Consider the following 46,862-nt stretch of genomic DNA (forward strand, 5'->3'; position numbering starts at 1 on the left):
CGGTTCGTCCGGGCGGTCGTCGAGGAGGTCGGCATGGACGGCTTCAACCGCGTGTGGACCTCGCCGAACACCCTTCCGACCAAACAGGAGATCGCCGAACCGGCGGACTGGATCGCGCGGGTGCACCGCAAGGCGGACGGGGCACCGTAGGCGGAAGTTGTGAGCCGGGCTCGTCGCGTGGCAGAAGAGCGCCCCTTCAATCACCCGTCTGAGGGACCGTTACCGATGGATAGGCGTGCAATGCTCGGGGAACCGCTCGCCTCTGTCACCATCTAGGCACTCTCCGTGACGAAGGTGCCTCGCCGGCCTGAGGCTCCCAGCTGAACGATTGGAAACGGACATGGGTCCCCATCCAGCGGTCGCCGCGATACGCCTGGCGGTCCGCCGCGTACTCCACGACGTGCTCAACCACCACTGCGCACACGACCGGCACGAGCCCCCGCTGGTGCTCGTCGCGTGCTCCGGCGGCGCCGACTCGATGGCGCTCGCCTCCGCTCTCGCTTTCGAGGCCCCCAAGCTGGGCGTCCGCGCCGGCGGCGTCACCGTCGACCACGGCCTCCAGGACGGCTCCGACCTCCGCGCCGCCGAGGTCGCCCTGCGGCTGCGGGCCCTGCGGCTCGACCCCGTCGAGGTCGTCGCCGTCACCGTGGGCCGCGAAGGAGGCCCCGAGGCCGCCGCCCGGGACGCCCGCTACGCCGCCCTGGACGCCACCGCCGAACGCCACGGCGCCGGCGCCGTCCTCCTCGGCCACACCCGCGACGACCAGGCCGAGACCGTGCTCCTCGGCCTCGCCCGCGGCTCCGGCACCCGCTCGCTCTCCGGGATGGCCGCCACCAGCGGGCACGACGGCCGCTACCGCCGGCCCTTCCTCGACGTGGACCGCCAGACCGCCCGCAAGGCCTGCCTGATCCAGTCGCTGCCCGTCTGGGACGACCCGCACAACACCGACCCCGCCTACACCCGCTCCCGTCTGCGCCACGAGGGCCTGCCCGCCCTGGAGAAGGCGCTCGGCAAGGGCGTGGTGGAGGCGCTGGCCCGTACCGCCCAGCTCTCCCGCGACGACGCCGACGCCCTGGACGCCTGGGCCGCCGCGGCCGAGGGCACCGTGCTCGACGAGACCGGCGGCCTCGACGTCGCCGGACTGTTCGCGCTGCCGCCCGCCGTGCGCCGCCGGGTGCTGCGCCGGGCGGTGATCGGGGCCGGCTCCCCGGCCGGTTCGCTCTTCGCCCGCCACATCGAGGAAGTGGACCGGCTGATCACCGCCTGGCGCGGGCAGGGAGCCATCAACCTCCCCGGGCGGGTGGGTGTCCGGCGGCAGGGTGGCAGACTTGTCATCCGGCAGGGCTGAGCCACGGACGCCGCCTTGCAGCTGAAGTTTCACGGATGACGTGAACCGAACCGAGCGAGAGTGGCACGGGTGGACGACAAGGACATGGGCTCCGACCTGCAGTCGGTACTCATCACCAAGGAAGAGATCGACGCCAAGCTGGCGGAGCTGGCGGCGAAGATCGACGCGGAGTACGCGGGCAAGGACCTGCTCATCGTCGGTGTCCTCAAGGGCGCCGTGATGGTGATGGCGGACCTGGCGCGCGCGCTGTCCACCCCCGTCACGATGGACTGGATGGCCGTGTCCTCCTACGGCGCGGGCACCCAGTCCTCCGGCGTGGTTCGCATCCTCAAGGACCTCGACACCGACATCAAGGGCAAGCACGTCCTGATCGTCGAGGACATCATCGACTCCGGCCTGACGCTGTCCTGGCTGCTGTCGAACCTCGGTTCGCGTGAGCCGGCCTCGCTGGAGGTGTGCACCCTGCTGCGCAAGCCGGACGCGGCCAAGGTCGCCATCGACGTGAAGTGGATCGGCTTCGACATCCCCAACGAGTTCGTCGTCGGCTACGGCCTGGACTTCGCCGAGAAGTACCGCAACCTGCCCTTCGTCGGCACCCTCGCACCGCACGTCTACGGCGGCTGAGAGGCTCCTCCGGCACGGCGGGAACCCTTCGGGGCTTCCCGCCGTTGGAGCAGGGAGAGCGGAATCCTCGGCTGCATGTTCACTGTCGGCGCAGGCGCCGGGTGACAATGCTGGGGTACCGTCCGAAGGCAGTTTGTTTTTCGGGCCAGTAATACACCGTACGCACGACCAACCCTCCCGAGGGCGTTGTGCCTCACTGTGGCAGGAGGGACGGGGCCGTCAACGGCTCCGTATGGATGGACGTGAAGCGATACTTCCGTGGGCCGGTCATGTGGATCGTGCTGGCCGTCCTCGCCGTGGTCGTGTTGATGCAGGTCGTCGGCTCGTCCGGCGGCTACAAGACGGTGGACACCGGTCAGGTCGTCAAGGCGATCGCTGACAACAAGGTGAAATCCGCCGAGCTGACGACCGGTGACGAGAACAAGATCAAGGTCGAGCTGTCCGGCTCCAACAAGGTCGACGGCTCCAACAAGATCCAGGCCAGCTACATCGGCGACCAGGGCGTCGACCTGGCAAAGAACCTGCAGGCCAAGTACCAGACCGGCGAGATCAAGGACGGGTACACCGTCTCCCCGTCGAAGCAGAACCCGTTCGTCGGTGTGCTGCTCTCGCTGCTGCCCATCGTCCTCATCGTGGTCGTCTTCCTGTTCGTGATGAACCAGATGCAGGGCGGCGGCTCCCGGGTGATGAACTTCGGGAAGTCCAAGGCGAAGCTGATCACCAAGGACACCCCCAAGACGACCTTCGCGGACGTCGCCGGGTCGGACGAGGCCGTCGAGGAGCTCCATGAGATCAAGGAGTTCCTGCAGGAACCGGCCAAGTTCCAGGCCGTGGGTGCCAAGATTCCCAAGGGCGTGCTGCTGTACGGCCCGCCCGGAACGGGCAAGACGCTGCTCGCGCGCGCCGTCGCCGGCGAGGCGGGCGTCCCGTTCTACTCGATCTCCGGCTCCGACTTCGTCGAGATGTTCGTCGGTGTCGGTGCCTCCCGGGTCCGCGACCTGTTCGAGCAGGCCAAGGCGAACGCCCCGGCGATCGTCTTCGTCGACGAGATCGACGCCGTCGGCCGGCACCGTGGTGCGGGCCTGGGCGGCGGTCACGACGAGCGTGAGCAGACCCTCAACCAGCTGCTGGTCGAGATGGACGGCTTCGACGTCAAGGGCGGTGTGATCCTGATCGCCGCCACGAACCGTCCGGACATCCTCGACCCGGCGCTGCTGCGCCCCGGCCGCTTCGACCGGCAGATCGCCGTGGACCGCCCGGACCTCCAGGGCCGCCTGGAGATCCTCAAGGTCCACCAGAAGGGCAAGCCGGTCGCCCCGGACGTCGACCTCTCGGCCGTCGCCAAGCGCACCCCCGGCTTCACCGGTGCCGATCTGTCGAACGTGCTGAACGAGGCCGCCCTGCTGACGGCCCGCAGCGACGAGAAGCTGATCGACAACAAGTTCCTGGACGAGGCGATCGACCGCGTCGTGGCCGGACCGCAGAAGCGGACCCGGATCATGTCCGAGAAGGAGAAGAAGATCACCGCGTACCACGAGGGCGGACACGCCCTGGTCGCGGCGGCCTCCCCGAACTCCGACCCGGTCCACAAGATCACGATCCTGTCCCGCGGCCGGGCCCTGGGCTACACCATGGTCCTGCCCGACGAGGACAAGTACTCCACCACCCGCAACGAGATGCTCGACCAGCTGGCCTACATGCTGGGCGGCCGCGCTGCGGAGGAGCTGGTCTTCCACGACCCGACCACCGGTGCCGCGAACGACATCGAGAAGGCGACCGCCACCGCCCGCGCCATGGTCACGCAGTACGGCATGACCGAGCGGCTGGGTGCGATCAAGTTCGGCACCGACAACTCCGAGCCCTTCCTGGGCCGTGAGATGGGTCACCAGCGCGACTACTCCGAGGAGGTCGCCGCGCTGGTCGACGAGGAGGTCAAGAAGCTCATCGAGGCCGCGCACAACGACGCGTGGGAGATCCTGGTCGAGAACCGCGATGTGCTCGACAACCTCGTGCTGACGCTCCTGGAGAAGGAGACGCTCGGCAAGGAGGAGATCGCCGAGCTGTTCAAGCACGTGGTCAAGCGCCCGGCCCGCCCGGCGTGGACCGGCTCCTCGCGCCGTACGCCCTCCACCCGCCCGCCGGTGCTCTCGCCCAGGGAGCTGGCTCCGGCCAACGGCTCGGCGACGCCCACCACCGTCTCCACGGAGAAGGCGGAGGCTCCCGAGGAGCCGCGTACCGAGGGCTGATCCCGCGGGCCGGCCACCGGCCCCGGAAATACCTGCCGCGCCCCCCAAGGTTTAGCCTTGGGGGGCGCGGCATTCCGCGATTCCACCGCGATTCTCCGCGGGCGCAGAAGGAACGAGGCACCACATGACCGACCCTGTGACGCTGGGCATCGACGGCACGATCGGCGAGTTCGACGAGAAGCGTGCCGAGAATGCCGTCCGCGAGCTGCTCATCGCGGTGGGCGAGGACCCGGATCGTGAGGGCCTGCTGGAGACTCCGGCACGGGTGGCTCGGGCGTACAAGGAGATCTTTGCCGGCCTGCGGCAGAAGCCGGAGGACGTGCTGACGACCACGTTCGACCTCGGTCACGACGAGATGGTGCTGGTCAAGGACATCGAACTGGTCTCCAGCTGCGAGCACCACCTGGTCCCCTTCGTCGGGGTGGCGCACGTCGGCTACATCCCGTCCGCGGACGGGAAGATCACCGGCCTGTCGAAGCTGGCCCGGCTGGTCGATGTGTTCGCCCGCCGGCCGCAGGTGCAGGAGCGGCTGACCACGCAGATCGCGGACTCCCTGATGGAGATCCTGGAGCCGCGCGGCGTGATCGTCGTCATCGAGTGCGAGCACATGTGCATGACCATGCGCGGGGTCCGTAAGCCCGGTGCCAAGACGACCACTTCGGCCGTCCGCGGGCAGCTGCGGGACGCGGCGACCCGTGCCGAGGCGATGAGCCTGATACTCGCCCGCTGAGGCCCTTCGGCCGCGGCGGGGCCCGCCGCGCCGTCATCGGCGGGCCCACCGGCCCCCGCCCCTCGCGCCGCCGGGGCGTGCGTGCGTCTCGCCCGCCCCGTTCGACGCCCCCTCGGTCAGGCCTTGAGGCGGTCGCCCAGCCACTGCAGGGCTGCCGGGATCTCGCGGCGCCAGGTGTTGAAGTTGTGGCCGCCGCTGTCGAGGATGATCGACGAGACGTGCGTGGGCGACTTGGTCTGCTCGATGAACCGCAGCGTCTGGTGGTAGTTCCCCTCGCCCTGCTTGCTGGTGGTGACCAGCAGGTTCACCGAGGGCGCGGGCAGGTGGCGCTGACGCCACAACAGGTTGTTCTCCCGCTCCAGCTGCCGGCTCCCGCCGAAGAGGTCACCGGTGGTGGTGTCCCGGGGAGCCTTGTACGCGCCCGACAGGGCAACAGCGGTGGAGTACGCGTCGGGGTGGCGCATCGTCATCTTCAGCGCGCAGTAGCCGCCGGTGGAGTCGCCGATGACGCCCCAGCTCTTCGCCGCACTCCCTATTCGGTAGTGCTCGGCGATGTCCCGGCGCAGGTCCTTGGTGAAGAAGGTCTCGGTCTGCGGGCCGTTCGGTATGTCGACGCACTCGGTGTCACGGGGCGGCGCCACCGTCGGGCGCATCATCACCAGGACGGTCGGCCGCATTTTGCGCTGTTTGAGCAGTTCGTGCTGCGTCTGAGGGAAATGCAGCTTCTTGTAGAGCGCCTCGGCGGTGCCCGGGTAGCCGGTGAGCACCAGCGCCGCCGGGAATTTCGCCTTCGCGTATTTCTTCTGGAAGTACTGCGGGGGCAGATAGACGAAGGCCGGGCTGGCGATCCGGGAGTGCTCGCCGCGGATCAGCACCTTGTCGATCCGGCCGGCGGACGTGGGGCGGGACCCGTTCTGGACGCTGATCCGCTCGGTCCCCAGCATCTGGAGCTTGGTGCCGTTCGGCCCCGAGTGGTAGTTGGTGATCACGCCCGGCTCCTGCTCCTGGCCGAAGAGGTCGGCCCAGGAGGCGTAGAAGCCGAAGGAGTTGTTGGCGTAGAGGCCGATCGCGGCGAAGATCGACAACTGGGTGGCCAGGAGGAGCCCGACGCGTCCGAGGACGGCGCGCCAGTTCCCCTTGGACAGGCGCGGCCAGAGCCAGACCGTGAGGACAAACAGTGCCACCGCGACGAGGACGGCAAGAAGCAGCACTTTCTTGCTGGTGAGACCCATGTGGTGCTTTCTTCCGGGCGGCCGGGCCATCCGTACCGCTAGTGGAACCCCTAGCCCTGAAACGCCGTCATACAGGGCGCAAAAAGTCCAGATGCTGCGACAAGGCTCGCACGTTCTCTCGACCGGGGCGACGGGAAAGTGATGTCTGACAGGCTAGATGGCGAAAAGTCGGAGAAGGTTGCGTGGCGAAGGCCACGCTGGCTCCGCGGCCCGCGGCCCGAATCGGTGCCGCGGTTCGTCGGAACGGCCGGAGTGGTCGTCGGCCTGTTGAACCTGGCGGCCGGGGTCTTCCCGCGGTTCCGGCACAGCCGAGTGCATGCGGTCGCCGAGGTGCTGCCCGGCGCGGTGAGTCCGCTGGCGGCGGCCGCCTCCATCGTCGTCGGCATTCTGCTGCTCCTGCTGGCCCATGGTCTCAAACGGCGTAAGCGGCGGGCCTGGGTGGCGGCGGTGGCGCTGCTCCCGGTGGGCATCGCCGCCCAGCTGGTGTACCGGCACTCCGTGTGCGGGGCGGCGCTCTCGCTGCTGCTGCTGGGCTTCCTGGTGTGGCACCGGCGGGAGTTCGCGGCGCTGCCCGACCCGCGCAGCCGCTGGAAGGCCGTGGCCAACTTCGTCGTCCTGGGCGGCGCCAGCTTCGGCATCGGCATGATCATCGTCAGCTCGCACCCCCACAAGACGATCGGTGCCCCGTCCTTCTGGGACCGCACCCAGCACGTCCTGTGGGGCCTGTTCGGCTTCGAAGGCCCGATCGGCTACACCGAGGGCGTCGGTGACACGGTCGGCTACTCGCTCGGCGCGCTCGGTCTGCTGACCGTCGCCACCACCGCGTACCTCGCCTTCCGCCCCGAGCACCCAGCGGCCCGGCTGACCGAGGACGACGAGCAGCAGCTGCGCGAGCTGCTCGCCCGGCACGGCGACCGGGACTCGCTGGGCTACTTCGCGCTCCGCCGCGACAAGGGCGTGGTGTTCTCCCCGACCGGCAAGGCCGCGGTCTGCTACCGGGTGATCTCCGGTGTGATGCTCGCCAGTGGCGACCCGATAGGCGATGTGGAGGCCTGGCCGGGCGCCATCGAGCGCTTCATGGAGGAGGCCCGGGCGCACTCCTGGACGCCCGCGGTCACCGGCTGCAGCGAGACCGGCGGCCAGGTGTGGACCCGGGAGACCGGCATGGACGCGCTGGAGCTCGGCGACGAGGCGATCGTGGACGTCGCCGACTTCACCCTCACCGGACGGGCGATGCGCAACGTCCGGCAGATGGTCAAGCGGATCGAGCGCAACGGCTACTACACCCAGGTGCGGCGGGTACGCGACCTGGAACCGGCGGAGCTGGCGCGGATCCAGCGGGCCGCGGACGCCTGGCGGGACACCGACACCGAGCGCGGCTTCTCCATGGCGCTGGGCCGGATCGACGCGGAGACCGACGGCGACGCGCTGATCGCCACCGCGCACCTGCCCGCCGCTGAGGGCGAGGAGCCCGGCCCGTTCGGGGACTTGAAGGCGATGCAGCACTTCGTGCCGTGGGGCGGCGACGGGATCTCGCTGGAGCGGATGCGGCGCGATCGCAGCGCCGACCCGGGGATGAACGAGCTGCTGATCGTGGTCACGCTGCAGGCGGCGCCGGACCTCGCGATCAAGAAGATGTCGCTGAACTTCGCGGTCTTCCGCTCCTCCCTGGAGCGCGGGGAGAAGCTCGGCGCGGGGCCGGTGATCCGGGTCTGGCGGGGGTTGCTGATCTTCCTGTCCCGCTGGTACCAGATCGAGTCGCTCTACAAGTTCAACGACAAGTTCCGGCCGCGCTGGGAGCCCCGTTTCGTGGTCTTCCGCAACAGCCGCGACATTCCGCGCATCAGTCTGGCGGCGATGCAGGCCGAGGGCTATCTGGAGCTGCACCTGCCGCGGGTGCTGCGCCGCCGGAAGGCCGCCGAGCCGCGCCCGTGCGCGCATGCGACGGAGCCGGTGCGGGCTGCGGGCGCGGTCGGCAAGGCCGCCTGACCGGCGCGGGGAGGGCCGGGCGGACCCGGGCTTCCCCGCCGGCCGCTGCGGGGCGGCGTCCGACCGGTCCCCGCACGCAGCGGCCGCAATCCGGCCGGTCGGGACACGGCCTACGCTGGTGCCATGAGTACCTTGCGGGGCCGGGTGGCCGGACTGCCGGACTGGGACCGCTGTGCGGTGATGGGTGTCGTGAATGTGACGCCCGATTCGTTCTCCGACGGCGGTCAGTGGTTCGACACCGAACTCGCCGTCAAACACGGTCTGGACCTGGTGGCGCAGGGCGCCGACCTGGTCGATGTGGGCGGTGAGTCGACCCGCCCGGGCGCAGCGCGGGTGGACGAGGCGGAGGAGCTGCGCCGGGTCGTCCCAGTGGTGCGGGAGCTGGCCGCGGCCGGCGCCGTGGTCTCCGTGGACACCATGCGCGCCACGGTGGCCGAGCAGGCGGTGGCCGCCGGGGCGCGGCTGGTCAACGACGTCAGCGCGGGCGCCGCCGACCCGGCCATGGTGCCGGTGGTGGCCGCCCACCACGTCCCCTTCGTGGTCATGCACTGGCGGGGCCGGTCCATCGACATGAACAACCGCGCCATTTACGGCGATGTGGTCACCGAGGTCGTCGACGAGCTCGCGCGGTCCTTGGAGCGGGCGGTGGCCGGCGGCGTCGACCCCGACCGGATCGTCATCGACCCGGGCCTGGGCTTCGCCAAGGAGGCCGAGCACGATCTGGCGCTGGTCTCCGGCCTGGGGCGACTGCGCTCACTGGGCCGGCCGCTGCTGGTGGCCGCTTCGAGGAAACGGTTCCTGGGCAGGGTGCTGGCAGGCGGCGAGGGAGCCGCCCCGCCGCCGGCGCGGGAGCGGGACGCCGCGACGGCCGCGGTATCGGCGATCGTGGCGCGAGAGGGGGCCTGGGCGGTGCGGGTGCACGAGGTCAGGGCGAGCGCGGACGCGGTGCGGGTGGCCCGTGCCGTGGAGCAGGCGGCGGAGACGGTGCAGGCGGCAGGTCCGTCCGGTGCCGGCCCGGCGGACGGGACGACGGCGACCACGACGGGAACGGTGTGAGCGGCTTGGGCCCACGGACGGACATCGAGCTGGTCGAGCAGGCGAACACGACCCTGTACGAGACCATCGAGCGCGGCGATCACGAGGCGCTGTCCGACCTGTGGCTGGACGGCCAGGTGAGCGTGGTGCACCCCGGGTGGCCGGTGCTGCGGGGCCGCGGCGAGGTGCTCCGCTCGTACGCGCTGATCATGGCGAACACGGAGTACATCCAGTTCTTCCTCACCGACGTGGAGATCGACGTCATGGGCGACACCGCCCTGGTGACGTGCACCGAGAACATCCTCAGCGGCGGCCCCGCGGAGGACGACGGCTCGGTGGGCCCGCTGATCGGTCAGCTGGTCGTGGCGACCAATGTCTTCCGGCGTACGGAGGACGGCTGGCGGGTGTGGTCGCACCACGGCTCGCCGGTGCTGGCGGACCGCGGCGAGGAGGACGACGAGGGGGACGACGAGGGCGAGGAAGCGGGCGGCGAAGACGGCCTGTGAGGGGTGTCCGGGCGGAAGCCCGGCCCGGCGAAGGCCCGTGCGCTGGGTCTGTCGGAGCGGGCTGCCGGTCTTCTCGAGAGGGGCGGCTGTGAACCTTGCCATGCCGCCCGGTCTTGCGCTCGGAGCGGCGGCCTGCGCAAGGCGTCAGCCGGGTACGTCAGCCATCCGGGCGAGGGCGCACCCGTTCGAGCCAAGTGCGGTACGGGTAGGGGTGGGGCGCGGGCAGAGGGGTAAGAGGCCGCGCGGACGATCTCCCGCCCGCGGGATGCGCTGTGCCTGTTAGCAGCCGGGCGGGGGTCTTGTCCATAGCCCCCGTGGGCGAGGACTGTCGGTGCTCGAAGGTAGATTCGATGGCGGGACAGTGTTGCCGGATCGCTCCGGAGGCTGCCCGGAACCGACGAACAGTGGCGCCAGAGGTGCCGTGGACCAGTGGGAGTGATTCGCGTGGATCGTGTCGCGCTGCGTGGGCTGAAGGCCCGGGGCCACCACGGGGTGTTCCCCCGTGAGCGCGAGGAAGGGCAGACCTTCATCGTCGATCTGGTCCTCGGTCTGGACACCCGCCAGGCGGCCGCCTCCGATGATCTCGCCAAGACCGTGCACTACGGCGTCGTGGCCGAGGAGGTGGTGGCCGTCGTACAGGGCGAGCCCGTCGACCTCATCGAGACCCTGGCGGAGCGCATCGCCGACCAGTGCCTCAAGCACGAGGGCGTGCAGGAAGTGGAGGTGGTGGTGCACAAGCCGGACGCGCCGATCACCGTTCCCTTCGACGACGTGACCATCACCATCACTCGGAGTCGTGTACATGAACACCAGCAGTGACCCGACCGTACAGCCGGTGCCCGCCTCCGTCGTGGAGCAGGTGGACGCCGCCGATGTGACGCTCTCCAACCCCAAACGCGCCGTGATCTCCCTCGGCAGCAACCTCGGCAACCGCCTGGAGACCCTCCAGGGGGCCGTCGACGCCCTGGAGGACACCCCGGGCCTGCGGGTCAAGGCGGTCTCCCCGGTGTACGAGACCGAGCCGTGGGGGGTGCAGCCGGGCAGTCAGCCCGCGTACTTCAACGCCGTGGTGCTGATCAAGACGACGCTGCCGCCGGCCTCCCTCCTGGAGCGCGGGCACGCCATCGAGGAGGCCTTCGAGCGGGTCCGCGACGAGCGCTGGGGTCCGCGCACGATCGACGTCGACATCGTCGCCTACCAGGACGTGATCTCCGACGACCCGCGGCTGACGCTGCCGCATCCGCGCGCCCACGAGCGGGCGTTCGTGCTGGTCCCGTGGCACGACGTCGACCCGGAGGCGGAGGTCCCCGGGTACGGCGCGGTGGCCGGGCTGCTCTCCGAGGTCGGCCGTGCCGGGGTGCTGGCGCGGGCGGACCTGGAACTGCGGCTGCCGGAGTAGTCGTTAGGGTTGCGGGCCGGTCGGCGTCCTGACGGGCGCCCGGCTCCCCGCGGGGCACTGACCGGTCCGTACGGCAGGATGCGTACGGGCCGTTGCCATGCGGGATGTTTGGCAACGGAACGGACAGACCGTGACGGATCGGCCGGGACGGCAGGATGGTCGTGACGGCAGGGACGGTCACAACGGTGCGAGAGGCGATCGCTCGGTGAAGCAGCTACACATCAAGGTGCTGGTCGGGCTGTTCCTGGCAGCCGGGGTGCTCGCCTGGGGCGGCGCCCGGCTGTGGGACTCCTTCGGCACCCTCCCCAGCGTTCCGGGAGCCGCCCCGATCGTGCTGGCGCTGCTCGCCGCCGTGCTCGCCGCCACCGCCTTCGCCCTCCGTACACGGCTGCGCGCCCAACGGGAGCGCCGGCCCGGCGCCAGGGGCGTGGACCCCCTGGTCGCCGCCCGCGCGGTGGTCTTCGGCCAGGCCAGCGCCCTGGTGGCGTCGCTGGTCGCCGGGCTGTACGGCGGTGTCGGGGTCTTCCTGCTGACCGCCGGGCTCGATGTCGAACCCCGTCGGGACCAGGCGATCCACGCCGGGCTGTCGGTGCTCGCCGGTGCCGCCGTGGTCGCCGCGGCGCTCTTCCTGGAGCGGGTGTGCAAACTGCCCGACGACGACGGCAACGGCAACGGCGGGGTGAACGCGGCGGCCTGACCCGGCCGAGCCGCCGCCCGGTCAGGCGCCGGGGACCGGCACGGTGTCGAGGGAGACCTCGTCGCGCGGACGGTTCGCGGCGTCCGCCGTGGCCGAGCGGCGCAGCGCGCCGTGCAGCCCGCCGGGGGTGAGCACCCCCAGGTGGCGGTCGCCGTCCCGGACGGCGATCCAGCCGGCGTCGTGCTGCAGCAGGGTGCTGAGTGCCTCCCTGAGCGGGGCGCCCAGCGGCAGCCAGGCCGCCATCGGACGGGCGTACTCCCGGACGGTGCCCTGCGGGGCAGCCCCGGCGGCCTCCCGCCCGGCCCCGGCCTCCGAGGCCGCTCCCACGCCGTCCCCGGGTCCTTCGGGGCCCGCTGCGGCGCCCGTCAGTGCCCCGGCCGCCACCCAGCCGTACGGCGCGCCGTCCGCGTCCAGGACGACCGCCCACGGCGCCTCGTCGGCCGCGAGCCGGTCGGCGGCGGACGCGGCGGCGTCATCGAGCCGGACGACCGGCGGGCTCTCCAGGTCGCCCGTTTCGACCGGGGTGACCGACAGCCGCTTCAGCCCCCGGTCCGCGCCGACGAACTGCGCGGCATACGGGGTCGCGGGGGCGCCCAGCACCGTCGCCGGAGTGTCCAGTTGCTCGATCCGGCCGGCGCCGTAGACCGCGATCCGGTCGCCGAGCCGGACCGCCTCCTCGATGTCGTGGGTGACGAAGAGCACCGTCTTGTGCAGCGTGGACTGCAGCCGCAGGAACTCGTTCTGGAGGTGCTCGCGGACGACCGGGTCGACCGCGCCGAACGGCTCGTCCATCAGCAGCACCGGCGGATCGGCGGCCAGGGCGCGGGCCACTCCGACGCGCTGGCGCTGGCCGCCGGAGAGCTGCTCGGGGTAGCGGTCGCCGTACACCGACGGGTCCAGGCCGACCAGGTCGAGGAGTTCGGCGGCGCGGGCCCTGGCCTCCTTGCGCGGGCGGCCGAGGAGGTGCGGCACGGTGGCGGTGTTGTCCAGGACGGTCTTGTGGGGGAACAGCCCGACCTGTTGGATGACGTAGCCGATGCGGCGCCGCAGCTGGACGGGGTCGACGGTGGATATGTCCTCGCCGTCGAGGAAGATCCGCCCGCTGGTGGGCTCGATGAGCCGGTTGACCATCTTCATGGTCGTGGTCTTGCCGCAGCCCGAGGGGCCGACCAGCGTGACGAGTTCCCCCTCGGCGACCTCGAAGGTGAGGTCGTCCACCGCGGTGGTGCCGTCGGCGTAGCGCTTGGTGACGTGCTCGAAGCGGATCATTCATCCCCCAGGTGCGGAAGGGCCCATTGTGGCCGGGCGGTCGTGAACGTGGTGTTGCACGCGGATGGCGATCCGGCCGGTGAGCTGCGGGACCGGGCCGATTGTCAGTCCTGGGGTTTAGGGTCGCAGACAGTGACGGCAGAAGTGAGCCAGGGCGGGGGAGGTGACGGACCATGAGCGGCAGCGGCGCCGGGCCGGGCTGTCTGGAGGCCAACGACTGGATCTGCGGCGAGTACCTGCGCACCCGCAGCCAGGAGTTGACCGACGCTACGGTCCAGCACATCGGGATCACGGCCGCATCGGTGGCGATCGGGCTGCTGATCGCCTTTCCGCTGGCGCTGCTGGCCCGTAGCCGGCGGGGCGCGGCCGGGCCGGTCCTGGGGCTGACGACGGTGCTCTACACCGTCCCCTCGCTGGCGATGTTCGCCCTGCTGACACCGGTCTTCGGGGTCTCGGCCTCGGTGGTCGTCACGGGCCTGGTGCTGTACTCGCTGACGATCCTGGTGCGCAACATCCTCGCCGGTCTGCAGGCGGTCCCCGCCGAGGTGCGGGAGGCCGCCCGCGGGATGGGGTACGGCCCGGCCCGGCTGCTGTTCGAGGTGGAACTCCCGCTCGCGGTGCCCGCGGTGGTCGCCGGGGTGCGGATCGCCACGGTCTCGACGGTGGCGATGACGACCGTCGGCTCGGTCGTCGGCTACGGCGGCCTGGGCAACCTCATAGCCAGCGGTATGGAGGGCTTCTTCAAGGCGGAGGTGCTCACGGCGTCGGTGCTGTGTGTGCTGCTGGCGCTGCTCGCCGATCTGCTGCTGATGGGGCTCCAGCGGCTGCTGACGCCCTGGACGCGGGTGCGGCCCGCGGCGGCGCCCCGGGGACGGCGCGGATCCCGTACGGCGAAGGCGGCGGTGTGATGGGGGCGGTCGGGGGAGCCTGGACGTGGCTGACGACGGGCGCCAACTGGGCGGGGGAGAAGGGGGTGTGGCACCGCCTCGGGGAGCATCTCTGGCTCAGCGGGCTGTGCCTGGTGCTCGCCTGCCTGATCGCCCTGCCGGTCGCGCTCTGGCTCGGGCACGTCGGCAAGGGCGGGGCGCTGGCGGTCAACCTCTCCAACGTGGGCCGCGCGGTGCCGACGTTCGCCGTCCTGGTGCTGCTGACGCTCAGCCCGCTGGGCCGGCACGGGGACCTGCCGACGCTGATCGCGCTGGTGCTGTTCGCGGTGCCGCCGCTGCTGACCAACGCCTATCTGGGCATGCGGGAGGCGGACCGTGGTGTCGTCGAGGCCGCCCGCGGGATGGGCATGTCGGGGCCGCAGCTGCTGCTCCGCGTCGAGATACCGCTCGCCTACCCGCTGATCATGACCGGGCTCCGGTCCGCCACCGTCCAGGTGGTGGCGACCGCGACGCTCGCCGCGCTCGCCGGCGGCGGCGGTCTGGGCCGGATCATCACCGCGGGCTTCGGCAACTACGACACCGCCCAGGTCGTCGCGGGCGCGGTGCTGGTGGCCGTGCTCGCGCTGGCCGTGGAGGGCCTCCTCGTCCTCGCCGAGCGGCTCCTCGACCCCATGCGGGGCCGGCGGCGCGCGGTGCGGACGGCACGCCCCGTGCGCGGCGCGCCGCGCGAGGCGCCGGCCCGAACCGACTCGACCGGACCCGAACTGATCCGAACGGACTGAATGGTGGCATCCATGAGCAGCACCTCGCGCGCGGGCCGTACCGCGCTTGTCGCGGGCACCGTCCTGGCACTGGCGGCCGGGCTGGCCGCCTGTGGCGGCCAGAGCCTGGAGGAGAAGGGCGGCGCTGGCAAGGGGGGCAAGGACGAACTCGTCATCGGCGCGGCCGGTTTCACCGAGTCGAAGGTGCTCGCCGAGATCTATTCCCGGATCCTCGCCGACGCCGGGTACCGCACCCGCGTACAGACGCTCGCCAATCGCGAGCTGTATGAACCGGCCTTGGAGAAGGGCCAGATCGATGTGGTTCCGGAATACGCCTCCACCCTCGCCGAATTCCTCAACGCCAAGCAGAACGGCGCCAAGGCGAAGCCGGTCGCCTCCAGCGACATCGACAAGACGGTGACGGCACTGAAGAAGCTCGCCGGACCGCGCGGACTGAAGGTGCTGCCCCCCGGTGCGGCGACGGATCAGAACGCGTTCGCGGTGAGCAAGGAATTCGCCACCCAGCACAAGCTGAAGACCCTCTCCGACCTCGGTAAATCACAGCAGAAGGTCAAACTCGCCTCGGGTGAAGAGTGCGAGACCAGGGTGTTCTGCAAGCCGGGCCTGGAGAAGACGTACGGCATCGACATCAGCGCCCTGGACCCCAAGGGAGTCGGGACCCCGCAGGCCAAGCAGGCGGTCAAGGACGGCACCGACCAGCTGGTGCTCACCACCACCACGGACGCCACTCTCGACAACTTCGGGCTGGTGCTTCTGAAGGACGACAAGAAGCTCCAGAACGCCGACAATGTGCTCCCGGTGGTGAATGCCAAGAGCGCCGGCGACAAGAAGATAGCCACCGCTCTGGGGAAGCTCACCGGTACTCTGACGACCGAAGACCTGATCACCTTGAACCGCAAGGTTGATGCCGAGCGGCTCAAGCCCGCGGATGTCGCACAGGAGTTTCTGGAGTCCAAGGGACTGGTCAAGAAGTAACCAGCGGGAAACGGATTGGCGTGCGGGGCCCCATCGGTCCCGCACGCACGGTAAGTTTCTGGCCATGCCACGAGGACGCCACCGCCAATCCCCCCACCTCCACCGGCTGCTTCCTCCCACCACGGTCGCCGGTGCGTCAATCGCCTGCGCCGCGGGCGCGTGGTTCGTCGGCGACGATCTGGTCCAACGGGTACTCGCCGCGGGCGCGGCGGCCGCCGCCCTTAGCGGCGCCGTCTTGCTGCGGAACTGGGACCGTAAGGCAGGTCGCAAGGTCGCCGAACTCACCCGGGCCCGGGTGCGCGACGAGTGGCGCACCGAGGAGCGGATCGCCGAACTCGAAACGGACGTCGAGGAGTCCCGCGAACGCCGCGCAGCCCTGGAGGCCAAACTCCGCGCCAAGCGCGCCGAACTGGCCCGGCTGCGCAGCGAACACGCCGAACTGCTGCGCCGTTACGCCACCGCCGAGACCGAACGGGCCAGCGCCCTGGAGGGCCGTCGGCTGCTCGCCATCGAGGCAGCGCCACCCAAGGAACTCCCGGCGGGCGCCGACGTCCCGCCGGCTCTGCGTGCCGGCCGGGCGCCCGTCCCGGCCCGCCGCGAGCCCGAGACCCCGGACCGCCCGGCCCCGGCCGGCTACGCCGAGGCCGACCGGGCGCTCCGTCAACTCGCCCGCAACGCCGCCCGTCAGCGCGCCACCCAGCAGGCCGCACCGGACGCCCGAGAGCTCGCCGCGGAGGCGCAGGACGGCGACCGGGCCACCCCACCCACCCCGCCGGCCACCCCACCCACCCCGCCGGCCGGCCCCGACGCCCGAGGCGGCCGGGACGGTGACGACGCCCAGGGCAACGGCCGGGGCAACGCCGAGGGCAACGGCCGGTCGGCCACGGTCGAGCGGAAGAGCGGCGCAGACCGCGCCCGTAAGACATCGGACACCGGCTCGGCGCTCCGTCCCGTCCCGGCCGCCGCCATCGCGCCGCCGCGCCCCGCGGCCTCCCGGGAGCTGGGCGGCTTCGACTTCTTCGGCAACAAGGTCACGGACCAGCCGCAGGAGCTGCCCGCGCCGCTGGAGGAGGACCTGGCGGACGTCGTCGGCGACGAGGCGGTCGCGGAGCAGTCGGCCCGCGCCGGGTCCCGCCGGGCCCGCAGGGGGGCGCGCAAGGCCCCTGCCCAGGGCCGCAACCACCTGACCACGAGCGACACCCCGGCCGATGGCGCATCGGCGGACAGCGTATCGGCGGGCGGCGAGTGGTCCGATGCCACGCGGCCCGACGGCGAGCGGCCCGATGCCAAGTGGTCCGACGCCAAGCGGTCCGAGGCCAAGTGGTCCGAGGCCAAGCGGTCCGCTGTGGAGCGGATCGACGCGGGACCGTCCGATGCGGACCGGGCCGAGGCACCGGCCACCGATGGTGCGGCGTCCGACCGGGAGCCCGACGGCGCGACCACCAGCGGTGTCGGTGAGGTCATCGACCTCACCGCCCACGACGAGACCGAGCAGCTGGACGTCAACACCCTGCGCAGCGCCATCTCCTGACCGGCGGTGGCCGCCGCGCCCGGCAGGCACTGATCCTTCGCGTGGCCCCGGAGCTCCCACGAGCTCCGGGGCCACGCGCCGTTCGGGGCCCCCGCGCTGCCGGGGCGGTGACGGCCGTCCACAGGGTGTGGACGGCGCGGGGCGGGTGGTGGAACGAACGGGGGCTGGGAGAGAGGGGCGCCGGGACGAACGGGCTCCGGGAGCGGCGCAGTCGGGACAAGTCGGGAGCCGGGAGCGGCGGGCGCCGGGGCGAACGGGAGCGGTGAGGTGCGGGTACAGGTAGGAGCGGGAGCCGGGGGGGGGGGGGGAGGCTCGGTGCCCGCCGCCTACTTGTCGATGTCGCCGACCACGAAGAACATCGACCCCAGAATGGCCACCATGTCGGCGACCAGCGTGCCCGGCAGCAGCTCCACCAGCGCCTGGATGTTGTTGAACGACGCCGAGCGGAGCTTGAGCCGGTATGGCGTCTTCTCGCCCTTGGAGACCAGGTAGTAGCCGTTGATCCCCAGCGGGTTCTCGGTCCAGGCGTAGGTCGCGCCCTCCGGCGCCTTGAGGACCTTCGGCAGCCGCTGGTTCACCGGACCCGGCGGCAGCTCCGCGAGCCGGTCCAGGCAGGCGTCGGCGAGATCCAGCGCGTTGTGGCTCTGCTCCAGCAGGCACTCGAAGCGGGCCAGGCAGTCACCCTCCTCGCGGGTGACGACCCGGAGCACGTCTGTGAGCTCCCCGTACGCCAGGTACGGCTCGTCGCGCCGCAGGTCGAAGTCGACGCCGGAGGCGCGGGCGATCGGTCCGGACACGCCGTACGCATGCGCCGTCGACGGGGCCAGCACGCCGACCCCGCGGGTACGGCCGCGGAAGATCTCGTTGCCCAGGACCAGGTTGTCGAAGACGTCCATCCGGGACCGCACGTCGGCCACGGCCTGCCGGGCCCGGCCCGCCCAGCCCGCCGGCAGGTCCTCCTTGAGGCCGCCGACGCGGTTGAACATGTAGTGCATCCGGCCGCCGGAGATCTCCTCCATGACCGTCTGGAGCTCCTCGCGCTCCCGGAACGCGTGGAAGACCGGGGTGATGCCGCCCAGCTCCAGCGGGTACGAGCCGAGGAACATCAGGTGGTTCAGCACGCGGTTCAGCTCGGCCAGCAGCGTCCGCAGCCACACCGCGCGCTCGGGCACCTCCATGCCCAGCATCCGCTCGACCGCCAGCACCACACCCAGCTCGTTGGAGAACGCCGACAGCCAGTCGTGCCGGTTGGCGAGCATGATGATCTGGCGGTAGTCGCGCGCCTCGAAGAGCTTCTCGGCACCACGGTGCATATAGCCGATCACCGGCTCGGCGTGCTGGATGCGCTCGCCGTCCAGGACGAGACGCAGCCGCAGCACGCCGTGCGTCGAGGGGTGCTGCGGCCCGATGTTCAGCACCATGTCGGTGCTCTCCGCCGCGCCGCCGATGCCGACCGTCGTCTCCGTCATGGGAACAGTCTCGCAGCCCACCGCCCCGCCGGACCCCCTGGCCCTCAGGCGTCCCACTCCTTGAGCAGCGCCGCACCCGCCCCGCCCACCGGCTCCAGCAGCCAGCCGAAGCCGCCCAGCCCCGCCGGGTCCGTCAGCTCCGCCGCGGAGCCCGCCGCAGCCAGGGCCCGTACGTAGCCGGCCGGGTCGGTGGCGGCCAGGGTGAGCGGCGGGCGGCGGCCGTCCACCCCCAGGGCGTGCAGCGCCGCGCGCTGGGTCAGCCGCCGGGCCGCCGGACCGGCACAGGCGTCCAGCGCCACATGCGCCGTGAGGTCGCAGCTGCCGTCCGGCACCGGGCGGACCTCCCGGCCGTCGCGGAATCCGGTGAGGGTGCCGAAGGGCGGACGGTCGCCCCGCTCGTGCGCATAGTCGACGGCGACCGCCAGCCCGGCGCGCAGTACCCCGACGGCCCGCGCCCAGGCCTCGTCCCGGGGCCGGCCGATCTCGGCCCGCAGCCCGGGGCTACCCACCGGGGACCCGCCCCCGGTGGCCGCGGCCGACAGCGGCGGCGCCCACCACCGCAACAGCCACTCCGCGTCCGCACCGCCGACCGGTTCCCCCAGCCGCTCGGTGCCGTCCGCGCGCACCAGCACCCGGCGCGCCACCCCCTCCGCGTCCGTCTCCACGACGTCCACCGGCACATTGTCGAGCCACTCGTTCGCGAACAGCAGCCCGGTCAGCGACCCCGGCGCGGGCAGCTCGTCCAGCCAGCCGATCCGCCCGTCCAGGCCCTCGGGGCGGGCCGCCCGCTCGACGGCGTACGGGCGCAGCCGCGCGGCCACCTCCCCGGGCAGCGCACCCAGCACCCCCGTTAGCAGCTCACCGCGTCCCGCGCCCACATCGACCAGCGCCAGCTCCTCAGGGCGTCCCAAGGCCTCGTCCACCCGGCACAGGAGCGCCGCGACGGCCCCGGCGTAGAGCGGCGAGACGTGCACCGAGGTGCGGAAGTGCCCGGACGGGCCGGGCCCGCCCGGACGGGTGTAGAAGCCGTCGTCCGCCCCGTACAGCGCCCGTTCCGTCGCGTCCCGCCAGCCACACCACTCGTTCGTCACCCGCCCCACGGTACGGGCGGGCACCCGGTGGTCCCGCGGCCTCCCGCCCAGGTCGTGCCCGGTTCCGGCGCATGTGGCGGATAGAGCCTCCACCTAGGGGAGTAGACCCGGCGCACAGGATCGCTCCTCCGGTTGACCCGTACACCTTTTTGCGCTGCCTACGCTGGGTTACGTGCAGCGCCTCTATGACTTCCTCCGCAGGCACCCGACGGGGGTGGACACCTTCTGGGCCCTCCTCCTGCTCGGGATGGCCAGCCTGTGGGTCGTGAACCTCCTCCAGGGCACCCGGCTGATCCTCGGTGCGATCTTCACGCTCGGCCTCGGCCTGGTCGTCGCGCTGCGCCGCAAGGCCCCTGTGAAGATGCTCCTGCTGACGGCCGCCATCGGCACCGGCCAGCTGGTCTTCGACATCCCGCCCAACCTGGGCGACTTCGCGCTGTTCGTGATCACCTACACCATCGCCTCGGGACCCACCATCCCCCGCTGGGCCTCCCGCTGTTGCCTCGCGGCCGCCTTCATCACTCCGGTCCTCGCAGCGCTGCGCTTCTCCTCGCTGCCGCCCAGCCGGCCGTTGTGGGTGTCGCTGTTCATGGTCACGCTGCTCACCGTGCCGTTCGTGCTGGCCTGGGTGCTCGGCGACTCGGTGCGCACCCGCCGCGCCTACTGGGCGCAGCTGGAGGAGAAGGCCGCCCGGCTGGAGAAGGAGCGGGAGGCGCAGTCCCGGATCGCGGTCGCCGCCGAGCGCGCCCGGATCGCCCGTGAGCTGCACGACGTCGTCGCGCACAACGTCTCGGTGATGGTCGTCCAGGCCGACGGCGCCGCCTACGTACTCGACTCCGCACCCGAGCAGACCCGGCAGGCTCTGGAGACGATCTCCGGCACCGGCCGCCAGGCGCTGGCCGAGATGCGCCGCCTGCTGGGCGTGCTGCGTACCGGGGAGCAGGCGGAGGGCGGCGAGTACGTCCCCCAGCCGGGTGTCGACCAGCTCGGCGATCTGATCGACCAGGTGCGCGGTGCGGGGCTCGCCGTCGACTTCCGGATCGACGGCGAACCGCGCCCGCTGCCCAGCAGCGTCGAGCTGACCGCCTACCGCATCGTCCAGGAGGCGCTCACCAACACGCGCAAGCACGGCGGCCCCGAGGCCGGCGCGACCGTCCGCCTCTCCTACCTGGACGACGATCTCGAACTGCTCGTCGAGGACGACGGGCGGGGCGCACAGCACGAGCTCTACGACGAGGGCGGCGCGGACGGCCTCGGCCACGGCCTGATCGGCATGCGTGAACGGGTCGGCATGGTCGGCGGCAGCCTGAACGCGGGGCCGCGCCCCGGCGGCGGCTTCCGCATCAACGCGGTCCTCCCGCTCAAGCCCACGAAGTGAGCCGCGTTGTGCCGCCCGGGCGAGCTGTGATCTTGGGGCGGGCTGTGCGGGCTGTGCGGGCTGTGCGAGCTGTGCCGGTGCGATCCGTGCCGGTGGGATCCGTGGCCCTGGCGGCTGTGCGTGTGCCGGCTGTGCGTGTGTCGGCCGTGCGTGTGCCGGCTGTGCGTGTGCCGGCTGTGCCACCCGTGCAATCCGAGGTCTCGGTGTCGTCCGTTTCGTTGGTGCGGTCGGTGCGGTCGGTGCGGTCGGTGCTGGCGGTGCAGTCGGTGCTGGCGGTGTGGTTAATGCTGGCGGTGCCGTCGGCGTTGTTGGTGTTGGCGGCGTCTCTCGTGTCTCCTGGGTTCTCCGTGTCCCCCAAACCGCTCATGTCTGAAGGGATCCCCCTGCCATGACCATCCGCGTGATGCTCGTCGACGATCAGGCGCTGCTGCGCACCGGCTTCCGGATGGTGCTGGCCGCGCAGCCCGACATGGAGGTTGTCGCGGAGGCGGGGAACGGCCTTGAGGCGCTGGAGGTGCTCCGTTCCGCCAAGGTCGATGTGATCCTGATGGACGTCCGTATGCCGCACCTGGATGGTGTGGAGGCCACCCGCCGGATCTGCGAGGGCGGCCAGAAGGAGGGCGCCCCGAAGGTGCTCATCCTGACCACCTTCGATCTGGACGAGTACGCCTTCTCCGCCCTGAAGGCCGGCGCCAGCGGATTCATGCTCAAGGACGTGCCGCCCGGTGAACTGCTTGCCGCGATCCGGGCGGTGCAGAGCGGCGATGCGGTCGTCGCGCCGTCCACCACCCGTCGGCTCCTGGACCGCTTCACGCCGATGCTGCCCGCGAGTTCCGCCGAGCCGGCCCGCCCCGAACTGGAGCGGCTGACCGACCGTGAGCGGGAGGTGCTGTTGCTGGTCGCCCAGGGGCTGTCGAACGGCGAGATCGCGGCTCGGCTGGTGCTGTCCGAGGCCACCGTCAAGACCCATGTCGGCCGCATCCTCACCAAGTTGAACCTGCGGGACCGCGTCCAAGCGGTGGTCCTCGCCTACGAGACGGGGCTGGTGCGGGCGGGGCACTCGGGGACGTAACGACGTACGGGAGCGGTGGTGGGGACGGGGCGGAGAAGGCGGCCGGCGGAGGGGTTGACGTGTACCCGGAGGGTTGACGCGCACCCGCGGCGAGGAGCAGATTGACGCGCGGTAAGGAAACTTTCCTAACAGAAGGATTCCGTTGTGCGCAGATCAACTCTCGCTCTCGCCACCGCCACCGGCGCCGCCCTGCTCACCGCGGCCGCCCTCCCCGCCACCGCCCAGCCCACCGCTCACCTGGCCCCGACCGCAGCCGCTCAGGGCGCCGGACTCCAGGAGGGCACGGTCGGTGCGGCCGCCTTACTGGCCAAGCTCAAGGGCTGTGCGCAGCTCTCGCACGGCAAGTACCGCACCGACGAGGAGACTTCGGCCTCCGTACCGGTCTGCGGCAAGAACGGCGCGGTCTTCTGGAAGGCCGACATGGACATCGACTGCGATGGCCGGACCACCTCGAAGTGCAATGCCGACACCGATCCCTGGTACCAGGACGACACCGCCTTCCACCAGTCCGACGGCGAGCCGCTGAGCGCCGAGCGGCTGCCCTACGTCGTCGTGCCCAGCGCCAGCGGCATCTGGAACTACGCGTCCGCCGGCATCAAGGGCGGCGGTGTGGTCGCCGTCATCTACCGCGACCAGGTGGAGTACGCGGTCGTCGGCGACACCGGCCCTGACAAGATCATCGGCGAGGCGTCGTACGCCACTGCCAGAGGCCTGGGCATCGACCCCGACCCGGCGACCGGTGGCACCGACTCGGGCGTCACCTACCTCCTCTTCAAGAACTCCCGGGCCACGCCGATCGAGAGCCACACCGACGCGGTCAGCCGCGGCGACGCCCTGGCGAAGAAGTTCCTGCAGGACAACTGACCGGGTTCGGGGGTCGAGGTCGGGGCCGGGGCCGCTCCCGGCCGGGAGCCGGGAGCCGGGAGCCGGGGGCGCGGCTGGTGCCGGGCTGGGCCGGGGCCAGGCAGGGGAGGGGCGAGCAACGCGACACGCCGCCGGCGGAGTAGGCACTCAGTGCAGTAGGCCCTCAGCGCAGTAGGCCCTCAGCGCAGTGGGCCATCAGTTCACTAGGCCGTCAATGCAATACGCCGTTCACTAGGCCGTCAACGCAATACGCCCTCAAGGAAGTCGCTGCCCAGCCGGGCCACCACCCGGAGATCCAGCTGGTGCAGCACATAGCGTCCCCGCCGCCGGGTCCGGATCAGCCCGGCCTTCTTCAGCGTGGCGACATGGCGGGACACCTCCGGCGCGGTGATGCCGTACGCGTGCGCCAGCTCGCCGGTCGTATGCGGCCCCCGCGCCAGCGTCCGGCACAACCGCATCCGCATCGGGTGCCCCAGCGCCGCCAGCCGTTGCTGCACCAGCTCCAGCTCGGCCGGTGCCGGCAACTCCGGGACCGCCACCGGGTACTGGATCACCGGTCGCCAGCCCGGCGCGTGACTGACCAGTAGGTGCGGCCAACCGAAGGACGTCGGCAGGAAGGTGATGCCGGGATCGGCATTCGCGAATGCCGTCGTACGGCCCCCGGCCAGTTTGTCGACCACGATGCGGGCACCGCCGCTGCCGTCCTGCGCCTCCTCCAGCGACAGCGCAGCCGAGGTCGCGGTCAGCGTCTCGGCCACGCCCTTGTGGCGCAGCAGTTCGGCCTTGTGCCGGGCGTCGGCGGCCAGTTGGATGCCCACCCGCCGCCAGATGTCCCCGAAGAACGCCTCCTCGCAGTCCTCGAAGAGCCGGCGCAGCCATACCCGCAGACCGTCGGGGTCGGTGAGCATCCGGTCGGTGAACGCCGCCTGCCGTGGACCGCGGGCGGCGGCCATCTCCCGTACCCGCGCCCGCTCGTCCGCATCGACCAGCGGTGACGGCGTGGCCTTGGTGTACGACGCCGAGCAGGAGATCTCGAACGCGGCGGCCACGAACCGCTCGTCGTCGATCTTGTCCAGCTCGTCCAGCTCCTCGGTCAGCGTCGCCGCCGGGCGGGCCGGCAGCAGAATGTCCGAACGGGTGGACCGCCACAGGAAATCCGCCTCGCACAACCGGTCGGCGAGGTCGGTCTGCAACGCCGCGTTGGTGGCGGTGACCCAGCCGTGGAGCCCGGGGTGGTGCCCCGGCTCGGACAGCGCGTGCAGCGCGGCGCCCAGCTCCGCCAGGGGAGAGGGGCAGTAGACGATGCGCTCCGGCGGCAGCCCGGTGATGTCGATGACGTTGGCCATACGCCCATCATGCGCGAGCTTGTGACCTGCACGGTCGCCGATTGACGGCTCTGGTCAATCGATGCGCATCAGTTGGCTGGACGGTCGCACAGTGGCCATATGAACAGCACCCAGCAGCACCTCCTCGACGCCTACCGGGCCGCCCAGCACGACGTACCCACCCCGCCCGCCCCGGGCGTCCACACCGTCCGCACGGTCCGCGAAGTCCTGCTGTGGCGCCGCTGCCTGGCCGTGCTGAGGGGCGGATGGGGGTCGCGGAGGGGGCGGGCGTATCAGGCGTAAGGGGGTGGGGAGGGGTGGGGTGGGGCGAGGGGTGGGCACGGCCGGTGCCCTTCGCGCCGTGGGGAGGGGCCCCTCCCCCTCCCCCTCCCCCTCGCCCCCTCCCTCCCCACCCCTCACGCCACGCCAAGCCCCTACTCCTCAGCTCAGCTCTCCCTCAGCCCTCCCTCAGCCCTCACCTCATCCCCCACCAGCAGCCCTCACCTCACCCCACCCCTCACCCGCGCCACATAGCGCAGGAACTCGGCGACTGCCGTGCGGACATCGCCGGCCGTCCAGTCCATGGCGGAAGCGGCGACCGTCACCTCGGTCAGGGCCACGCCGGGCGGCCCGGCTGAGCTCGGTTCGAACCAGGTACGGAACAGCGTCGTTCGGGTCTCCTCGGCCTGCCGCACCGCGGCCTCGTTCAGGACGTTCGGCAGGTAGGGCAGCCACACCTGGAACTGGTGGGTGTGCGGGACCTCCGGGTGCACCCGGAACCACGGCACGGCCGCTTCCGCCAGGCCCTCGTGCAGGGCCCGCGCGACGACCTCGGCATGCGCCACGTACTCCGGCAGGCGCGGCAGTTCACGGTCCAGGCCGGCCAGGGCGGCCAGCGCCACCGGCCACTGCTGGAACAGTTGGCCGCCGTACCGGTGTCGCCAGGCCCGGGCCTCCGCCACGAAGTCCTCGGTGCCGGCGAGTGCGGCGCCCGATATGCCGTCCAGCGACTTGTAGTAGGACACATACACGCTGTCCGCGAGCCCGGCTATCTCTGGCAGTGGGCGGCCGAAGTGCGGGCCGCACTCCCACAGCCGGGCACCGTCGAAGTGCACCACCGCGTCACGGTCCCGTGCCGCCGTCACCACGGCGGTCAACTCGTCCCAGGTCGGCAGGGTGAATCCGGCGTCCCGCAGGGGAAGTTCGAGCGCGAGGGTGCCGAACGGCTCCTGGAGGTCGTATATCTCCTCGGCGGTCGGCAGCCGTGGAGCGCTCGTCGGGTGCACCATGCGCAGGCCGCTGACCACCGCGTAGGCGTCCCGCTCGTGCACCTCCATATGGGAGAGCGGGTGCCCGGCGACCGTCGCGTTGCCGGTGCGTCCCGCCCAGCATCGCAGCGCCACCTGCTGGGCCATCGTCCCGGTCGGGAAGAAGGCCGCGGCCTGGGTGCCCAGAGCCTCAGCGGTCCGCCGCTCCAGCTCGCCGACCACGCCGTCGTCGTTGCCGTAGAGATCGATCCAGTCGTCCAGGTCGTACGCGCCGGGAGCGTCGGCCACGAGGCGGGTCAGTCGCTCGTGGACCGTCTCGACGGGCACGCCGCCCGGCAGCACCCGCGAGGAGCCGCGGATCGCCGCAAGTCTCCGGCTCCGCCCGACCGGTGGGACACCGGAGTCTCCCGGGCCGTCCGTGGTGTGCCCTGAGCCGCCCGCGACGTCGGCCTTGCGGCCGGAGCCTCCCGGGCCCTCCGCAGGGCGGTCTGAGTGGTCCCGAACGCCCGCCGTGTGGCCTGAGCCGCGCGGGAGGTCCGCCTCACCGCCTGAGCTGCGCGGCACGTCCGCCTCACCGCCCGAGCCGTCCCGACCGCCTTCCGGTGCGCCGGCTGCCGCAGCCTCCGACGTCCCTCCCCGGTCCTTCGGGCCGTCCGGCACCGCTGCCTGCCCGCCGTCCGGCGTCGTCGTCATCGTGGCGTCCCGTACTGCCTGCGAGCCGTCCGCCGCGTGCTGTTCCGGAACACCGCCCCCCGTTGTGCTCATCTGCCCCGCACACCCCCTGCCTGGTCCTGTCGCCACGCTCTCCGCGCGCTGATGCCCCGATCATCACCCAGCGCCGCGCCGGACCGCGACCCCTGTGGATAACTCGTGGGATCGCGCTCGCGGGAGAGCCGTGTCTCACCCTCCGTACAGCTCTGAGGCCCGCCGGAAACACTCGCGTAGCATGGCGACGAATCGTCCGGTACCCCCCGCGGACTGGAACGGAAGGCCATCGCCGCGTGAACCCACACCCACCCATCGAGGCCCAGGACCGCCCCGCCCGGCTGACGGTCGGAGTCGTCGGCGCGGGCCGCGTCGGTCCCGCGCTCGCCGCTTCACTGCAACTGGCGGGCCACCGCCCGGTCGCCGTCTCAGGGGTCTCCGACTCCTCGGTGCGCCGCGCCGCCGAGATGCTGCCCGACGTACCGCTGGTCACCCCCGCCGAGGTGCTCGCCCGCGCCGACCTGGTGCTGCTGACCGTTCCCGACGACGCCCTCGCCGACCTGGTGAGCGGGCTCGCGGAGACCGGCGCCGTACGGCCCGGCCAGCTGCTGGTGCACACCTCGGGGCGCTTCGGTACGGCGGTGCTGGACCCGGCCACCCGGGCCGGCGCCCTGCCGCTCGCCCTGCACCCGGCCATGACGTTCACCGGCACCTCCGTCGACGTCCAGCGGCTGGCCGGCTGTTCCTTCGGCGTGACCGCGCCCGAGGAGCTGCGGATGGCGGCCGAGGCGTTGGTCATCGAGATGGGCGGGGAGCCGGAGTGGATCGCGGAGTCCGCCCGCCCGCTCTACCACGCCGCTCTTGCGATCGGCGCGAACCACCTGGTCACCCTGGTCGCCCAGTCGTTGGAGCTGCTGCGTGAGGCCGGGGTGCAGGCCCCGGACCGGATGCTGGGCCCGCTGCTCGGCGCCGCGCTGGACAACGCGCTGCGCTCCGGTGACGCCGCGCTGACCGGGCCGGTCGCGCGCGGGGACGCGGGCACCGTCGCCGCCCATGTCGCGGAGCTGCGCCGGCACTCTCCGCAGAGCGTCGCCGGGTATCTGGCCATGGCCCGGACGACCGCGGACCGGGCGCTGGCCCACGGGCTGCTCAAGCCGGAGCTGGCCGAGGACCTGCTGGACGTGCTCGCGGACGCGGGCGACGGCCCCACCGCCCGTACCGCACCAGCCCCTGGCTCCCCGGGCGACGGCTCCGCCGCCCATGCGGAACCAGCCCCTGGCTCCCCGGGCGACGCCACTGCCCCCCACCCCGCGCCCGGTCCGGACACAGCGGAGGACGGCCCCGACACCGCGGAGGACGGACCTGACACCGCGGACGACGGCCCCGACACCGCGGGCGATGTCGCCCCCGACGCTTCCCCCGACGACGTCCCCGACGACAACCCCGACCGTGGCCCCGAAGGAGGCACCCGATGACCTCCTCACCCAGGGGACCGCAGCCCTCCCCGCAGAAGCAGCCCTCCCCGCAGCCGCAGCCGAAGCGGCAACCGGCCCCGCACACCGCGCCGGAGCCTGTGCCCGCGCCCGGCACCGAAACCGAGCCCGCGCCGGCCCCTGCCCCCGCGGCTCCCCCCGCCCCCGACCTCGACACCGAGCCGCCCGCCCCGCCTCGCCGCCCCGCGCAGCTCCTCCGCACCGCCGCCGCCCTGCGCGACCTGCCGCGCCACGGTGGTGCGCGCGCCGTCGTCATGACCATGGGGGCGCTGCACGAAGGACATGCCTCCCTGGTCCGCGCCGCCCGTCGCCGGGTCGGGCCGGCCGGCCAGGTCGTCGTCACGGTCTTTGTGAACCCGCTGCAGTTCGGGGCGGGTGAGGACCTGGACCGCTACCCCCGCACGCTGGACGCGGACGTCGAACTGGCCGCCGCGGCCGGCGCCGACGCGGTGTTCGCGCCGTCCGTCGAGGAGGTCTACCCGGGCGGAGAACCGCAGGTCCGGATCGCCGCCGGGCCCATGGGCACCCTTCTGGAGGGCGCCAGCCGCCCCGGGCACTTCGACGGGGTGCTGACCGTCGTCGCCAAGCTGCTGCACCTGACCGCACCGGACATCGCCTTCTACGGCCAGAAGGACGCCCAGCAGCTCGCCGTGATCACGCGGATGGCCGGCGACCTGAACTTCCCCGTGGAGATCGTCGGCGTTCCCACCGCGCGCGAGGAAGACGGCCTGGCCCTCTCCAGCCGCAACCGCTACCTGTCCCTACCGGAGCGGCGTACCGCGCTGGCGCTGTCCGCGGCGCTGTTCGCCGCCCGGGACCGGCTGACCGCCGAGGAGGCGCTGCGCGCCCGAGCCGCCTCCACAGGGCACCCCGCACAGGACCGTTCCGCGGCGCTGGCCGCCCTCGGCGAGGACCGGGCCGCCGCCGACGCGCACGCCGTCGCCTACGCGGCCGCAGGACCGCTCCACGGGCCGTCGGTGGCCCGCGCCGCGGCCCGTGCCGTCCTGGACGAGGCCGCCCGACTCGACCCGCCGCTGGTGCTCGACTACCTGGCGCTGGTCGATCCGTCCGACTTCACCGAGGTCCCGGACTCCTACGCGGGCGAGGCGATCCTCGCCGTTGCCGCCAGGGTCGGCACCACCCGGCTGATCGACAACATCCGCCTCACCTTCGGACCCACCCCCACCGGGACCGCCCACCAGGGCGCCGCCGGCGCAACCGGGTCCACCAAGGACGGCGCCGCTCCCGGCGCGTCAGGCACCACCGCAGCACCCGGTACACCGCCCATCACCCCCCACGGCCCCCTGGGAGCTCCTCGATGACCGCGACCGGAACCGCCCCCGCCCCCGCGCCCGGCACCCGCATACGCCTGACCGCCCCCGCCCCCGGTTGGTCCATCGACGCGGACGTGGTCGTGGTGGGCTCCGGGGTGGCCGGGCTGACCGCCGCGCTGCGCTGCGCCGCGGCCGGTCGCCGGACCGTCGTCGTCACCAAGGCCCGCCTGGACGACGGCTCCACCCGCTGGGCGCAGGGCGGGATCGCCGCGGCCCTGGGGGAGGGCGACACCCCCGAGCAGCACCTGGCCGACACCCTGGTCGCCGGCGCCGGCCTGTGCGACGAGGAGGCCGTACGGACGCTGGTCACCGAGGGCCCGGACGCCGTCCACCGGCTGATCGCGGCCGGCGCACGCTTCGACACCGCACCGGGCAGCGACGAGATAGCGCTGACCCGTGAGGGCGGACACCACCGCCGCCGGATCGCGCACGCCGGCGGGGACGCCACCGGGGCCGAGATCTCCCGGGCACTGGTCCAGGCCGTCCGCGCCGCCGGACTGCGCACCATCGAGAACGCGCTCGTCCTGGACCTGCTCACCGATGCCGAGGGGCGCACCTCCGGGGTCACCCTGCACGTCATGGGGGAGGGCCAGCACGACGGCGTCGGCGCCGTGCACGCCCCGGCCGTCGTCCTCGCCACCGGGGGCATGGGCCAGGTCTTCTCCGCGACCACCAACCCGGCCGTCTCCACCGGGGACGGAGTGGCGCTCGCGCTGCGCGCCGGCGCGGAGGTCTCGGACCTCGAATTCGTCCAGTTCCACCCCACCGTCCTCTACCTGGGGCCGGACGCGGAGGGCCAGCAGCCGCTGATCTCCGAGGCGGTACGCGGCGAGGGCGCGCACCTCGTCGACGCCGACGGCACCCGCTTCATGCTCGGCCAGCACGAGCTCGCCGAACTGGCGCCGCGCGACATCGTCGCCAAGGCGATCATGAGCCGGGCGCACGAACAGGGCGTCGAGCACATGTACCTGGACGGCCGGCACTTCGGCGCCCCGATGTGGGAGAGCCGCTTCCCGACCATCCTCGCCGCCTGCCGCGGCCACGGCATCGACCCGGTCACCGAGCCGATCCCGGTCGCCCCGGCCGCGCACTACGCCTCCGGCGGCATCCGCACCGACCTGCACGGCCGGACGACCGTCCCCGGCCTCTACGCCTGCGGGGAGGTCGCCTGCACCGGCGTCCACGGCGCCAACCGCCTCGCCTCCAACTCCCTCCTGGAGGGCCTGGTCTTCGCCGAGCGGATCGCCGCGGACATCACCCGGAACCCCGTGCCGCAGCCTCCGGCCGGTGCCGCCACCGCTGCCGGTGCCACCGGTGCCACCGGTGCCACCGGTGCCGCCGGGTCCGCGCACCGGGACGTCCCGCTGCTGGCACCCGAGACCCGCACCGCGGTGCAGCGGATCATGACGGCCGGCGCCGGTGTGCTGCGCAACGCCGACAGCCTGGCGCAGGCCGCCGCCGCGCTGGACCGTCTCCGCCACGCCGCGGACGCCGCCGCGGAGGCGGGCGCCCCCACGGCCGGTCACAAGAGCCCCGAGCCCGGTGTGGAGGCGTGGGAGGCCACCAACCTGCTGTGTGTCGCCCGGGTCCTGGTCGCCGCGGCCCAGCGCCGCGAGGAGACCCGCGGCTGCCATTGGCGCGAGGACCACCCGGACCGCGACGATGCCTCCTGGCGCCGGCACTTCCGCATCACCATGGAGGCGGACCGCGCCCTGACCATCCGTACGACACAGACCGCCGGGTTCCCGCCGGCCGTCGCCCCGTAGCCCGCCACCTCGCCCACCACGACCGACCCCACCACCCCGGATACGGAGCCCATCCCGTGAGCAGCACCCCCGGCACCCCCGACGACCTTCCCCTCCTCCAGATCGGCGGGCCCAGCGGCGGCGCCCCCAGTTGGGGGTCCCCCCAGACAGCGTCTGGCGGAGGCTGCGGCGATGCCTGCGGCTGCTCCGGCGGCGACGACGGCTCGTACGAGCTCGACCCGCTGACCTGCGGACTCGACCCCGACCTGGCCGCGCTCCTGGTGGCCGCCGGGCTTGACCCCGTACAGGTCGAGGACATCGCGCACCTCGCCGTCGAGGAGGACCTCGACCAGGGGGTGGACGTCACGACCGTGGCGACCGTCCCCGAGGACGCCGTCGCCACCGGCGACTTCACCGCCCGGGAGGCCGGCACGGTCGCCGGGCTGCGGGTCGCCGAGGCGGTGCTGTCCATCGTGTGCACCGACGAGTTCGCGGTGGAGCGGCACGTCGAGGACGGCGACCGGGTCGAGGCCGGCACCAAGCTGATCAGCGTCACCACCCGCACCCGCGACCTGCTCACCGCCGAGCGCAGCGCACTGAACATCCTGTGCCGGCTGTCGGGCATCGCCACCACCACCCGGGCCTGGTCGGACGCCCTGGAGGGCACGAAGACCAGGGTCCGCGACACCCGCAAGACCACCCCGGGCCTGCGCGCCCTGGAGAAGTTCGCGGTGCGCTGCGGCGGCGGCGTCAACCACCGGATGTCGCTGTCGGACGCGGCGCTCATCAAGGACAACCACGTGGTCGCCGCCGGCGGCGTCGCGGAGGCCTTCGCGGCCGTACGGGCGGAGTTCCCCGGCGTGCCGATCGAGGTCGAGGTGGACCGGATCGACCAGATCCCGCCGATCCTCGCCCTGGGCGCCGACCTGATCCTGCTGGACAACTTCACGCCCGAGCAGACCGAGGAGGCCGTGGCGCTGGTCGCCGGGCGCGCGATGCTGGAGTCGTCGGGCCGCCTCACCCTCGCCAACGCCCGTACCTACGCCGACACCGGCGTCGACTACCTGGCGGTGGGAGCGCTGACGCACTCCTCCCCGATCCTCGACATCGGCCTCGACCTGCGCGAGGACGAGAGCGAGGGGGGCTCCCCCGCCGAACCGCGTGCGGACGGCTGACCGCCATGCTGCTCACCATCGACGTGGGAAACACCCACACCGTCCTGGGCCTCTTCGACGGTGAGGAGATCGTCGAGCACTGGCGGATCTCCACCGACGCCCGCCGCACCGCCGACGAGCTCGCCGTCCTCCTACAGGGCCTGATGGGCATGCACCCGCTGCTCGGAGACGACCTGGGTGACGGCATCGAGGGCATCGCCATCTGCTCGACGGTGCCCTCCGTCCTGCACGAGCTGCGCGAGGTGACCCGCCGCTACTACGGCGATGTGCCCGCCGTCCTGGTGGAGCCGGGCGTCAAGACGGGCGTGCCGATCCTGATGGACAACCCCAAGGAGGTCGGCGCCGACCGGATCATCAACGCCCTGGCGGCGGTGGAGCTCTACGGCGGTCCCGCGGTGGTCGTCGACTTCGGCACGGCCACCACCTTCGACGCGGTCAGCGCGCGCGGCGAGTACGTCGGCGGGGTGATCGCACCGGGCATCGAGATCTCCGTGGACGCCCTGGGCGTCAAGGGCGCCCAGCTCCGCAAGATCGAACTGGCCCGGCCGCGCAGCGTCATCGGCAAGAACACCGTCGAGGCGATGCAGTCCGGCATCCTCTACGGCTTCGCCGGCCAGGTCGACGGCGTGGTCCAGCGGATGGCGCGGGAGCTGGCCGAGGACCCGGACGAGGTGACCGTGATCGCCACCGGCGGGCTGGCGCCGATGGTGCTCGGTGAGTCCTCGGTGATCGACGCGCACGAGCCCTGGCTCACCCTCATCGGGCTGCGCCTGGTCTACGAGCGCAACGTCAGCCGGTCGTAGGCAGGGCGCAGCGGCCTCCTGGACGGGGCGCGTCCACACCGTCCCGTCCGGCCGGGTGTGCCCGGCCGGAGTGGGCGGCTCGCTGCCGCGCCACCATTTACGAATTAAGCGGCTTTTGTCGGAATTGGTCGTAAAGTCGCCACATGCCAATGCCAAACGGAACCCGCGGCGGCCTGGCCTTCAGCGCCGATGAGTTGCGTGTGCTCCGTCGCGCCCTCGCCCAGGTCCTGCGGACGACCGACCACACCACCCCGCTCGCCGCCCTCGGGCCGGAGTGGTCGCAGGACGTCCAGGACTACCTCCGGCTGGCCGAGGCCGTCGACGAGGCGGTCCGCGAAGGCGGCCGGCTGCGAGCCTTCCTCCTCGCCGACCTCGCCCGCTACCGGGCGGCGCTGCCCGGTGCGGCCGCCGGCTACCTCGCGCAGCTCAAGGAGGCGCTGGCCACCGGCTACGTCCCCGGTGCCGACGACCTCGCCGCCCTGCGCGCCCTGCGCACCGCACGCACCGGCCCGGCCGAGCAGGCGCACCGCAGCGCCCTGCTGCGCCACTGCGAGCAGCTGGCCGAGCAGTCCGTACGGGTCCGGCTCCGGGCGCTGCCGGGCGGCCGCTCGGCGTCCGGTGGCGGGCGGGAGCGGGAGCCGGAGAAGCAGCCGCCGCCGGCTCCGCAGCCCAAGCGGGAGCCCGCGCCGAAGTCCCCGAGGCCCGACCGCCCCATTCCTACGCCGGGCGAGGTCTTCCCGCCCCGTCGGAAGCCCACCCCGCCCCCGGAGAGCCGCACCGCCTGACGGCTGCGTACTCTTGCTGCGTACTTTCGGAAGGCTCACGCCGTACACAGGAGGCCGTTCGCCATGGATTACGTCGCAGCGCTGCTCCCGCCCGTGGTGATGGCCGTGGCGTTCACCTGCCTGATCGTGACGATGATCAAGAGCCAGGGTGGTGCGAACAAGTCCAAGGAGGACGCGGCCGTGGACGCCGCGCTCGCCCGCGCCGAGTCCGCCGGCCAGGAGCCCGCCGCCCACGGCGCCTGACCCGCCCGCCGCTCCGGCGGCACGGTCCGCACACACCACGTCACGGCCCGGGACCTTGCGTCCCGGGCCGTGCGCTGTTTTCCCGCCCCACCGCAACGAGACCCCGCAAACGCGACGAGATCAACGGGCATTCTGGACATCTCCCACTATTGTTCTTGTGTGCCGAGACCATTGGGTGATCTGGAAGACGCGGTCATGACGCGGGTCTGGGAGTGGAACCGCCCGGTCACCGTTCGAGAAGTCCTGGAAGATCTGCAGAAGGAACGGTCGATCGCTTACACCACGGTCATGACCGTATTGGACAACCTCCATCAGAAGGGCTGGGTGCGCCGCGAAGCGGAAGGCCGCGCCTATCGATATGAGGCGGTCTCCACCCGCGCCGCCTACGCCGCCGCACTGATGAACGAGGCATGGTCCGCCAGTGACAACCCCGCCGCCGCACTGGTGGCCTTCTTCGGCATGATGTCGCCGGAACAACGGCACGCCCTGCGCGATGCCGTACGCATGGTGCAGGCCGACGAACCGCCGGAAGAGTCCGAAGGCACACCCGCCGCGGAAGGTGCACCACAAGAGGCCGAAGAGGCACCACGGCCCGCACGTGCGGAAGAAGGCGAAGCGGAGGCCGGACCGCGCGCGGCCGGCGAAGCCGGACCCGCACAAGGGGATGAACCCGGGGGGAGTGCGGGCGGCCCGGAGCGATAGCGTCCGGGCATGCGTCCGCATTCAAAAGGCCTCACCGTCCGCCGCGCCCGCACCAGCGATGTACCCGCCGTACGCCGTCTCATCGACGCCTACTCACGTGACGGGATCCTGCTCGACAAAGCCACCGTCACGCTTTACGAGGACATCCAGGAGTTCTGGGTCGCCGAGCGCGACGAAGACGCCGAGGTCGTCGGCTGTGGAGCGCTCCACGTCATGTGGGAAGACCTGGCAGAGGTCCGCACCCTGGCCGTGGACCCGCGGCTGAAGGGATCCGGAGTCGGCCATCATGTCCTGGAGAAGCTCCTGGCCACCGCGCGCTGGCTCGGAGTGCGGCGCATTTTCTGTCTCACCTTCGAAGTCGACTTCTTCACCAAGCACGGCTTCGTGGAGATCGGCGAGGCGCCCGTAGACGGTGATGTCTACAGTGAGCTGCTGCGTTCCTATGACGAGGGTGTTGCCGAGTTCCTTGGCCTCGAACGAGTGAAGCCCAACACCCTGGGTAACAGTCGGATGCTTCTGCACCTGTGATGGGTGTTCTATGTCCGAATCGCTCCCCTATCTCATGGCTGCGGAAGCATGCGTTCCCCGGTCTGTGGGCAAGTGAACCGTACCCAAGGGTTTGTGTTTTTCCCGGAAAAGCGGTTTGCTTTCCGTCGTAATCCGCATTCGATGAAAGGGAAACCGGTGGCACAGAAGGTTCAGGTTCTTCTTGTCGACGACCTCGACGGCGGCGAGGCGGAGGAGACGGTCACGTTCGCACTGGACGGCAAGTCCTACGAGATCGACCTGTCCGACAGCAACGCGCAGAAGCTGCGTGACTCGCTCGCGGAGTTCGTGAAGGCCGGCCGGCGTACCGGTGGGCGTTCCGGCGGTCGTGGCAAGGCGCGTGCGGCAGCGGCTTCCGGCAGCAGCCAGGACACCGCGAAGATCCGCGCCTGGGCGAAGGAGAACGGCTACAACGTGAATGACCGTGGCCGGGTCCCCGCCGACATTCGTGAAGCATTCGAGAAGGCCAACGCCTGATCCCCGCCAGCGCGGTCCGATTGGGCAATACGAGCACGCAGCATCCGGGCCCGGTGGCACTCCGTTGCCGCCGCGCTCACAAGCCGTACGAGGTCGGGGGCGTCCCCATCGTCCCCGAATCCTGTCCTGAACCCCGTGGTGGGCAGGGAATTCTCCGCCTCGTACCCCGGCTGGGGAGGCCGCACCCATCCCGCGGCCTCCCGCGAGCCGAATCCGCAGGACGGCGATGCCGTTGACGCCGGTGTGGGGATCGCCGGCGCGGGCATCCGGCCCCCGGTTCCCCGTGCCGTGAGATCCGGGACAAGGGTGCCCCACTCCAGCCATTCCAGGATTCCCGGGAGTTCTTCGGCACCGCCGGCTGCGATGAACATGAGCAATTTCGGCCGATCCTCCGGGCGATTCCCGCCCCTGGCCCGTAGCAGCGCCACCGGGCCGGGCTGTCGCCAGCGCCGCAGCACCGCGCGCCCCGCGTCGGCGGGCATCTGAAGGACGTCGAACCGCAGACCCGTCAGCAGCTCCACCGGCTCCGGGCCGGCGGTCGGCCAGCCCAGCTCGTCCTCGTACCAGCGACGGACGGTGGTGAGAGGGCAGCGGGGGCGCGGAAGCACGCGGGCCATGACCGGTGCAACTCCCCGGCAACCAGGAAGTTACGCTCGGTGTTGTTGTGCTTGCGCAAGGTGTCGGTCGGGGCGTGTGGGGGAGCGTCCGGCGGCGCGCGGATGTTCGCCCGTAGCGGATGGACGGCGCCCGCGCCGCATGGAGTGTCCGTGCCAGCGGGTAAGACAGTCTCAGTGGGAAGAGACGGTGTGACCGGCAAACACCGCGTTCCGGCCCGTTCGAGGGCGGGCTGTGGTCGGTGTGTCGGGGCCGGGTGCGTTCGCCATGGGCGTAGTGGCGGAGGGCGTATATGCCTGGCCTGCGGGAACATCGTCTCGCACCATCGAGTTGGAGCAGTTGTCAGCTGTTCGGCAGTAAATTTCCTCGCAGGAGCGGGGGTGATCCGGACGGGTGTCGGCAGTTGGAATGAGCTGTCCCGCCCCGCGGGACTAGCATGCGGAAGGACAGGGAGGGGACCGACCCCTAACTGCCTGACCGCTCTGAGGAGCGATTAACGATGTTCGAGAGGTTCACCGACCGCGCGCGGCGGGTTGTCGTCCTGGCTCAGGAAGAAGCCCGGATGCTCAACCACAACTACATCGGCACCGAGCACATCCTCCTGGGCCTGATCCATGAGGGTGAGGGTGTCGCCGCTAAGGCCCTGGAGAGCCTCGGGATTTCGCTCGAGGCGGTCCGCCAGCAGGTGGAGGAGATCATCGGGCAGGGCCAGCAGGCCCCGTCCGGGCACATCCCCTTCACTCCCCGTGCCAAGAAGGTCCTGGAGCTGTCGCTCCGCGAGGCCCTCCAGCTCGGCCACAACTACATCGGTACGGAGCACATCCTGCTCGGCCTGATCCGCGAGGGCGAGGGCGTCGCCGCCCAGGTCCTGGTGAAGCTGGGCGCCGATCTCAACCGGGTGCGGCAGCAGGTCATCCAGCTGCTCTCCGGCTACCAGGGCAAGGAGGCCGCCACCGCCGGTGGCCCCGCCGAGGGCACCCCCTCGACGTCCCTGGTCCTGGACCAGTTCGGCCGCAACCTCACGCAGGCCGCTCGCGAGACCAAGCTCGACCCGGTCATCGGGCGCGAGAAGGAAATCGAGCGGGTCATGCAGGTGCTGTCGCGCCGCACCAAGAACAACCCGGTCCTCATCGGCGAGCCCGGCGTCGGCAAGACGGCGGTCGTCGAGGGCCTGGCGCAGGCCATCGTCAAGGGCGAGGTGCCCGAGACCCTCAAGGACAAGCACCTCTACACCCTCGACCTCGGTGCCCTGGTCGCCGGCTCCCGCTACCGCGGTGACTTCGAGGAGCGCCTGAAGAAGGTCCTCAAGGAGATCCGCACCCGCGGCGACATCATCCTGTTCATCGACGAGCTCCACACCCTGGTGGGTGCGGGTGCCGCCGAGGGCGCGATCGACGCCGCCAGCATCCTCAAGCCGATGCTGGCCCGCGGTGAGCTGCAGACCATCGGTGCCACCACGCTCGACGAGTACCGCAAGCACCTGGAGAAGGACGCGGCCCTGGAGCGCCGCTTCCAGCCCATCCAGGTCGCGGAGCCGTCGCTGCCGCACACCATCGAGATCCTCAAGGGTCTGCGGGACCGCTACGAGGCCCACCACCGCGTGTCCATCACGGACTCCGCGCTGGTCGCCGCGGCCACCCTCGCCGACCGCTACATCTCCGACCGCTTCCTGCCGGACAAGGCGATCGACCTGATCGACGAGGCCGGCTCCCGGATGCGGATCCGCCGGATGACGGCGCCGCCGGACCTGCGCGAATTCGACGAGAAGATCGCCGATGTGCGTCGGGAGAAGGAGTCCGCGATCGACTCGCAGGACTTCGAGATGGCCGCGGGCCTGCGCGACAAGGAGAAGCAGCTCCTGGCCGCCAAGGCGAAGCGGGAGAAGGAGTGGAAGGCCGGCGACATGGACGTCGTCGCCGAGGTCGACGAGGAGCTGATCGCCGAGGTCCTGGCCACGGCGACGGGCATCCCGGTCTTCAAGCTGACCGAGGAGGAGTCGTCCCGCCTGCTGCGCATGGAGGACGAGCTCCACAAGCGCGTCATCGGCCAGAAGGACGCCATCAAGGCGCTCTCCCAGGCCATCCGCCGTACCCGTGCCGGCCTGAAGGACCCCAAGCGTCCCGGCGGCTCGTTCATCTTCGCCGGCCCGTCCGGTGTCGGTAAGACCGAGCTGTCCAAGACGCTGGCGGAGTTCCTCTTCGGCGACGAGGACGCGCTGATCTCCCTCGACATGTCGGAGTTCAGCGAGAAGCACACGGTCTCCCGGCTGTTCGGTTCGCCCCCCGGCTACGTCGGCTACGAAGAGGGCGGCCAGCTCACCGAGAAGGTGCGCCGCAAGCCGTTCTCCGTCGTGCTCTTCGACGAGGTCGAGAAGGCCCACCCGGACATCTTCAACTCGCTGCTGCAGATCCTGGAGGACGGTCGCCTGACCGACTCCCAGGGCCGGGTCGTGGACTTCAAGAACACCGTCATCATCATGACGACGAACCTCGGCACCCGGGACATCTCCAAGGGCTTCAACCTCGGCTTCGCGGCCCAGGGCGACACCAAGTCCAGCTACGAGCGGATGAAGAACAAGGTCAACGAAGAGCTCAAGCAGCACTTCCGCCCCGAGTTCCTCAACCGTGTGGACGACACCGTCGTCTTCCACCAGCTGACCGAGGAGGACATCATCCAGATCGTCGACCTCATGATCGCCAAGGTGGACGAGCGGCTGAAGGACCGCGACATGGGCATCGAGCTCAGCGGCGAGGCCAAGTCGCTGCTGGCCAAGCGCGGGTACGACCCGGTGCTCGGCGCCCGTCCGCTGCGCCGCACGATCCAGCGCGAGATCGAGGACGCCCTCTCGGAGAAGATCCTCTTCGGCGAGCTGCGCCCCGGCCACATCGTGGTCGTGGACACCGAGGGCGAGGGCGAAGGTGCGACCTTCACCTTCCGCGGCGAGGAGAAGGCAGCCCTGCCGGACGCCCCGCCGATCGAGTCCGCCACCGGCGGCTCGGGCCCCAACCTGAGCAAGGACGCCTGACCCAGGGCGCCCGCCCCGCGGTACGGCCGGATCCCCGGCCGTACCCATAGGCACCACAGGGCACTGCCCCGGAATCGTTTCTCACGGTTCCGGGGCAGTGTCGTATGTGTGGGGTGTTACCGGTGTGCCTTCCTGTTCCCTTGCGTTCCTTATGTGGTTCATAAAATGCGGCTCGGTATGTTTGGCGGGCTATTTTTGGTCGTGTGGGGAGTGTCGTGTGGGGAGTACCGCCGCACTTCCGCAGATCCGGAGTCGCTCCTTCACCGCGCCTCCACCGGGACGATACGCATTCCGTCCGGAAGGCCGTTCCGCCGTGGAATGCGACCGCCGATCCGAGGTCCGGATGCGAAAAGGACGGCAGCTACGCAGGCTGGCGTCCGGCATGGTCGCGCACTCATCGGGAGGGGACGGCGGCCGAGGCCATCCCTTTTGGTCTTGCTTATGTGCGGGGCCGGGGGAAGTGGGTGACGGTGACCTGCGGCGGGAGGTCGAGCGCCGGCTCCGGGTGGAGGTAGGAGAGCAAGACCTCCCGCAGCTCGGGCAGGTCGGTCAGCGGCGGCAGGGCGACCGAGCCCCCGACGATGCCGTAGAGCTGGAGCTTGCGGAGGGCCGGGAACGCCGGGAGCGCGGCGCGTACGGACCGGCTCAGGTCGGCGAGCGGGCCCCGCGTCATGTTGATGGCGCTCAGCGTCGTCACCTGTGGCAGCCGGAGCCCCGGAGGGATCCGTAGGGCGGTCTCCCCGGGCGCCAGGCCGAAGGCGAACTCCTCCAGTCCGGGGACGTCCGTCAGTGCGCCCCAGGCGCCCTCGGCACATGCCGCGTCAAGGCTCCGCAGTTGCAGGATCCGCAGCCGCGGCCAGTGCCGCAGCGCGCCGAAGCCGGCCGCGACCGGGTGTCCGACCAGCAGGGTTTCCAGCGGGGCAGCCGCAGGTAGCGCCTGCAGGCCCTCCGGTGGGAGGGGGACGTGCAGCATCAGGTGGCGGAGGTGTCGTAGCAGGGCCAGCCCGTCCGGGCAGCGCACCCCGCCGTGTTCCCGCGCCGTCACCGTCAGCGTGCTCAGCGGCAGCCCGGCGAGCGGGGCGAGGCTGCCGACCCCGGGGCAGCCCATCAGTGTCAGGGACCGCAGGGCGGGGAACTCCGTGAGGAAGTCCAGGCCGGCGAGCTCGTCGTTGTCGGACAGCGTCAGGTGGGTGATCCGCTCGGTGGGCAGCCCGTCCAGCAGCTCCCGGGCGGTGAGCGGACCGAGGGCGTTGATCCTCGTCCGGCCGCCGAGGCGTTGCAGCACCCGCATGTCCTCGGGGCCGCTCACGACGAAGGTCGCCTCGTCCGACAGGTGCCGGAGCACTTCTTCGACGTACCGTTCGGTGTCGAACTTCGGCCAGTGCGCGGCGAGTTGGTTCTGGGGGAAGGGATGGTGCCGGAAGCGCTTGAGGACCTCCAGTCCGGCGTCCGAGCCCAGCTGGGCGGCGGTCGCCACCACCTCCGCCACCTCGTCGTCCGCCAGGCCGTCCGGGCCGGGCAGCAGCTCCAGGACGATCGGCCCCACCTCCGCGAGGAGGTTCGCCTCGTCGCGGTCGCGGGGCGGCAGGATCGCGCCGGCCCGGTCGTGCACCTCCGCACGCACCCGCGGGTCGAGCTCGGTGGCGTGTTCCAGGCAAGCCAGCCCGAGCAGGTGGACGCGGATGCGGGTGAGGTCGTCCGCGAGGGCGTCACCGTGGGCGAGCAACTCCCGGAGGATCTCGGCCCGTTCCCGCGGCCGGGCGTGCGCCACCGCCAGCCGGATCACGTCCTCCCACTGGGAGTCCGCCGCGTGCGACACCAGGAGCCCGGTGTCGCCGTCCTCGACGGCCGCCTTCGCCCCCAGGTAGTCCTGGAACGTCCGGTGGACGAACTGCACCGCCCCGGGCACCGGCTCGCACAACAGCCCGCTGCGCAGCAACAGATGGCGCAGTACCGCCGGTCCGTCGCCCTGTGCGGCCGCGGACGGCACCGCCGGCAGCGCGTCGGCCACGAGGCGCTCGGCCCGCTCCCGGTCCAGCTCCGTCCGGCCGTTGCGGATAAGCCAGTACGCAAGCCGCTGCAGCAGCTGGATCTGGGGCTCCTCGGTGAGGTCGATGCCGGTGGGGGCGGCCATGTCGCGCTCGCGGTCCCGCCGGGAGAGCAGCATCGACAGCGCCGCGTCGTACAGCTGCTTGCGGCCGGTGGGCAGATAGCCGCGGCGGTCGCGGTGCAGGGCGCAGATCAGGCCGCACATCAGGGGGTTGGTGGCCAGCCGGGCGAGGTCCTGCTTGGTGTGGACGGCGGCCAGCAGGGACTGCCGGTAGCCGTCGAGGCGCTCGGGGTCCTCGGCGTCGCAGCGGGCCGCGTCGTGCCAGCGGTCGATGAACGCGGTGACCTCGGCGCGGCGCATGGGGGAGAGCGTCAGCTCGCCGAAGCCGTCGGAGGCGAGCCAGTCCTCGCGCACGGCGGAGGGGCGGGTGGTGACCAGCCACCGGCTGTCGGGGAAGGCGTCGAGCAGATCGCGCAGCCAGTGGCGGGTCTGTTCGCGCTCCCGGTCGGGGATCTCGTCCAGGCCGTCGACGAGCAGCAGCGCCCGCCCGGAGGCCAGCACGCGGTCGGCCCACCCGTCCGGCTGGGAGCCGGACACCGGGCAGCCGACGGCGGCCAGGAAGCGGTCGGGCGTGGGCAGCGGCGCGCCGTCGCGGGTGAGGGTGCGCAGCGGCAGCACGAACGGGATCCGGCCGTAGAGGTGGGGGAGGGGCGTGCCGCCGGCCGGTTTGGTGCAGCAGACGGCCAGCCACTGCACGAGGGTGCTCTTGCCGGAGCCGGCGACTCCGCGCAGCAGGACCCGGTCCCGGCCGGCCAGCGCCTGGTCGGCGGGGACGGCCACCGGCGCGGCCGGTCCGGCCGGCGGCCCGTCGGTCCCCTCCCACGGGCCGGCGCCGTCGAGAGCGGGGGCGGCCGGCTGGGTGGCCTCCAAGCTCATGTAGGCGGCGTCGAGCGGCCAGCGGTCGGGGGAGTGCGCGAGGTCGATGCCGTAGATGGTGAGCCGGCCGTGCTTGCGGGCGAGGTACGTCAGGTAGCCGCGCTCGAAGGCGGTGTCCGAGGCGGCCGGGGAGGGGTGCTGGGCGATGAAGGTGTCGATGGCCCTGATCAGGCCGTCCAGGCTCCGGCTCTGCTGGACGAGGGTGCGGGCGACGAAGGTCGAGCGCTGGGTGAAGAAGTGCACGATGTGCAGGCAGGCGGTGTCGAGCAGGGTGCCGTGCAGCAGTTCGGCGTCCCGGCTCAGGCCGTGGGTGGCGTGCGGGCCGACGGTCAGGAGGCGCTCGGCGAGGGCGGTGGGGCCCAGGTGCACGGCCTGGACGTCGTCCATGTGGAGGTCGCCGAGGCCGTGCAGGGTGGTGGCCAGGGCATGGGCGAGGGCCTCCCGCTCGTCGTCGGAGACCGGCCGCTCACTGGGGCCGCCGGCGCGTAACGCGCGGGTCACCAGCTCGGCGGCGAGCCGATGCAGATCCGCCTCGGTCAGGGTCCGCCGCTCGCCCCGGAAGGAGACCAGGCGGGATATCCGCACCGGGCTGGCGACCAGCCCGGCACCCGGCCCCTCCGCCACGAAGAGCTTCTTGACGAGCGGCGCGACCACGCTCGATGCGAGCCGTACGCCCACTGCTGACGGGTCCATCGTGCGGTCCGCCCTCCCCCCGCGGCAGGTGATGTCGTCGGACCCAGGCTATCCGGGAAAGATGTGGCGGCGGTCACGAATTCGAGATTCCTTCGGCGCTCCGAAAGGGAATGCGGACGGTGTCGGGTAACCCGCGTCACACAAATCCGGGTAACCCAGGTCACAGCGGAACGGCGTTAAATCCCGTTCCGGCGTGACATGCCGCACAGCGTTTATGGGGCCTACTAAAGAATTTAGGGGAATGGCGGCGCGGTGGGTGGGGTGTTTGCCGCCCGCGGGGCGGAGGGGCTCGGCGTTGGGCGTTGCGGAGTACGCCCCTCCCGAGCGACAGGCGGAGAAAACCCCTGATCAGCAGTGCTTTGTCGGCTTCTCAACCTGTCCGAATTGCCCATCTTTGCGGGTTTTGATCGGTGTCGGTCGGGTGTGTCAAGAGGCCTCATTCCGTACTCCCGAATACGGGGCGGAGTAGTAGAAAGGCCGCTTGGCGGGGCGGTGCATGCGGGTTACCAAGGGATGGCGATCCCGGACCGCAGCCGGGGAAACCAATCACATTCCGGAGGGAAAACCCGCATGTCGAAGTTCACCGCCATTCGCCATTCCAAGAAGTCCGCTCTGCGTAACCGCGTCGCCGTTGTGGCCGCCGGTATCGGTGTGACCGCCGCGCTCGGCGCCGGTGTTGCCTCCGCCGCCGACAGCGGGCTGCTGGGCCTCACCTCGGGCGTCGGCTCGGCCGTCACCGCCCAGGCCGACGCGCAGGCCAAGTCCGCCGTCGACGCCAAGGCCGCCGCGGCCAAGGCCAAGAAGGACGCGGCCAAGAAGGTCAACGCCTGGGTCAAGCCGGTCGACAAGTACACCCTCGGCGAGCCCTTCGGCATTCCCGGCAGCCACTGGGCGCACAAGCACAGCGGCCAGGACTTCGTCGTGCCGACCGGCACCGCGGTCAAGGCCGTTCACAAGGGCACCGTCGTCAAGGCCGGCCCCTGGGGTGGCGGCGACGGCCCGGCGTACGGCAACGCCATCGTGATCCAGCACGACAACGGCATGTACACCCAGTACGCCCACCTGTCACAGATCCAGGTCCACGTCGGTCAGCAGGTCGGCACCGGCCAGCAGATAGGGCTGTCCGGCAGCACCGGGAACTCGACCGGCCCCCACCTGCACTTCGAGGTCCGCACCGGCCCCAACTACGGGTCGGGCATCGAGCCGACCGGATTCCTGCGGGCTCACGGCGACGCCGTCTGAGCTGAGTCCGGCCGGGCTGGCCGGCGGCTCGGCGGGTTTGCCGCCGTGACCAGTTCTGTGGCGACCTCGAGGATGGCCTTGCGCTTCTCCTCGGGGTCGCCCTCCACGTTCTGCATCGCGAACATGCCCGCGTGCATGGAGAACAGCGCGGTGAGGCAGCGCACCTGATCCGACAGCTCCGCATCGGGCTCCTTGAGCAGTCCGAACAGGGTCAGCATCTGCTCCTTGAACCGCTCGCCGATGCTCAGGTCACGCACCGTGGCCTGGTTCTCCTGCATGAAGCGGAAGAGCGGTTCGGCCGACCGCAGTGACTCGCTGTAGCGCCGGATCAGCTCCTGCTTGGTCTGAAGGGTGCGCGGCTGCCCATTGGCCCAGGTGATCAGCTCGTCGATCGGCCCGGTCGCGTCCTGGAACAGGCTGATGACGATGTCTTCCTTGGTCTTGAAGTGGTAGTACAGCGCCGCCTTGGTGACCTCCAGCCGCTCGGCGATCTCCCGCAGCGACGTCTTGTCGTAGCCCTGCTCGGAGAACAGCGCCAGAGCGACGTCCTGAATGCGCTGGCGGGTGTTTCCCCTGCGCGCCTGCGGTGTGCTCACGGTGCTTCTCCTGCGTTGTCGGTACTGGTCGGAGGGCTGCCCAGCCCAGGGCCAGAGAAACTTACTTGACGCCCGGCTAGTTGACCTCCTACTGTCCTCACTGTACAGAACTAGCCGGGCGGCAAGTAAGTAGGAGTGAGTAATGGGGAAGTCGCAGTCTGCGACCCCAACGGGGGACGGAGCGCCAACAGTGGCAACGGACAGATCGGCATCCATACCGAGCACGGGCAAGCAGCCCGCCAGCGTGCGGCTGGTGCTCTTCGCACTGATGATCGCGATGCTGCTCGCAATGCTGGACAACATGATCGTCGGCACCGCGATGCCGACCATCGTCGGCGAACTCGGCGGCATGAACCACCTCTCCTGGGTGGTCACCGCCTATACGCTCGCCACCGCCGCGTCCACGCCCATCTGGGGCAAGCTCGGCGACATGTACGGGCGCAAGGGCGTCTTCCTCACCTCGATCGTGATCTTCCTGGTCGGCTCGGCACTCTCCGGCATGGCACAGGACATGGGCCAGCTCATCGGCTTCCGCGCTGTCCAGGGCCTGGGCGCCGGCGGCCTGATGGTCGGTGTCATGGCGATCATCGGTGACCTGATCCCGCCGCGGGAGCGCGGCAAGTACCAGGGCATGATGGCCGGCGTGATGGCCGTCGCCATGATCGGCGGACCGCTCGTCGGCGGCACCCTCACCGACCACCTCGGCTGGCGCTGGAGCTTCTACATCAACCTGCCGCTCGGCGTGATCGCCCTGGCCATGGTCACCGCGGTGCTCCATCTGCCGAAGAAGCGGTCGCAGACCCGGATCGACTACGCCGGCGCGGCGCTGCTCACCCTCGGCATCACGGCCCTGGTGCTCATCACGACCTGGGGCGGCACCGAGTACGACTGGCTCTCGGGCCAGATCATCGGGCTCGGCGTCCTCGGCGTGGTCTGCCTCCTCGCCTTCGTCCTGGTCGAGCGCAAGGTCAGCGAACCGGTGCTGCCGCTGCACATCTTCCGCAACGGCAACTTCTCCCTCGTCACGGTCATCGGCTTCCTGGTCGGCTTCGTGATGTTCGGGTCGATGACCTTCCTGCCGCTGTTCCAGCAGACCGTGCAGGGCGCCTCGGCCACCAACTCCGGGCTGCTGCTGCTGCCGATGCTGCTGGCGATGATGGTGGTCTCGCTCTTCGCCGGCCGGGTCACCACCCAGACCGGCAAGTACAAGATCTTCGTCGTGGTCGGCGGCGGCCTGATCACCACCGGCCTGGCCCTGCTGTCCCTCATGGACACCGGCACCACCCGCTTCACCTCGGGCGCCTTCATGGCGGTGCTCGGCGCCGGTATGGGCTTCCTGATGCAGACCACGATGCTGATCGCCCAGAACAGCGTCGAACTGAAGGACATGGGCGTCGGCTCCTCCTCCGCCACCCTCTTCCGTACGATCGGCGGCTCCTTCGGCGTCGCGATCCTCGGCGCGATCTTCACCAACCAGGTGCAGTCGACCATGATCGAGCGGATCGGCAAGGCGGGCGAGAAGCTCACCAGCGCCGGGGCCCAGATGGACCCCAAGGGCCTGGCCAAGCTCCCCGCGCCGATCAAGGACGCCTACGCGCACGCGGTCGCCGCCGGCAGCCACCAGGTCTTCCTGTGGGGCGCGGCGATCAGCATCATCGGCTTCGCCGCCGCCTGGTTCCTCAAGGAGGTCCCGCTCCGCGGCGGCCCCACCAAGCCGGCGGAAGCCGCCCAGACGGAGGCCGCGGAGCGGGTCCCGGCCGTGGCCTAGGCGGCCGTGGCCTAGGCGGCCGGCGGTCTTCCCACGTTGTTGGCTCACCCGCCGTGGTGGTTGTTCGCCGGGGGGCCGGCGGCCCGTGCGTCGTCGGCTTTCGCGCCGTGGCGCCTGCGGCGGGCGGGTCCGCTGCGCGGGGCTGTCGGGTGCGGTGGTGGGCCTGCGGGGGTGGGGGTGGAGTCGGCGTGGGGGTTAGGGTGGGGCACCCC

At 71.5% G+C, this 46,862-nt stretch carries 41 protein-coding genes (1 of these 41 only partly in view); 32 read left to right on the forward strand and 9 right to left on the reverse strand.

Going from position 1 to position 46,862, the window contains the following annotated elements:
* The 5 genes from AB0G84_RS30040 to folE form a co-directional block, all read left to right on the forward strand.
* Positions 1-150, forward strand: the 3' end of a protein-coding gene (locus AB0G84_RS30040; protein WP_361327606.1) for a zinc-dependent metalloprotease. 996 nt of this gene lie to the left of the window's left edge; 150 of the gene's 1,146 nt are visible here — the last part of the coding sequence; its start codon lies off the left edge, out of view; it ends in the stop codon at positions 148-150.
* Positions 151-340: 190 nt separating this feature from the next.
* Entirely contained in the window at positions 341-1,348 is a 1,008-nt protein-coding gene (tilS, locus tag AB0G84_RS30045) for a tRNA lysidine(34) synthetase TilS (protein ID WP_361327609.1), read from the forward strand.
* 84 nt (positions 1,349-1,432) lie between these two features.
* On the forward strand, positions 1,433-1,972 hold the full coding sequence (gene hpt / locus AB0G84_RS30050; RefSeq protein ID WP_361327719.1) for a hypoxanthine phosphoribosyltransferase: 540 nt from the start codon (positions 1,433-1,435) through the stop codon (positions 1,970-1,972).
* A gap of 236 nt (positions 1,973-2,208) precedes the next feature.
* The gene (gene ftsH / locus AB0G84_RS30055) at positions 2,209-4,218 is read left to right on the forward strand and encodes an ATP-dependent zinc metalloprotease FtsH (protein ID WP_361327612.1); all 2,010 of its coding nucleotides are present in this window, start codon (positions 2,209-2,211) and stop codon (positions 4,216-4,218) included.
* A gap of 124 nt (positions 4,219-4,342) precedes the next feature.
* Positions 4,343-4,948 (forward strand): GTP cyclohydrolase I FolE, encoded by a 606-nt coding sequence (gene folE / locus AB0G84_RS30060; RefSeq protein ID WP_361327615.1) that lies wholly within the window; start codon positions 4,343-4,345, stop codon positions 4,946-4,948.
* A gap of 116 nt (positions 4,949-5,064) precedes the next feature.
* Here folE and AB0G84_RS30065 read toward each other — a convergent pair whose 3' ends face one another.
* Positions 5,065-6,180, reverse strand: coding sequence for an alpha/beta hydrolase-fold protein (locus AB0G84_RS30065; RefSeq protein WP_361327618.1), 1,116 nt, complete (start codon positions 6,178-6,180; stop codon positions 5,065-5,067).
* Positions 6,181-6,321: 141 nt separating this feature from the next.
* Here AB0G84_RS30065 and AB0G84_RS30070 point away from each other — a divergent pair, with 141 nt between their 5' ends.
* From AB0G84_RS30070 to AB0G84_RS30095, 6 genes are all read left to right on the forward strand, one after another.
* Complete coding sequence (locus AB0G84_RS30070; protein WP_361327620.1) at positions 6,322-8,169, forward strand: phosphatidylglycerol lysyltransferase domain-containing protein; 1,848 nt, start codon at positions 6,322-6,324, stop codon at positions 8,167-8,169.
* 123 nt (positions 8,170-8,292) lie between these two features.
* Positions 8,293-9,225 carry a dihydropteroate synthase gene (gene folP, locus AB0G84_RS30075; protein ID WP_361327623.1) on the forward strand — a complete coding sequence of 311 codons (933 nt, stop codon included), beginning with the start codon at positions 8,293-8,295 and terminating at the stop codon, positions 9,223-9,225.
* Positions 9,226-9,230: 5 nt separating this feature from the next.
* Positions 9,231-9,710, forward strand: coding sequence for a nuclear transport factor 2 family protein (locus AB0G84_RS30080; protein WP_361327626.1), 480 nt, complete (start codon positions 9,231-9,233; stop codon positions 9,708-9,710).
* 444 nt (positions 9,711-10,154) lie between these two features.
* The gene (gene folB / locus AB0G84_RS30085; RefSeq protein WP_361327629.1) at positions 10,155-10,529 is read left to right on the forward strand and encodes a dihydroneopterin aldolase; all 375 of its coding nucleotides are present in this window, start codon (positions 10,155-10,157) and stop codon (positions 10,527-10,529) included.
* Positions 10,513-11,109 carry a 2-amino-4-hydroxy-6-hydroxymethyldihydropteridine diphosphokinase gene (folK, locus tag AB0G84_RS30090; RefSeq protein ID WP_361327632.1) on the forward strand — a complete coding sequence of 199 codons (597 nt, stop codon included), beginning with the start codon at positions 10,513-10,515 and terminating at the stop codon, positions 11,107-11,109. Before folB ends, folK begins: the two co-directional genes overlap by 17 nt.
* A 205-nt stretch (positions 11,110-11,314) precedes the next feature.
* Positions 11,315-11,806, forward strand: a complete 492-nt coding sequence (locus AB0G84_RS30095; RefSeq protein ID WP_361327635.1) for a DUF3180 domain-containing protein — start codon at positions 11,315-11,317, stop codon at positions 11,804-11,806.
* A 21-nt stretch (positions 11,807-11,827) separates the two neighbouring features.
* Here AB0G84_RS30095 and AB0G84_RS30100 read toward each other — a convergent pair whose 3' ends face one another.
* Entirely contained in the window at positions 11,828-13,075 is a 1,248-nt protein-coding gene (locus AB0G84_RS30100; protein WP_361327638.1) for a betaine/proline/choline family ABC transporter ATP-binding protein, read from the reverse strand.
* Positions 13,076-13,248: 173 nt separating this feature from the next.
* Here AB0G84_RS30100 and AB0G84_RS30105 point away from each other — a divergent pair, with 173 nt between their 5' ends.
* The 4 genes from AB0G84_RS30105 (at position 13,249) to AB0G84_RS30120 (ending at position 17,250) form a co-directional block, all read left to right on the forward strand.
* Positions 13,249-13,983, forward strand: a complete 735-nt coding sequence (locus tag AB0G84_RS30105) for an ABC transporter permease (RefSeq protein ID WP_361327640.1) — start codon at positions 13,249-13,251, stop codon at positions 13,981-13,983.
* Entirely contained in the window at positions 13,983-14,744 is a 762-nt protein-coding gene (locus AB0G84_RS30110; protein WP_361327643.1) for an ABC transporter permease, read from the forward strand. Before AB0G84_RS30105 ends, AB0G84_RS30110 begins: the two co-directional genes overlap by 1 nt.
* A 12-nt stretch (positions 14,745-14,756) precedes the next feature.
* Positions 14,757-15,719 (forward strand): ABC transporter substrate-binding protein, encoded by a 963-nt coding sequence (locus tag AB0G84_RS30115; protein ID WP_361327646.1) that lies wholly within the window; start codon positions 14,757-14,759, stop codon positions 15,717-15,719.
* 64 nt (positions 15,720-15,783) lie between these two features.
* Positions 15,784-17,250: a hypothetical protein gene (locus AB0G84_RS30120; protein ID WP_361327649.1), complete on the forward strand. Its 1,467-nt coding sequence runs from the start codon at positions 15,784-15,786 to the stop codon at positions 17,248-17,250.
* A 326-nt stretch (positions 17,251-17,576) separates the two neighbouring features.
* Here AB0G84_RS30120 and AB0G84_RS30125 read toward each other — a convergent pair whose 3' ends face one another.
* Positions 17,577-18,719, reverse strand: a complete 1,143-nt coding sequence (locus AB0G84_RS30125) for an NADH-quinone oxidoreductase subunit D (RefSeq protein WP_361327652.1) — start codon at positions 18,717-18,719, stop codon at positions 17,577-17,579.
* 44 nt (positions 18,720-18,763) lie between these two features.
* On the reverse strand, positions 18,764-19,810 hold the full coding sequence (locus AB0G84_RS30130; RefSeq protein ID WP_361327655.1) for an SAM-dependent methyltransferase: 1,047 nt from the start codon (positions 19,808-19,810) through the stop codon (positions 18,764-18,766).
* A 172-nt stretch (positions 19,811-19,982) separates the two neighbouring features.
* Here AB0G84_RS30130 and AB0G84_RS30135 point away from each other — a divergent pair, with 172 nt between their 5' ends.
* The 3 genes from AB0G84_RS30135 (at position 19,983) to AB0G84_RS30145 (ending at position 23,124) form a co-directional block, all read left to right on the forward strand.
* Complete coding sequence (locus AB0G84_RS30135; protein WP_361327658.1) at positions 19,983-21,188, forward strand: sensor histidine kinase; 1,206 nt, start codon at positions 19,983-19,985, stop codon at positions 21,186-21,188.
* Positions 21,189-21,576: 388 nt separating this feature from the next.
* On the forward strand, positions 21,577-22,260 hold the full coding sequence (locus tag AB0G84_RS30140) for a response regulator transcription factor (RefSeq protein WP_361327661.1): 684 nt from the start codon (positions 21,577-21,579) through the stop codon (positions 22,258-22,260).
* Between the two features lie 144 nt (positions 22,261-22,404).
* The gene (locus tag AB0G84_RS30145; RefSeq protein WP_361327664.1) at positions 22,405-23,124 is read left to right on the forward strand and encodes a glycoside hydrolase family 75 protein; all 720 of its coding nucleotides are present in this window, start codon (positions 22,405-22,407) and stop codon (positions 23,122-23,124) included.
* Positions 23,125-23,363: 239 nt separating this feature from the next.
* Here the strand turns inward: AB0G84_RS30145 and AB0G84_RS30150 are convergent, their stop codons facing one another.
* A complete protein-coding gene (locus AB0G84_RS30150) occupies positions 23,364-24,470 on the reverse strand; it encodes a DUF5937 family protein (RefSeq protein ID WP_361327667.1) in 1,107 nt (368 codons plus the stop codon).
* 99 nt (positions 24,471-24,569) lie between these two features.
* On the opposite strand from AB0G84_RS30150, the gene AB0G84_RS30155 reads away from it, so the two are divergent.
* Positions 24,570-24,752, forward strand: coding sequence for a hypothetical protein (locus AB0G84_RS30155; RefSeq protein ID WP_361327670.1), 183 nt, complete (start codon positions 24,570-24,572; stop codon positions 24,750-24,752).
* A gap of 197 nt (positions 24,753-24,949) precedes the next feature.
* On the opposite strand, the gene AB0G84_RS30160 is transcribed toward AB0G84_RS30155, so the two are convergent.
* Complete coding sequence (locus AB0G84_RS30160) at positions 24,950-26,077, reverse strand: beta-eliminating lyase-related protein (protein ID WP_361327722.1); 1,128 nt, start codon at positions 26,075-26,077, stop codon at positions 24,950-24,952.
* A 641-nt stretch (positions 26,078-26,718) separates the two neighbouring features.
* Between AB0G84_RS30160 and AB0G84_RS30165 the strand changes: the two genes are divergently transcribed.
* The 10 genes from AB0G84_RS30165 to AB0G84_RS30210 all read left to right on the forward strand — a co-directional run bounded on the left by AB0G84_RS30165 (position 26,719) and on the right by AB0G84_RS30210 (position 35,725).
* Complete coding sequence (locus AB0G84_RS30165; protein WP_361327673.1) at positions 26,719-27,897, forward strand: DUF2520 domain-containing protein; 1,179 nt, start codon at positions 26,719-26,721, stop codon at positions 27,895-27,897.
* Between the two features lie 230 nt (positions 27,898-28,127).
* A complete protein-coding gene (gene panC, locus AB0G84_RS30170; RefSeq protein ID WP_361327725.1) occupies positions 28,128-29,237 on the forward strand; it encodes a pantoate--beta-alanine ligase in 1,110 nt (369 codons plus the stop codon).
* Entirely contained in the window at positions 29,234-31,015 is a 1,782-nt protein-coding gene (locus AB0G84_RS30175) for an L-aspartate oxidase (protein ID WP_361327676.1), read from the forward strand. The genes panC and AB0G84_RS30175 overlap by 4 nt, the downstream gene beginning before the upstream one ends.
* A gap of 56 nt (positions 31,016-31,071) precedes the next feature.
* Positions 31,072-32,169, forward strand: a complete 1,098-nt coding sequence (gene nadC, locus AB0G84_RS30180; RefSeq protein WP_361327679.1) for a carboxylating nicotinate-nucleotide diphosphorylase — start codon at positions 31,072-31,074, stop codon at positions 32,167-32,169.
* Positions 32,170-32,174: 5 nt separating this feature from the next.
* Positions 32,175-32,972, forward strand: coding sequence for a type III pantothenate kinase (locus AB0G84_RS30185; protein WP_361327682.1), 798 nt, complete (start codon positions 32,175-32,177; stop codon positions 32,970-32,972).
* Between the two features lie 143 nt (positions 32,973-33,115).
* A complete protein-coding gene (locus AB0G84_RS30190; protein WP_361327685.1) occupies positions 33,116-33,757 on the forward strand; it encodes a hypothetical protein in 642 nt (213 codons plus the stop codon).
* Positions 33,758-33,820: 63 nt separating this feature from the next.
* Positions 33,821-34,000, forward strand: a complete 180-nt coding sequence (locus AB0G84_RS30195) for a hypothetical protein (protein ID WP_361327688.1) — start codon at positions 33,821-33,823, stop codon at positions 33,998-34,000.
* A gap of 159 nt (positions 34,001-34,159) precedes the next feature.
* Positions 34,160-34,702, forward strand: a complete 543-nt coding sequence (locus tag AB0G84_RS30200; protein WP_361327691.1) for a BlaI/MecI/CopY family transcriptional regulator — start codon at positions 34,160-34,162, stop codon at positions 34,700-34,702.
* Between the two features lie 9 nt (positions 34,703-34,711).
* On the forward strand, positions 34,712-35,230 hold the full coding sequence (locus tag AB0G84_RS30205) for an amino-acid N-acetyltransferase (protein ID WP_361327694.1): 519 nt from the start codon (positions 34,712-34,714) through the stop codon (positions 35,228-35,230).
* Between the two features lie 156 nt (positions 35,231-35,386).
* The gene (locus AB0G84_RS30210; protein ID WP_361327728.1) at positions 35,387-35,725 is read left to right on the forward strand and encodes an Lsr2 family protein; all 339 of its coding nucleotides are present in this window, start codon (positions 35,387-35,389) and stop codon (positions 35,723-35,725) included.
* Here the strand turns inward: AB0G84_RS30210 and AB0G84_RS30215 are convergent.
* Positions 35,656-36,342 carry an SCO3374 family protein gene (locus AB0G84_RS30215; RefSeq protein ID WP_361327697.1) on the reverse strand — a complete coding sequence of 229 codons (687 nt, stop codon included), beginning with the start codon at positions 36,340-36,342 and terminating at the stop codon, positions 35,656-35,658. The two genes, AB0G84_RS30210 and AB0G84_RS30215, sit on opposite strands and share 70 nt — an antisense overlap.
* Positions 36,343-36,839: 497 nt before the next feature.
* Here AB0G84_RS30215 and AB0G84_RS30220 point away from each other — a divergent pair, with 497 nt between their 5' ends.
* On the forward strand, positions 36,840-39,365 hold the full coding sequence (locus AB0G84_RS30220) for an ATP-dependent Clp protease ATP-binding subunit (RefSeq protein WP_361327700.1): 2,526 nt from the start codon (positions 36,840-36,842) through the stop codon (positions 39,363-39,365).
* 439 nt (positions 39,366-39,804) lie between these two features.
* Here the strand turns inward: AB0G84_RS30220 and AB0G84_RS30225 are convergent, their stop codons facing one another.
* Positions 39,805-43,044 carry an NACHT domain-containing protein gene (locus tag AB0G84_RS30225; protein ID WP_361327703.1) on the reverse strand — a complete coding sequence of 1,080 codons (3,240 nt, stop codon included), beginning with the start codon at positions 43,042-43,044 and terminating at the stop codon, positions 39,805-39,807.
* Positions 43,045-43,614: 570 nt separating this feature from the next.
* Between AB0G84_RS30225 and AB0G84_RS30230 the strand changes: the two genes are divergently transcribed.
* Positions 43,615-44,286, forward strand: a complete 672-nt coding sequence (locus AB0G84_RS30230; RefSeq protein ID WP_361327705.1) for a M23 family metallopeptidase — start codon at positions 43,615-43,617, stop codon at positions 44,284-44,286.
* Here AB0G84_RS30230 and AB0G84_RS30235 read toward each other — a convergent pair.
* The gene (locus AB0G84_RS30235) at positions 44,268-44,882 is read right to left on the reverse strand and encodes a TetR/AcrR family transcriptional regulator (RefSeq protein ID WP_361327708.1); all 615 of its coding nucleotides are present in this window, start codon (positions 44,880-44,882) and stop codon (positions 44,268-44,270) included. The genes AB0G84_RS30230 and AB0G84_RS30235 overlap by 19 nt on opposite strands.
* A 142-nt stretch (positions 44,883-45,024) precedes the next feature.
* On the opposite strand from AB0G84_RS30235, the gene AB0G84_RS30240 reads away from it, so the two are divergent.
* Complete coding sequence (locus AB0G84_RS30240; protein ID WP_361327711.1) at positions 45,025-46,650, forward strand: MDR family MFS transporter; 1,626 nt, start codon at positions 45,025-45,027, stop codon at positions 46,648-46,650.
* Positions 46,651-46,862: the final 212 nt, after the last annotated feature.

The organism is Streptomyces sp. NPDC020742, assembly GCF_040641675.1.
Lineage (GTDB): Bacteria > Actinomycetota > Actinomycetes > Streptomycetales > Streptomycetaceae > Streptomyces.

Bases quoted from the DNA above. Each gene is read 5' to 3' on its own strand.
- tilS (WP_361327609.1), top strand. From the start codon at position 341: ATGGGTCCCCATCCAGCGGTCGCCGCGATACGCCTGGCGGTCCGCCGC.
- hpt (WP_361327719.1), top strand. From the start codon at position 1,433: ATGGGCTCCGACCTGCAGTCGGTACTCATCACCAAGGAAGAGATCGAC.
- ftsH (WP_361327612.1), top strand. From the start codon at position 2,209: ATGGACGTGAAGCGATACTTCCGTGGGCCGGTCATGTGGATCGTGCTG.
- folE (WP_361327615.1), top strand. From the start codon at position 4,343: ATGACCGACCCTGTGACGCTGGGCATCGACGGCACGATCGGCGAGTTC.
- AB0G84_RS30065 (WP_361327618.1), bottom strand. From the start codon at position 6,180: ATGGGTCTCACCAGCAAGAAAGTGCTGCTTCTTGCCGTCCTCGTCGCG.
- AB0G84_RS30070 (WP_361327620.1), top strand. From the start codon at position 6,322: ATGTCTGACAGGCTAGATGGCGAAAAGTCGGAGAAGGTTGCGTGGCGA.
- folP (WP_361327623.1), top strand. From the start codon at position 8,293: ATGAGTACCTTGCGGGGCCGGGTGGCCGGACTGCCGGACTGGGACCGC.
- folK (WP_361327632.1), top strand. From the start codon at position 10,513: ATGAACACCAGCAGTGACCCGACCGTACAGCCGGTGCCCGCCTCCGTC.
- AB0G84_RS30100 (WP_361327638.1), bottom strand. From the start codon at position 13,075: ATGATCCGCTTCGAGCACGTCACCAAGCGCTACGCCGACGGCACCACC.
- AB0G84_RS30105 (WP_361327640.1), top strand. From the start codon at position 13,249: ATGAGCGGCAGCGGCGCCGGGCCGGGCTGTCTGGAGGCCAACGACTGG.
- AB0G84_RS30110 (WP_361327643.1), top strand. From the start codon at position 13,983: ATGGGGGCGGTCGGGGGAGCCTGGACGTGGCTGACGACGGGCGCCAAC.
- AB0G84_RS30115 (WP_361327646.1), top strand. From the start codon at position 14,757: ATGAGCAGCACCTCGCGCGCGGGCCGTACCGCGCTTGTCGCGGGCACC.
- AB0G84_RS30120 (WP_361327649.1), top strand. From the start codon at position 15,784: ATGCCACGAGGACGCCACCGCCAATCCCCCCACCTCCACCGGCTGCTT.
- AB0G84_RS30125 (WP_361327652.1), bottom strand. From the start codon at position 18,719: ATGACGGAGACGACGGTCGGCATCGGCGGCGCGGCGGAGAGCACCGAC.
- AB0G84_RS30140 (WP_361327661.1), top strand. From the start codon at position 21,577: ATGACCATCCGCGTGATGCTCGTCGACGATCAGGCGCTGCTGCGCACC.
- AB0G84_RS30150 (WP_361327667.1), bottom strand. From the start codon at position 24,470: ATGGCCAACGTCATCGACATCACCGGGCTGCCGCCGGAGCGCATCGTC.
- AB0G84_RS30155 (WP_361327670.1), top strand. From the start codon at position 24,570: ATGAACAGCACCCAGCAGCACCTCCTCGACGCCTACCGGGCCGCCCAG.
- AB0G84_RS30175 (WP_361327676.1), top strand. From the start codon at position 29,234: ATGACCGCGACCGGAACCGCCCCCGCCCCCGCGCCCGGCACCCGCATA.
- AB0G84_RS30185 (WP_361327682.1), top strand. From the start codon at position 32,175: ATGCTGCTCACCATCGACGTGGGAAACACCCACACCGTCCTGGGCCTC.
- AB0G84_RS30190 (WP_361327685.1), top strand. From the start codon at position 33,116: ATGCCAATGCCAAACGGAACCCGCGGCGGCCTGGCCTTCAGCGCCGAT.
- AB0G84_RS30195 (WP_361327688.1), top strand. From the start codon at position 33,821: ATGGATTACGTCGCAGCGCTGCTCCCGCCCGTGGTGATGGCCGTGGCG.
- AB0G84_RS30205 (WP_361327694.1), top strand. From the start codon at position 34,712: ATGCGTCCGCATTCAAAAGGCCTCACCGTCCGCCGCGCCCGCACCAGC.
- AB0G84_RS30215 (WP_361327697.1), bottom strand. From the start codon at position 36,342: ATGGCCCGCGTGCTTCCGCGCCCCCGCTGCCCTCTCACCACCGTCCGT.
- AB0G84_RS30220 (WP_361327700.1), top strand. From the start codon at position 36,840: ATGTTCGAGAGGTTCACCGACCGCGCGCGGCGGGTTGTCGTCCTGGCT.
- AB0G84_RS30225 (WP_361327703.1), bottom strand. From the start codon at position 43,044: ATGGACCCGTCAGCAGTGGGCGTACGGCTCGCATCGAGCGTGGTCGCG.
- AB0G84_RS30230 (WP_361327705.1), top strand. From the start codon at position 43,615: ATGTCGAAGTTCACCGCCATTCGCCATTCCAAGAAGTCCGCTCTGCGT.
- AB0G84_RS30240 (WP_361327711.1), top strand. From the start codon at position 45,025: ATGGGGAAGTCGCAGTCTGCGACCCCAACGGGGGACGGAGCGCCAACA.